Origin of the sequence: Acinetobacter sp. S40, from assembly GCF_016624705.1 — a bacterium.
Taxonomy (GTDB): Bacteria; Pseudomonadota; Gammaproteobacteria; order Pseudomonadales; family Moraxellaceae; genus Acinetobacter.
In genome coordinates this window covers 230,687-288,357 of sequence record NZ_JACVTU010000003.1, presented here as the reverse complement: position 1 = coordinate 288,357, position 57,671 = coordinate 230,687, and the positions used below count along the sequence as shown (strand labels likewise).

General features: G+C 38.2%; 55 protein-coding genes and 3 tRNA genes (2 of these 58 running past the window's edge). 35 read left to right on the top strand and 23 right to left on the bottom strand.

The window, feature by feature from the left end; all coding sequences use genetic code 11:
• Together IAE19_RS06420 and IAE19_RS06415 are read right to left on the bottom strand one after the other, a co-directional pair.
• Positions 1-374, bottom strand: the start of a protein-coding gene (locus IAE19_RS06420; protein WP_200460105.1) for an acyl-CoA dehydrogenase family protein. 763 nt of this gene lie to the left of the window's left edge; 374 of the gene's 1,137 nt are visible here — the first part of the coding sequence; its start codon is at positions 372-374; its stop codon lies beyond the left edge, outside the window.
• A gap of 41 nt (positions 375-415) precedes the next feature.
• The gene (locus IAE19_RS06415) at positions 416-1,186 is read right to left on the bottom strand and encodes a 3-hydroxyacyl-CoA dehydrogenase (RefSeq protein WP_200460104.1); all 771 of its coding nucleotides are present in this window, start codon (positions 1,184-1,186) and stop codon (positions 416-418) included.
• Between the two features lie 152 nt (positions 1,187-1,338).
• Here IAE19_RS06415 and IAE19_RS06410 point away from each other — a divergent pair, with 152 nt between their 5' ends.
• From IAE19_RS06410 to IAE19_RS06400, 3 genes are all read left to right on the top strand, one after another.
• Entirely contained in the window at positions 1,339-2,376 is a 1,038-nt protein-coding gene (locus IAE19_RS06410; RefSeq protein WP_200460103.1) for an AraC family transcriptional regulator, read from the top strand.
• A 232-nt stretch (positions 2,377-2,608) separates the two neighbouring features.
• On the top strand, positions 2,609-3,580 hold the full coding sequence (locus tag IAE19_RS06405; protein ID WP_200460102.1) for an aliphatic sulfonate ABC transporter substrate-binding protein: 972 nt from the start codon (positions 2,609-2,611) through the stop codon (positions 3,578-3,580).
• Between the two features lie 3 nt (positions 3,581-3,583).
• Complete coding sequence (locus tag IAE19_RS06400) at positions 3,584-4,423, top strand: ABC transporter permease (protein WP_200460101.1); 840 nt, start codon at positions 3,584-3,586, stop codon at positions 4,421-4,423.
• Between the two features lies 1 nt (position 4,424).
• Here IAE19_RS06400 and prmC read toward each other — a convergent pair whose 3' ends face one another.
• Both prmC and prfA read right to left on the bottom strand, forming a co-directional pair.
• Positions 4,425-5,246 carry a peptide chain release factor N(5)-glutamine methyltransferase gene (prmC, locus tag IAE19_RS06395; RefSeq protein WP_200460100.1) on the bottom strand — a complete coding sequence of 274 codons (822 nt, stop codon included), beginning with the start codon at positions 5,244-5,246 and terminating at the stop codon, positions 4,425-4,427.
• Positions 5,246-6,334 carry a peptide chain release factor 1 gene (gene prfA, locus IAE19_RS06390; RefSeq protein ID WP_200460099.1) on the bottom strand — a complete coding sequence of 363 codons (1,089 nt, stop codon included), beginning with the start codon at positions 6,332-6,334 and terminating at the stop codon, positions 5,246-5,248. The genes prmC and prfA overlap by 1 nt, the downstream gene beginning before the upstream one ends.
• 365 nt (positions 6,335-6,699) lie before the next feature.
• Here prfA and IAE19_RS06385 point away from each other — a divergent pair, with 365 nt between their 5' ends.
• Both IAE19_RS06385 and IAE19_RS06380 read left to right on the top strand, forming a co-directional pair.
• Positions 6,700-7,143 (top strand): glycine zipper domain-containing protein, encoded by a 444-nt coding sequence (locus IAE19_RS06385; RefSeq protein WP_200460098.1) that lies wholly within the window; start codon positions 6,700-6,702, stop codon positions 7,141-7,143.
• A gap of 150 nt (positions 7,144-7,293) precedes the next feature.
• The gene (locus IAE19_RS06380) at positions 7,294-8,304 is read left to right on the top strand and encodes an LLM class flavin-dependent oxidoreductase (RefSeq protein WP_200460097.1); all 1,011 of its coding nucleotides are present in this window, start codon (positions 7,294-7,296) and stop codon (positions 8,302-8,304) included.
• Positions 8,305-8,424: 120 nt separating this feature from the next.
• Here IAE19_RS06380 and IAE19_RS06375 read toward each other — a convergent pair whose 3' ends face one another.
• Positions 8,425-9,261, bottom strand: coding sequence for a pyruvate, water dikinase regulatory protein (locus IAE19_RS06375; protein ID WP_200460096.1), 837 nt, complete (start codon positions 9,259-9,261; stop codon positions 8,425-8,427).
• A 149-nt stretch (positions 9,262-9,410) separates the two neighbouring features.
• Here IAE19_RS06375 and ppsA point away from each other — a divergent pair, with 149 nt between their 5' ends.
• From ppsA to alr, 12 genes are all read left to right on the top strand, one after another.
• Positions 9,411-11,798 carry a phosphoenolpyruvate synthase gene (gene ppsA / locus IAE19_RS06370; protein ID WP_200460095.1) on the top strand — a complete coding sequence of 796 codons (2,388 nt, stop codon included), beginning with the start codon at positions 9,411-9,413 and terminating at the stop codon, positions 11,796-11,798.
• A gap of 67 nt (positions 11,799-11,865) precedes the next feature.
• Entirely contained in the window at positions 11,866-12,633 is a 768-nt protein-coding gene (locus IAE19_RS06365) for an RDD family protein (protein ID WP_200460094.1), read from the top strand.
• A gap of 294 nt (positions 12,634-12,927) precedes the next feature.
• A complete protein-coding gene (gene cyoA / locus IAE19_RS06360) occupies positions 12,928-13,989 on the top strand; it encodes a ubiquinol oxidase subunit II (RefSeq protein WP_200460093.1) in 1,062 nt (353 codons plus the stop codon).
• A gap of 3 nt (positions 13,990-13,992) precedes the next feature.
• Positions 13,993-15,981, top strand: coding sequence for a cytochrome o ubiquinol oxidase subunit I (gene cyoB / locus IAE19_RS06355; RefSeq protein ID WP_200460092.1), 1,989 nt, complete (start codon positions 13,993-13,995; stop codon positions 15,979-15,981).
• A gap of 4 nt (positions 15,982-15,985) precedes the next feature.
• Positions 15,986-16,606 carry a cytochrome o ubiquinol oxidase subunit III gene (gene cyoC / locus IAE19_RS06350; protein WP_200460091.1) on the top strand — a complete coding sequence of 207 codons (621 nt, stop codon included), beginning with the start codon at positions 15,986-15,988 and terminating at the stop codon, positions 16,604-16,606.
• On the top strand, positions 16,606-16,935 hold the full coding sequence (gene cyoD, locus IAE19_RS06345; protein ID WP_200460090.1) for a cytochrome o ubiquinol oxidase subunit IV: 330 nt from the start codon (positions 16,606-16,608) through the stop codon (positions 16,933-16,935). Before cyoC ends, cyoD begins: the two co-directional genes overlap by 1 nt.
• Positions 16,936-16,945: 10 nt before the next feature.
• On the top strand, positions 16,946-17,824 hold the full coding sequence (gene cyoE, locus IAE19_RS06340) for a heme o synthase (protein ID WP_200460089.1): 879 nt from the start codon (positions 16,946-16,948) through the stop codon (positions 17,822-17,824).
• 176 nt (positions 17,825-18,000) lie between these two features.
• Entirely contained in the window at positions 18,001-18,390 is a 390-nt protein-coding gene (gene rpsF / locus IAE19_RS06335) for a 30S ribosomal protein S6 (protein WP_004988194.1), read from the top strand.
• Between the two features lie 11 nt (positions 18,391-18,401).
• The gene (rpsR, locus tag IAE19_RS06330; RefSeq protein ID WP_004988197.1) at positions 18,402-18,629 is read left to right on the top strand and encodes a 30S ribosomal protein S18; all 228 of its coding nucleotides are present in this window, start codon (positions 18,402-18,404) and stop codon (positions 18,627-18,629) included.
• 8 nt (positions 18,630-18,637) lie between these two features.
• Positions 18,638-19,084, top strand: a complete 447-nt coding sequence (gene rplI, locus IAE19_RS06325) for a 50S ribosomal protein L9 (RefSeq protein ID WP_200460088.1) — start codon at positions 18,638-18,640, stop codon at positions 19,082-19,084.
• A gap of 207 nt (positions 19,085-19,291) precedes the next feature.
• Positions 19,292-20,737, top strand: a complete 1,446-nt coding sequence (gene dnaB / locus IAE19_RS06320) for a replicative DNA helicase (protein ID WP_200460087.1) — start codon at positions 19,292-19,294, stop codon at positions 20,735-20,737.
• A gap of 87 nt (positions 20,738-20,824) precedes the next feature.
• Entirely contained in the window at positions 20,825-21,904 is a 1,080-nt protein-coding gene (gene alr, locus IAE19_RS06315; RefSeq protein ID WP_200460086.1) for an alanine racemase, read from the top strand.
• Positions 21,905-22,129: 225 nt separating this feature from the next.
• Here the strand turns inward: alr and IAE19_RS06310 are convergent, their stop codons facing one another.
• The 4 genes from IAE19_RS06310 to IAE19_RS06295 are packed head-to-tail and all read right to left on the bottom strand — an operon-like array spanning position 22,130 to position 25,795.
• Positions 22,130-22,864, bottom strand: coding sequence for a proteasome-type protease (locus IAE19_RS06310; RefSeq protein WP_200460085.1), 735 nt, complete (start codon positions 22,862-22,864; stop codon positions 22,130-22,132).
• Positions 22,865-22,878: 14 nt separating this feature from the next.
• Positions 22,879-23,658, bottom strand: a complete 780-nt coding sequence (locus IAE19_RS06305) for a transglutaminase family protein (RefSeq protein ID WP_200460084.1) — start codon at positions 23,656-23,658, stop codon at positions 22,879-22,881.
• Positions 23,655-24,260: an alpha-E domain-containing protein gene (locus IAE19_RS06300; RefSeq protein ID WP_200460083.1), complete on the bottom strand. Its 606-nt coding sequence runs from the start codon at positions 24,258-24,260 to the stop codon at positions 23,655-23,657. The genes IAE19_RS06305 and IAE19_RS06300 overlap by 4 nt, the downstream gene beginning before the upstream one ends.
• A 29-nt stretch (positions 24,261-24,289) precedes the next feature.
• A complete protein-coding gene (locus IAE19_RS06295) occupies positions 24,290-25,795 on the bottom strand; it encodes a circularly permuted type 2 ATP-grasp protein (RefSeq protein WP_413784487.1) in 1,506 nt (501 codons plus the stop codon).
• A 274-nt stretch (positions 25,796-26,069) separates the two neighbouring features.
• On the opposite strand from IAE19_RS06295, the gene IAE19_RS06290 reads away from it, so the two are divergent.
• Positions 26,070-27,071, top strand: coding sequence for a helix-turn-helix transcriptional regulator (locus IAE19_RS06290; protein ID WP_200460081.1), 1,002 nt, complete (start codon positions 26,070-26,072; stop codon positions 27,069-27,071).
• Positions 27,072-27,465: 394 nt separating this feature from the next.
• Here the strand turns inward: IAE19_RS06290 and mnmG are convergent, their stop codons facing one another.
• A complete protein-coding gene (gene mnmG / locus IAE19_RS06285; RefSeq protein ID WP_200460080.1) occupies positions 27,466-29,346 on the bottom strand; it encodes a tRNA uridine-5-carboxymethylaminomethyl(34) synthesis enzyme MnmG in 1,881 nt (626 codons plus the stop codon).
• A 234-nt stretch (positions 29,347-29,580) separates the two neighbouring features.
• Between mnmG and IAE19_RS06280 the strand changes: the two genes are divergently transcribed.
• The 10 genes from IAE19_RS06280 to IAE19_RS06235 all read left to right on the top strand — a co-directional run bounded on the left by IAE19_RS06280 (position 29,581) and on the right by IAE19_RS06235 (position 39,442).
• Positions 29,581-29,817, top strand: coding sequence for a hypothetical protein (locus tag IAE19_RS06280; protein ID WP_200460079.1), 237 nt, complete (start codon positions 29,581-29,583; stop codon positions 29,815-29,817).
• Between the two features lie 167 nt (positions 29,818-29,984).
• Positions 29,985-30,875, top strand: a complete 891-nt coding sequence (locus IAE19_RS06275; RefSeq protein ID WP_200460078.1) for a bile acid:sodium symporter family protein — start codon at positions 29,985-29,987, stop codon at positions 30,873-30,875.
• A gap of 102 nt (positions 30,876-30,977) precedes the next feature.
• The gene (gene prmA, locus IAE19_RS06270; protein WP_200460077.1) at positions 30,978-31,874 is read left to right on the top strand and encodes a 50S ribosomal protein L11 methyltransferase; all 897 of its coding nucleotides are present in this window, start codon (positions 30,978-30,980) and stop codon (positions 31,872-31,874) included.
• Between the two features lie 24 nt (positions 31,875-31,898).
• Positions 31,899-32,759 (top strand): DUF3426 domain-containing protein, encoded by an 861-nt coding sequence (locus IAE19_RS06265; protein WP_200460076.1) that lies wholly within the window; start codon positions 31,899-31,901, stop codon positions 32,757-32,759.
• A 372-nt stretch (positions 32,760-33,131) separates the two neighbouring features.
• The gene (gene fis, locus IAE19_RS06260) at positions 33,132-33,401 is read left to right on the top strand and encodes a DNA-binding transcriptional regulator Fis (protein ID WP_001086304.1); all 270 of its coding nucleotides are present in this window, start codon (positions 33,132-33,134) and stop codon (positions 33,399-33,401) included.
• A gap of 79 nt (positions 33,402-33,480) precedes the next feature.
• Positions 33,481-35,055, top strand: a complete 1,575-nt coding sequence (gene purH / locus IAE19_RS06255; protein WP_200460075.1) for a bifunctional phosphoribosylaminoimidazolecarboxamide formyltransferase/IMP cyclohydrolase — start codon at positions 33,481-33,483, stop codon at positions 35,053-35,055.
• Between the two features lie 136 nt (positions 35,056-35,191).
• Entirely contained in the window at positions 35,192-36,481 is a 1,290-nt protein-coding gene (gene purD, locus IAE19_RS06250) for a phosphoribosylamine--glycine ligase (RefSeq protein WP_200460074.1), read from the top strand.
• A gap of 305 nt (positions 36,482-36,786) precedes the next feature.
• Positions 36,787-37,656, top strand: a complete 870-nt coding sequence (locus tag IAE19_RS06245; protein ID WP_200460073.1) for a MetQ/NlpA family ABC transporter substrate-binding protein — start codon at positions 36,787-36,789, stop codon at positions 37,654-37,656.
• A gap of 68 nt (positions 37,657-37,724) precedes the next feature.
• Complete coding sequence (locus IAE19_RS06240) at positions 37,725-38,750, top strand: methionine ABC transporter ATP-binding protein (protein WP_200460072.1); 1,026 nt, start codon at positions 37,725-37,727, stop codon at positions 38,748-38,750.
• Complete coding sequence (locus tag IAE19_RS06235; protein WP_200460071.1) at positions 38,747-39,442, top strand: methionine ABC transporter permease; 696 nt, start codon at positions 38,747-38,749, stop codon at positions 39,440-39,442. The genes IAE19_RS06240 and IAE19_RS06235 overlap by 4 nt, the downstream gene beginning before the upstream one ends.
• 64 nt (positions 39,443-39,506) lie before the next feature.
• Here the strand turns inward: IAE19_RS06235 and IAE19_RS06230 are convergent, their stop codons facing one another.
• Positions 39,507-40,379, bottom strand: a complete 873-nt coding sequence (locus IAE19_RS06230) for a histone deacetylase (protein ID WP_200460070.1) — start codon at positions 40,377-40,379, stop codon at positions 39,507-39,509.
• A 15-nt stretch (positions 40,380-40,394) separates the two neighbouring features.
• Complete coding sequence (locus tag IAE19_RS06225) at positions 40,395-41,363, bottom strand: hypothetical protein (protein ID WP_200460069.1); 969 nt, start codon at positions 41,361-41,363, stop codon at positions 40,395-40,397.
• A 321-nt stretch (positions 41,364-41,684) separates the two neighbouring features.
• On the opposite strand from IAE19_RS06225, the gene gloB reads away from it, so the two are divergent.
• On the top strand, positions 41,685-42,416 hold the full coding sequence (gene gloB / locus IAE19_RS06220; RefSeq protein WP_200460068.1) for a hydroxyacylglutathione hydrolase: 732 nt from the start codon (positions 41,685-41,687) through the stop codon (positions 42,414-42,416).
• Between the two features lie 392 nt (positions 42,417-42,808).
• Positions 42,809-43,012: a hypothetical protein gene (locus tag IAE19_RS06215; protein ID WP_120369011.1), complete on the top strand. Its 204-nt coding sequence runs from the start codon at positions 42,809-42,811 to the stop codon at positions 43,010-43,012.
• A 435-nt stretch (positions 43,013-43,447) separates the two neighbouring features.
• Here IAE19_RS06215 and IAE19_RS06210 read toward each other — a convergent pair whose 3' ends face one another.
• The 3 genes from IAE19_RS06210 to IAE19_RS06200 all read right to left on the bottom strand — a co-directional run bounded on the left by IAE19_RS06210 (position 43,448) and on the right by IAE19_RS06200 (position 45,838).
• The gene (locus IAE19_RS06210; RefSeq protein ID WP_200460067.1) at positions 43,448-44,746 is read right to left on the bottom strand and encodes a dicarboxylate/amino acid:cation symporter; all 1,299 of its coding nucleotides are present in this window, start codon (positions 44,744-44,746) and stop codon (positions 43,448-43,450) included.
• A 542-nt stretch (positions 44,747-45,288) separates the two neighbouring features.
• Positions 45,289-45,373: transfer RNA gene (locus IAE19_RS06205), tRNA-Leu, on the bottom strand.
• Between the two features lie 255 nt (positions 45,374-45,628).
• A complete protein-coding gene (locus IAE19_RS06200) occupies positions 45,629-45,838 on the bottom strand; it encodes a cold-shock protein (RefSeq protein ID WP_200460066.1) in 210 nt (69 codons plus the stop codon).
• A 500-nt stretch (positions 45,839-46,338) separates the two neighbouring features.
• Between IAE19_RS06200 and IAE19_RS06195 the strand changes: the two genes are divergently transcribed.
• A complete protein-coding gene (locus IAE19_RS06195) occupies positions 46,339-46,614 on the top strand; it encodes a hypothetical protein (protein ID WP_200460065.1) in 276 nt (91 codons plus the stop codon).
• 384 nt (positions 46,615-46,998) lie between these two features.
• Here IAE19_RS06195 and IAE19_RS06190 read toward each other — a convergent pair whose 3' ends face one another.
• The 5 genes from IAE19_RS06190 to IAE19_RS06170 form a co-directional block, all read right to left on the bottom strand.
• Positions 46,999-47,214: a transposase gene (locus IAE19_RS06190; RefSeq protein WP_200460064.1), complete on the bottom strand. Its 216-nt coding sequence runs from the start codon at positions 47,212-47,214 to the stop codon at positions 46,999-47,001.
• Positions 47,215-48,229: 1,015 nt separating this feature from the next.
• Positions 48,230-48,303 (bottom strand) — tRNA-Trp (locus tag IAE19_RS06185).
• Positions 48,304-48,366: 63 nt separating this feature from the next.
• Positions 48,367-48,451: transfer RNA gene (locus tag IAE19_RS06180), tRNA-Leu, on the bottom strand.
• Between the two features lie 103 nt (positions 48,452-48,554).
• Positions 48,555-49,349, bottom strand: coding sequence for a protein kinase domain-containing protein (locus IAE19_RS06175; protein ID WP_200460063.1), 795 nt, complete (start codon positions 49,347-49,349; stop codon positions 48,555-48,557).
• A 6-nt stretch (positions 49,350-49,355) separates the two neighbouring features.
• Positions 49,356-50,855, bottom strand: coding sequence for a DUF3336 domain-containing protein (locus IAE19_RS06170; protein WP_200460062.1), 1,500 nt, complete (start codon positions 50,853-50,855; stop codon positions 49,356-49,358).
• A gap of 160 nt (positions 50,856-51,015) precedes the next feature.
• Here IAE19_RS06170 and IAE19_RS06165 point away from each other — a divergent pair, with 160 nt between their 5' ends.
• Positions 51,016-51,894 carry an ATP-binding protein gene (locus IAE19_RS06165; RefSeq protein ID WP_200460061.1) on the top strand — a complete coding sequence of 293 codons (879 nt, stop codon included), beginning with the start codon at positions 51,016-51,018 and terminating at the stop codon, positions 51,892-51,894.
• 285 nt (positions 51,895-52,179) lie between these two features.
• Entirely contained in the window at positions 52,180-53,907 is a 1,728-nt protein-coding gene (locus IAE19_RS06160) for an amidohydrolase (RefSeq protein WP_200460060.1), read from the top strand.
• An 84-nt stretch (positions 53,908-53,991) separates the two neighbouring features.
• Here the strand turns inward: IAE19_RS06160 and IAE19_RS06155 are convergent, their stop codons facing one another.
• Both IAE19_RS06155 and IAE19_RS06150 read right to left on the bottom strand, forming a co-directional pair.
• On the bottom strand, positions 53,992-54,618 hold the full coding sequence (locus tag IAE19_RS06155) for a YidB family protein (RefSeq protein ID WP_200460059.1): 627 nt from the start codon (positions 54,616-54,618) through the stop codon (positions 53,992-53,994).
• A gap of 109 nt (positions 54,619-54,727) precedes the next feature.
• Entirely contained in the window at positions 54,728-55,189 is a 462-nt protein-coding gene (locus IAE19_RS06150) for a DUF6231 family protein (protein ID WP_200460058.1), read from the bottom strand.
• 32 nt (positions 55,190-55,221) lie between these two features.
• Here IAE19_RS06150 and IAE19_RS06145 point away from each other — a divergent pair, with 32 nt between their 5' ends.
• Positions 55,222-56,091 carry a DUF2797 domain-containing protein gene (locus IAE19_RS06145; protein ID WP_200460282.1) on the top strand — a complete coding sequence of 290 codons (870 nt, stop codon included), beginning with the start codon at positions 55,222-55,224 and terminating at the stop codon, positions 56,089-56,091.
• Between the two features lie 32 nt (positions 56,092-56,123).
• Here IAE19_RS06145 and lpxB read toward each other — a convergent pair whose 3' ends face one another.
• Positions 56,124-57,323: a lipid-A-disaccharide synthase gene (gene lpxB, locus IAE19_RS06140; RefSeq protein WP_200460057.1), complete on the bottom strand. Its 1,200-nt coding sequence runs from the start codon at positions 57,321-57,323 to the stop codon at positions 56,124-56,126.
• Between the two features lie 226 nt (positions 57,324-57,549).
• Here lpxB and IAE19_RS06135 point away from each other — a divergent pair, with 226 nt between their 5' ends.
• A protein-coding gene (locus tag IAE19_RS06135; RefSeq protein ID WP_200460056.1) for a TonB-dependent siderophore receptor crosses the window boundary here: on the top strand, positions 57,550-57,671 show its start. The gene runs 2,011 nt beyond the window's last position; only the first 122 of its 2,133 coding nucleotides appear in the window; the start codon lies at positions 57,550-57,552; its stop codon lies off the right edge, out of view.

The following is a 57,671-nucleotide window of genomic DNA, read 5'->3' as shown; positions in this document are numbered from 1 at the left end:
TCCGTCAGACAAAAGCAGCCCAACCATTCACCAGATGCAAATTTAGGCAAAAACTGTTGCTTTTGTTGCTCATTCCCATAAAGCTGTGTAATGCCACAAATTAATGAATTTTGTACACTGACAATCGTTGAAATTGCCCCATCACCTGCGGCTATTTCTTCTAAAGCCAGTACCAATGCTACATAATCTAGTCCTGCACCACCCCATTGTTCGGGGACAGTCATGCCCATTGCACCCAATTTTCCTAGCTCTTTCAATTCCTGTGCTGGAAACTGATGCGTTTTATCACGCATTGCGGCTGTAGATTTAAGCTGGGCTTGCGAATAATCCCGCATCATGTCACGAATCATGATGTGTTCTGGACGGTATATCATTTTTTAAATTCCTCTATTTTCAAGTCTGGAAAAATTTTTCATTATTTTGGTGCCATACGAATTGCACCATCCAGACGAATCACCTCTCCATTCAGATAAGAATTTTCAATAATATGTGCAGCTAAACGTGCAAACTCATCAGGTTTACCCAAACGTGATGGATAAGGTACCATTTGACCCAGTGCATCCTGAACATTTTGCGGTAATGCCTTGAGCATCGGAGTTTCCATAATACCTGGTGCAATCGTGACCACACGGATGGCGTGTCGGCCTAATTCACGGGCAATAGGTAACGTCATCGCAACGACAGCACCTTTGGATGCAGAATAAGCAGCCTGTCCAATTTGCCCATCAAAGGCAGCCACAGAAGCAGTATTGATGATGACACCACGATCTTCATCTTCTGCTGAAGGCACATTATGGGTCATCGCTTCTGCTGCAAAGCGCAGCATATTAAATGTACCTGTGACATTTATATTCAAAACTTTATTAAACAATGCCAGATCATGAATGTTCTCTTTACCAACAACCTTCGCTGACGGCCCTACTCCTGCACAATTAATCAAACCATGCATTGCTCCATGTTTTTGTAGAGTTTGCTGAAAAAATTGTTCAACCTGCGTTTCCTGAGTCACATCCAGTTGGATAAAGTCCGCTGCTGTACCTAATTTTTCTACCTGTGTTTTGCCCGCGTCTTCATTCATATCGACTAAAGTTACACTCGCGCCCTGAGCAACTAAACATTCAGCTGTAGCAGCGCCCAAACCCGATGCACCACCAGTAACAATGAAATGCTTTCCCTGAATTTTCATTTTAAATTTCCACGTTAATTAATTTATTAGAATATGACTCTCAGAGTAAAAGTTCAGCTTTTACAGTACAATTTCAAAAAGCCTCAAATGTTCTGAGGTTTTTGGACATTTAGATCATTTAAAATTTTTACTTCTTTATTTTAAGGTCATACATGCAACGCATTGCCCAGTCAACTATTCCACCATCAAATAAGGGAACCATTTCCATTGCACTGGTCAATGAAGCTTTAAGTGTGGCGCATACACGTGGTTTAAATATTGAAAAAATTGCCCAACAAGCGGGTATTTCTTCTGAACTTCTACATTTTCCCAAAGCCAGAATCCCTGTGTCGGCGTATGCCCAACTCTGGATTGAGCTGGCCAACCACATGAATGATGAGTTTTTTGGAATGGATTCGCATCCCATGCGTCGAGGAAGTTATCAACTTCTGGCAAAACTTGCCATGCAATCAGAAACACTTAAAAAAGCGTTGATTGATATTTTGAAGTATTTTTCGGTACTTTTGGACGATATACATGCAGAACTACATATTGAACAATCTATAGCGCATCTCATCATTTCTGACAAAGATCATCCCAAGCGCATGTTTAGCTATGCCACATTTTTAATGCTCATTCATGGTTTATTATGTTGGCTGGCAGATCAACGTATTGCTATTAACAAGATCACTTTAAAATGTAGTAAGCCTACTTATCCTCAAGATTATTATGTCCGTTTTTGTGAAAATATTGAATTTGATGCTGAATTTAATCGTATAGAATTTAATGCTGACTATTTACAGATCAAAATCAAAAAAGACAAAAAAGCATTAACCGAGTTTCTTAAACAAACCCCGCAGAATCTTCTCGTTCGTTATAAAAATGAGAACTCGTTAAGCCTTATCATTCGTAGGCATCTGATTCAACATCCTCCTATAGTATGGCCTGAACTCAAAGAGCTTTCTCAGCAATTGTATATGTCTGAAGCCACGATTCAACGGCGTTTAAAAGCTGAAAATATTAGCTATCAACAACTTAAAAATGACATCCGGTGTGATATTGCTATTGAGCGTTTAAGTAAAACTGAAGATAGTATTCAAGAGATTAGTCATGCTTTGAACTTTCATGATGCTAGTGCTTTTTATCGTGCCTTTAAAAAATGGACGGGCGTCAATCCTAGTGCTTATCGACAAAATACCCCAGTAGAATAAAACGTATAAACGGGCTTCATCCAACGCTATATGCACATTTATTATCAGTTAAGCAGAATTTATAATAATTCACTAATTTCCATAAAAAGTTTTTTATAATCAAATCATTAAAACCAAAAAATGGTGTTTATTCCAGAACATGCATTACTAAGCAAAATATCTGTGTTTGAAGTACGCTATTCTCATGCAAACATCTGAGAAATTTCATTTATTTGTCAGATTGGACTTGGGCATGTCATCATTTAAAAAACCTTCCTTAAAATTGTTCATCACTGGGGTTCTTGCAACAACATTTACCGCAACTGCATTTGCGGCTATTCCCAAAACACTGAAGCTGGATTATGCCTACTATGCGCCTACTAGTTTAATTGTAAAAGATCAAAAGCTATTGGAAAAAGCGCTGCCAAACACTGAAATTAAATGGGTGTTTAGTCAAGGGAGTAATCGTTCTTTGGAATATCTCAATAGCAATAGCAGCGACTTTGCCTCTACTGCCGGTTTAGCTGCGGTTCTCAGTCGTGCCAATGGTAGCTCAATTAAAACGGTTTATATCCAGAGTCAGCCTGAATGGACTGCACTGGTAGTCGCTAAAGATTCACCATTGAAATCATTAAAAGATTTAAAAGGGAAAAAAATCGCAGCAACCAAAGGTACAGATCCATTTTTATTTACTTTGCAGGCACTAGATACTGTTGGTTTAACCAAACGAGATGTACAACTTGTGCATTTACAGCATCCAGATGGCAAAACAGCACTTGAAAGAGGTCAAGTGGATGCTTGGGCTGGACTTGATCCACTTATGGCTGCTGCACAAATTCAATCAGGTGCAAGATTACTTTATCGAAATGTTAATTTTAATAGCTACGGGGTATTAAGCGTTAAAGAAGATTTTGCCAAACAAAGTCCTGAGGCAATTGAAGTCGTGATCAAAGCTTACGAACAGGCACGAAAATGGGCGATCGCAAATCCAGACAAAACTGCCGAACTTTTAGCTCGCGAATCAAAGTTACCGCTTGCCGTTGCAAAACTGCAATTAAGTCGAACCAATTTTGAACAAAATATTCCGTCTGTAAAACAGACACAGGCCCTGAAACGCGCAGGAAATATTTTGGTCGAAGAAGATCTAGTACGCAAAGGTACCAATGTTAATCAAGTGATTGATCAGCTATTTGATCCTCGTTTTGCTCAAAAGGTCGTTAAGTAATCTATGCAAAATTCACTTTCTAAGTCTGAGCTAAACAGAAGTTTGGCTCAGGCTGCCATTCAAGATCAGCAACGCCACAAACCCAGCAAATTTAAAAGTTGGTTTAAAGCACTTTTATTGCCTGTTATATTTTTACTTATTTGTGAATTTCTGGTGCGAAGTGGTGCTATTGATGCCTATTTATTACCTGCACCGAGTAGCCTATGGCAGTCTTTCATCGATTTGGCTCATGCAGATTTATTGACACATATTTACATTAGCACGTGGCGTGTTTTTGCTGGATTTGCTATCGGCAGTGGCCTTGGCTTATTGTTTGCGGTAGGTGTAGGCCTTAATAAGCAGATTGAAGAATATCTTGACCCTACTTTTTCAGCGATTAAATCTATTCCGAGTTTGGCATGGATCCCATTGTTATTATTATGGCTAGGTATTGATGAGGGATCAAAACTCACACTGATCGCCATTGGTGCATTTTTCCCAACTTATACTAATACAGTTGCAGCAATTCAAAATGTGGATCCCAAATTGGTCGAGTTGGGAAAAGTATATGGTTTGAATCGCTTTAAACGAATTATCCAGATTATTTTGCCTGCCGCCTCGCCAGGAATTCTAACAGGGTTGCGTAATAGTTTGAGTTTATCATGGATGTTTATGATTGCTGCTGAATTGATTGCAGCAACACAAGGCATTGGTTATCTACTGAGTGATGGACGAGAAACTTCACGGCCCGATATTGTTATTTTGGCCATTATTTTACTAGCATTATTGGGGAAAATAACGGATGCCATCATGAAAGCTGTAGAGCAATGGTTATTAAGATGGCGAGAAAGTATCCCCAGATAGGCTATCTGAGCAGATGTTGCCCTAAACTAATACGATCATTTCCACCGTAATCTTTTCGGGTTTGAATCTGGACAAAACCACGCTTTTGCAATAATTGACGAACTGCTTCACTCTGATCGTAACCGTGTTCAAGCACCAGCCAACCGTTAGAATTCAACCAGCTCGGTGCTTGATCTATAATAATTTGCAGATCAGCAAGACCCTGTTGTTCGGCCACCAAAGCACGACGTGGCTCTGTCCCCAAGTTGTCCATGTGCGCATCATCTGCATCAATATAGGGTGGATTAGAAACAATCAAATCAAATTTCTGTGCTGGAATCGCTTCAAACCATGCACTACAAATAAATTCAACCTGATTTAAACTATGTTTATGAGCATTACCTTGGGCCACTTCAAGCGTTGGGAAATAAATATCCGTAGCCAAAACCTTCCAATCAGGGCGTTCTTTTGCTAAAGACAAAGCAATTGCACCGGTACCTGTACCCAGATCCACCATTGAGGTTTGAAAAGGTAAATCCAGAGAAAGCACGGTTTCAACTAAAATTTCAGTATCTGGACGCGGTACCAAAGTATCAGAAGTGACAGTAAGATCCAAACTCCAGAAAGGCTGAGAACCTGTAATATAAGCCAATGGCTCACCTTTAGATAAACGCATCAGGCCATCCAGAAAGACCTGCTCCTGTTCATGCGTCAGTACTTGCATTTGACGCATTTTCAATTCAATTGCATTTAAATTTAAAACATGTTCAAGCAACCACACAGCTTCCTGACGTTCATAACTATCAGTTTCACCACGCAGATTTAACGCTTGCCCAATCTTCATTAGCCGCCGTTCTCTTGGGCCAACATCGCTAACTGATCTGCCTGATATTCACGATGTAAACTATCTAAAAGCTCAGTCAAATCCCCTTCCATAATCGCATCTAACTTATATAACGTTAAGTTAATACGATGATCAGTCATGCGTCCTTGCGGGTAGTTATATGTTCTAATTCGTTCTGAGCGGTCGCCAGATCCGACTAAATCACGACGCATTTCAGAAGTTGCCGTTTCTTGTGCTGCACGCTTGGCGTTTTCTAGCCGAGAAACCAATAGCGCCATCGCTTTGGCTTTGTTTTTATGCTGGGAACGCTCTTCCTGACATTCCACCACAACACCTGTAGGGATGTGAGTAATACGTACAGCCGAGTCAGTTTTGTTAATGTGCTGCCCCCCTGCACCTGATGCACGATAGGTATCGATACGCAAATCGGCAGGATTAATTTCAACGGTTGTATCCACATCCACTTCAGGTAAAATTGCAACTGTACAGGCCGAAGTATGTACTCGTCCCTGCGATTCAGTTGCAGGAACACGTTGTACACGGTGCGCCCCACTTTCAAACTTTAAGCGACCATAAACGCCATCACCATCGACGCGGCAAATGACTTCCTTATAACCCCCGTGTTCACCTTCATTTTCAGAAAGTATTTCTATTCGCCAGCCTTGAGACTCTGCATATTTACTATACATACGAAATAAATCGCCTGAAAATATCGCAGCTTCATCACCCCCTGTACCTGCCCGTACTTCCAAATAAGCGGAATTGGCATCATTGGGGTCTTTAGGAATCATCAAAATATTGAGATCAGCTTCGAGTTGCTCAATCAGACTTCGATTTTCCTTAATCTCTTCTTGGGCCATATCCTTAAAATCAGGATCATTTAACATCTCTTCGGCGGTAATAATGTCCTGTTCAGCCTGACGATATTTACCCCAAACCTCAACCATTTCAGAAAGATCACTATGCTCACGTGACAATTTACGGAATCGTTTATTATCTGAAATGACTTCTGCATCTGCCAATAATGCAGTCAACTCTTCATAACGATCACAGAGTTGATCAAGTCGTAAACGTAGTGATTCTTTCATAAGTGGAAGTATCTCAAAATAAAAATAATCGATAAGCACATCTTTTGAATCTAAAAGTGCCTTCAATCATATCAAAGCTAAAATTGCGCATAGTTTACCGATTATGACCATCAAATAACATAGACAACGACATATTTGAGTGATCCTGTACAAATTCTTATTTGAGGCTTTTCACTATTTCTACACATTAGGCTTTAAATCAATCGCTTTTGCCGTTTTATTAGACACTTTTAATAGAAAGTATACAAAACACGGGTACACTGTAAAAATTAGAAGGTTAATCTCCACAATTATAGTGAATCGTTTTGTTACATTTGCTGCAACGAAATAGATAAAGTCCTGCTACTAGGACACGGAGATTTAAAATGAAAGCAAGCAACTTATTACTGAGTAGTGTATTCGCAATTTCTTCCATGTTTGCAATTAACGCTCATGCTGACAATACCACACGTGTTGCGGCGACCTCAGCATTAGGCAGCGTTGTAGGTACAGCTTTGGGCAATCAAATGGGCGGTAATACTGGCGCAATGATTGGTTCTGCTCTCGGTGGTGCTGGTGGTGCAGCAGTTGCAAGCAATAAACGTAACCGTACCGAATCTGCTATTGGTGGCGGCTTAGGTGGTGTTGGTGGCTATACCGTAGGTAAAAGCATGGGTGGAACTACGGGCGGTTATATTGGTTCTGCTCTAGGTGCAGCAGGCGGTTCAGCTTTAGGCAATAAAATTGCCAAAGACAAGGCCGAAGACAAACGCTATAACAACTCTCGAAACTGGAACAACAAACATCGTCGTCATTATCGTCATCGTTAATTTAAATCTATTCATAACTGTATTAAGCATCCTTCTGGGTGCTTTTTTTATGCTTCAAATTTACAAATAACTGCATAAATCGAAAAAAACCGATATACAAGATTTACGACTAATCGTAAAATATCGATATATAGTTCCTGAGAATCCTTTATGCCTTCCCTAAAAGAAACACGATTTTCTATTCTTGAACTTGCTCCAATCCGTAACGATAAAAATGTCTATTTCTCTTTACAGCATGCATTAGAACTTGCCCAGCATGCGGAGAAACTAGGCTATGAACGTTTCTGGTTGGCAGAGCATCATAATATGGATGGCATTGCCAGTTCTGCTACCGCAGTTTTGATGGGTTATATCGCTGCAAATACACAATCTATACGGTTAGGGTCAGGCGGTATCATGTTGCCTAATCATGCACCTTTAGTGGTTGCTGAACAGTTTGGAACACTTGCGACGCTTTATCCTGACCGGATTGAATTAGGTTTAGGGCGCGCACCTGGAACCGATCAGCTCACTATGCGGGCTTTACGTCGAGGGCGTCAGGAAACTGAAGATCAATTTCCTCAGGATGTCCTTGAAATTTTAAAATATTTTAAAGATCCAGAACCCCATCAAAAAATTGTGGCAACGCCTGGACACAGTACCTATGTTCCTGTCTGGCTGCTCGGTTCAAGCTTGTTTAGCGCCCAATTAGCTGCACGTTTAGGACTTCCCTATTCTTTCGCATCGCACTTTGCACCACGTATGTTGTCTCAGGCAGTACAATTATATCGGGAAAATTTTCAACCTTCTGAATATCTTGAACGGCCTTATGTGTCTATTGGGGTTCCAACCGTGGTGGCAGAAACCACTACCGAAGCACAACATTTAGCCACAAGCGCCTATCAACGGGTTTTAGGTCTAATGCGTGGACAAAGTTTAAAACTTAAACCACCTGTTGAGTCAATGGAACATATTTGGACGCCAGCCGAGCGAATGTCTGTCAATAATTTCTATGCAATGGCTCAAATTGGCTCGCCTAAAACTGTAAAAGCAGGCCTCGAAGATTTATTAGAGCATGTTGAAGTAGATGAGTTTATTTTTACTTGTGATATTTATGACACTCAAAAGCGTTTAAAAAACTTTAGCCTATTGATGGACATTAAAAACAATTTATCCAGCTAATTTTTTTGCAATGACAAATTAAAAAGGGAAATACATTTATTTCCCTTTTCATCTGATCATCTGAAAAACTATTTTTGCACAGCTAATCAATTCGTATTGTTTATAATATTTTCAGTTGATTTAACCGATACGACGTTTTAGTCCTGTCGTTTGTAAAATACGCGTCGAAATTTCTTCAATTGACATTTCAGTTACGTTTAAATATGGAATTCCTTCTGAAATAAAAATTCCTTCAATCGCACGTAATTCCATCTGACATTGACTAAAGCTAGCATATCGACTGTTGGCTTTTCGTTCATTGCGAATTGCAACTAAACGTTCCGCGTCAATCATTAAACCGAATAATTTATTTTTGTGCTCTTTCAGTACTTTAGGCAACCGGTTGTCATCTAGATCTTCTTCAGTAAGAGGATAATTTGCAACACGAATACCAAACTGTAATGACAAATAAATAGAGGTCGGTGTTTTACCCGAACGTGATACACCAATCAGAATAATATCGGCTTTATCATAATGACGTGTTCGCGCTCCGTCATCATTATCCAAAGCGAAATGAACTGCATCAATACGAGCTTTATAATATTCAGAATCCGTCACTGCATGAGTCTGTCCGACTAAAGTTGTAGGCGGTGTTCCAAGCTCCTGTTCCAGCTTACTAATTAACCCTTCAAAAACATCCAAATTCACCGCTTTGGCTGTATTAATAATTTCACGAACATTTGGATCAACTAGCGTATCAAAGACCAAAGGCAAGGTCTGGTCTTTAGACTGACAGCTATTGATTTCAGCGACCACATTCATCGCAGCCTCTTCTGAGGAGATATATGGAATAATATGAATATCAAAATCAACATTTGGAAACTGTGCTAATAATGAATGTCCAAGGGTTTCTGCCGTAATCGCGGTTCCATCGGAAATAAAAAACACACTCCGCTTAATTTGTTTACCTTCTGACATGAAAAATCTCCTCAAACATTTGTCTTAGTGCTATATAATCTTTATAGTAAGCTGATCTTACATGACTGTCGCTTAGAGTAAATCAAAATCCTAAGCACATTAATATCTTTTCTTCATGCCAAGATAGTAATTAATACTGGAAAAGTGGAGTGAAAACTTTGGAAGCGCGCGTAATCGGTCTGGAAAAATTAGGGAAACACGATGTGGAACTCGTGGGTGGGAAAAACTCATCTCTAGGTGAAATGATCAGCCATTTATCCAATGCTGGTGTGTCTGTACCGGGTGGCTTTGCCACAACTGCTGCTGCTTATCGTGAGTTCCTTGAACAAAGCGGTTTAAACGCAAAAATTCAGGCAGAACTTGATCAATTAAATGTTGAGGATGTAAATGCCCTTGCCGAAACTGGCGCAAAAATCCGTCAATGGATTGTAGATACTCCTCTCATTCCAGCATTAGAAAAAGAAGTCCGTGACGCTTTTACTGCACTTTCAAACGGCAACCCTGATATCGCGGTTGCCGTTCGTTCATCTGCGACCGCTGAAGATTTACCAGACGCATCTTTTGCAGGTCAACAAGAAACTTTTCTAAATATTCGTGGCATTGATAATATTTTGATTGCCATCAAAGAAGTGTTTGCATCTTTATATAATGACCGTGCGATTGCATATCGTGTACATCAAGGTTTTGCGCATGACATCGTTGCTTTATCAGCAGGTATACAACGTATGGTACGTTCAGAAACTGGTGCAGCGGGCGTCATGTTTACGCTAGACACCGAATCTGGTTTCCGTGATGTGGTCTTTATTACGGCATCTTATGGTTTGGGCGAAATGGTCGTTCAGGGCGCAGTCAACCCTGATGAATTTTATCTTTCAAAACCATTGCTTAAAAATGGCAAGCACTCTGTACTACGCCGTAACCTCGGTTCTAAACACCAAAAAATGATTTATGGTGAAGAAGGTTCTGCTGGTAAGTCAGTTGTTGTCGTAGACGTTGAAAAACAAGATCGTCAGCAATTTGCGCTAAATGATCATGAGCTTCAGGAACTGGCAAAACAAGCCATGATTATTGAAGAACATTATGCTGCGCCAATGGACATCGAATGGGCTAAAGACGGTGACGATGGTCAGATTTATATTGTTCAGGCACGTCCTGAAACCGTAAAAAGCCGCCAAAATGTTGGCACAATGGAACGTTACCTCCTTAAACAACGTGGAACAGTGTTGTGTGAAGGTCGTTCAATTGGTCAACGTATCGGTTCTGGTAAAGTACGTATTGTGACTTCCATTAAAGAAATGGATAAGGTTCAAGAAGGCGACGTTCTAGTTTCTGACATGACAGACCCTGACTGGGAACCTGTAATGAAACGCGCTGCTGCCATTGTGACTAATCGTGGCGGTCGTACTTGCCATGCTGCAATTATTGCACGTGAATTAGGTGTTCCTGCCATTGTTGGTACAGGAAACGCGACAGAAGTTTTAACTGATGGTCAGGAAGTAACTGTTTCTTGTGCCGAAGGCGATACTGGCTTTATTTATGAAGGTGCGCTGGATTTTGAAATTCAACGTAATTCAATTGAATCGATGCCAAAACTTCCGTTCAAAATTATGATGAACGTGGGTAATCCAGACCGTGCATTTGACTTTGCTCAAATTCCAAATGGTGGTATTGGTCTGGCTCGCCTTGAGTTCATTATTAACCGTATGATTGGCGTACATCCAAAAGCATTGCTTAATATTGAAAGTTTGCCACGTGAAACACGTGCGGCTGTAATGGCGCGTACTGCTGGCTATTCCTCTCCAGTTGAGTTCTATGTAGAAAAATTGGTTGAAGGTATTGCAACACTTGCAGCTGCCTTTGCTGAAAAGCCAGTCATTGTTCGTATGTCAGACTTTAAATCCAATGAATATGCAAACCTCATTGGCGGTAAGTTATATGAACCTGAAGAAGAAAACCCAATGTTGGGCTTCCGTGGTGCAAGCCGTTATGTGTCTGATAACTTCCGTGATTGCTTCGAGCTAGAGTGCCGTGCACTTAAAAAAGCACGTGACGAGATGGGATTGACTAATATTCAAATCATGATCCCATTCGTTCGTACCGTGTCTGAAGCAAAACGCGTCATTGAACTTCTAGCTCAAAATGGCTTGAAGCGTGGCGAAAATGGTCTTAAAGTCATCATGATGTGTGAATTGCCAACCAATGCGTTACTGGCTGAACAATTCCTTGAACATTTTGATGGTTTCTCGATTGGATCAAATGACTTAACCCAATTAACGCTTGGACTAGATCGTGACTCTGGTATTGTTTCTCATTTATTTGATGAACGCGATCCAGCAGTAAAAGCCCTCCTCTCCATGGCCATCCATGCTTGTCGTAAGGCTGGTAAATACATTGGTATTTGTGGCCAAGGCCCATCTGACCATCCGGATCTTGCTAAATGGCTAATGGAACAAGGTATTGAGACAGTTTCACTGAATCCAGACTCTGTGTTAGAAACATGGTTCTTCCTTGCAGAAGACAAAGACAAGCAAGCGTAACTTAATTTTAAAAAAAGACCCTCGCGTGGGGTCTTTTTCATCTTTAAGCTGTTGAGATTTAAAACTTATGCAAATTTACTTGGCAAGAAATAACCAACAGGCCGGTCCCTATACATTAGAACAAGTCAACCAGATGCTTGCTAGTCAGCAAGTGCTTTTAACTGATCTGGCATGGCATGAAGGCATGACGGAATGGAGAGCCCTAGGTGAATTAACTCAAGGTAAACTTGCCTATCAGCCTGAAAATTACCCAATAACTGGTTCAGCCTTTGACGCGCCAAATAATAGCCAGAATGATGTCATTCGTGATATTAAAGTAAATCAGGCATCTAAAACGACTGCGGCTCCAGTAAGTAAGCGAATTTCAGCCAAACTCATTGATTTAGCTCTACTTGTTTTGCCGCAAATCATTGTAACAATGCTTTTTTTACCCCATGATCTCCTACAGCAAACGACTAGTTTTGATGTCGATCAGCAAATTAAAATTGCCGAAGCTATGCGCGATAATATGCCGACATGGATACCTATTGCTTTACTAGCCTATACACTTGGCTTGTTATTTCTGCAAAACTTTTTTATTGCCCGTTCAGGTCAATCTATTGGAAAAAAAATATTCCACTTGCAAATTGTTGATGCAACCACATACAAACTCCCGGGTCAGTTCCGCGGTTTTTTTGTACGTTCTTTTTTATTCATTATCATTTCTCAATTAATCAGTTTATTGCCACTTTTAGTGATCATTTTTATTGCAGACATTGTTTTATTTTTCTCCAAAGGAAACAACAGCTTGCATGATAGGCTAGCAAAAACCAAAGTGGTTAGTTTAAAAAAATAAAATAAGGAGTGAATTATCACTCCTTATTTTATTATAAATAACTGAAAGTTTTAGTTTTTAACAGACAATTTAAGCGCCAAAACCAACCAAATAAATCGGGTTTCATAACAAATATTTAACGTCACTTTCAAGTAGCTTAGTTTCACGATATCAGGCATAATGCCCTACAACATAGCTGTGTCACATGATAGAGAAATATGTCCAGTAAAAGGATTCATTCTTCTCCATCATGCGACACTTTTATCGCTATCCCCAATTTACTTAGGGAATGGGACTCTTCACCGAGGTTGTAAAATGAGACAAACGATTTTAGCTGTATTGTCTTTATCCGCGATTTCCGCACTTTTAACAGGGTGTGGTGGTGATTTAGTACTTCTAAACTCTAAAGGTCCAGTTGCAGAAGGTCAAAGTAACCTGATGATGACTGCGATCTACTTAATGCTATTGGTTGTAATTCCTTCAATCATTATGGCGTTATGGTTTGGTTGGAAATATCGCGCGTCAAATAAAGATGCAGACTATAAACCTACATGGGCACACTCAACTGCAATTGAAATTGTAGTTTGGGGTATTCCTGTCATTATTATTGGTATTTTAGCTTGGTTAACTTGGTGGGGTTCCCACAAGTACGACCCTTACCGTCCACTTGATTCAGATAAAGCACCTTTAACGATTCAGGTTATTGCTGAACAGTTTAAATGGATCTTTATTTATCCTGAACAAAATATTGCGACAGTAAATGAAGTACGTTTCCCAGAGAAAACACCATTAAGCTTTAAAATTACATCTAACTTTACAATGAACTCTTTCTTCATTCCTGCGTTAGGTGGCCAAATTTATGCAATGGCGGGTATGCAAACCCATCTCCATTTATTAGCGAATGAAACTGGCGAATATCGTGGTTTCTCGTCTAACTACTCAGGCTATGGTTTCTCACAAATGCGCTTTAAGGCTCATAGTGTGACTGAAACTGAATTTGCGCAATGGGTAGAAGCTGTTAAAGCGGGTAAAGGCACTAGCATTAATGCACAAGCCATTCAAAAAGGTACGCTTGATCAAGCTGAGCTTGCAACTCTGAAAGATGGGGATCGTTCTAAACATCAGATCGAAGCATTGGTACATCGTGCTGAAGCTGCTGGTGATACAGAAGCCTTAGCAAAAGCTGAAGCAATGAAGCCATTCCCGACTAAGCCACATCCTGTGACTTACTATTCTTCAGTTGAACCAAACTTGTTTGAAACTGTCATTAACAGATATATGAGCAACTACCACGGTGCAGACCACTCAGCAAATGCTGAACATGGTTCTGAAGCTCATAATGCTAATGCACATGCAACTGCTTCTGTAGAGGAATAAGCCATGTTGTTATTAGGTAAACTCGGATGGGACTCTATCCCTAAAGAGCCAATTGTACTAGTGACAATGGTCTTAATGGCTATTGGTGCAATTGCTGTTGTAGGCGGTATCACCTATTTCAAAAAATGGGGATATCTCTGGAAAGAATGGTTTACATCTGTAGACCATAAAAAAATTGGTATCATGTATATCCTTGTATCTGTGGTCATGCTATTGCGTGGTTTTGCTGATGCAATCATGATGCGTCTTCAACTGTTCCTTGCTAAAGGTGGCGGTGAAGGTTATCTACACCCTGACCACTATGACCAGATCTTTACCGCCCATGGCGTAATCATGATCTTCTTCGTGGCAATGGGTCTTGTTGTGGGTATGATGAATATTTCAGTACCTCTACAAATTGGTGCGCGTGACGTAGCATTCCCATTACTTAACTCTTTAAGCTTCTGGTTATTTGCTGGTGCAGCTGGCCTGATGATGGCTTCGCTTGTACTGGGTGAATTTGCTGCGACTGGCTGGATGGCATATCCTCCACTTTCAGGCATTCAATATTCTCCGGGTGTTGGTGTTGACTACTATATCTGGGCACTTCAGGTTTCTGGTCTTGGTACTCTTTTGTCTGGTGTTAACTTCTTTGTTACCATTATCAAAATGCGTGCGCCTGGCATGAAACTTATGGACATGCCTATTTTTACGTGGACTTCACTGTGTACAGCCGTTTTGATTATTGCATCATTCCCTGTACTTACAGCAACACTGGCAATGTTAACCCTTGACCGTTATTTCGGTTTCCATTTCTTCACTAACGAGCTTGGCGGTAGTCCAATGCTGTATGTGAACTTGATTTGGACTTGGGGTCACCCAGAAGTATATATTTTGGTATTACCAGCATTTGGTTTGTATTCAGAGATCGTTGCGACATTCTCACGCAAAGCATTGTTCGGTTACAAATCCATGGTATATGCAACCATTGCAATTACTGTGTTAGCGTTTGTGGTATGGCTTCACCATTTCTTTACAATGGGTGCTGGTGCAAACGTCAATGCGTTCTTTGGTATTATGACCATGATTATTGCAATCCCGACAGGGGTTAAAATCTTCTCTTGGTTGTTTACCATGTACAAAGGACGTATTTCTTTCACAACACCTATGTTGTGGACGCTCGGTTTCCTTGTCACTTTCGGTATCGGTGGTTTAACTGGTGTATTAATGGCTGTTCCACCTGCGGACTTCCTTGTACACAATTCGTTATTCCTTATTGCTCACTTCCATAACGTAATTATTGGTGGTGTAGTATTCGGTATGTTCGCTGGTATCATTTTCTACTGGCCAAAAATGTTTGGCTGGAAATTAAATGAAGCTTGGGGCAAAGCTGCATTCTGGTTCTGGTTCTTTGGTTTTTATTTTGCATTCATGCCGCTTTATATCCTTGGTTTCATGGGTATGACTCGTCGTTTGAATACATATGACAACCCAGAATGGGATCCGTACCTAGCAATTGCATTATTTGGTGCTGTATTAGTTGCTATTGGTATCGCATGTTTCTTGATGCAAATCATTGTAGGTTTCTTACAACGTCATCAAAACATGGACCATACAGGCGATCCATGGGATAGTCGTACATTAGAATGGTCGACGTCATCTCCTGCTCCATTTTATAACTTTGCACATGTTCCTGAAGCAAATGGTGTAGACCGTTTCTGGACTGACAAAGAAAATGGTGTTGCGTATGCACGCCCTGCCAAATATGAAGACATTCATATGCCAACTGATCGTGCAGCTGGTTTCATCATTGCAATGTTTATTACATTGATGGGCTTTGCATTAATCTGGCATATTTGGTGGCTAGTTGCAGCATCTTTCATTGCAGCTATTATCAGCTTTATTCGTAGCTCTTTCACTAAAGAAGTGGATTACTATGTACCAGCTGCTGAAGTTGAGCGCATTGAAAATGAGCGCTATGCATTACTTGAAAAACACTTGAAGAAGGACTAAGGATATGGCTGAAGTACTTCATCACGACAACCATGGCCATGACGGGCATCATGAACATGATGATACCGACTTAACGGTCTTTGGTTTCTGGACATACTTGATGAGTGACTTGATTTTATTCGGTACACTCTTCATCGCGTTCGCTGTTTTGAGCAGCCATGTTCCACCAGGTACACCAAGTGCACATGAGCTTTTTGGTGAGTCTTTAGGTTTTGTTCTAACTGAAACCTTTGCTCTCTTGATCTCATCTGTAACTTTCGGTTTTGCAGTTTTGGCTTCATACAAAAAGAACGTCAACCAAGTGATTATGTGGTTATTTATCACGTTTATCTTTGGTGCTTCATTCATTGGTATGGAACTTTATGAATTTCATCATTTAGTTCACGAAGGACATGGTCCTAGCACAAGTGCATTTTTATCTGCGTTCTTTACACTGGTGGGTACACACGGTATTCACGTGACTTCTGGTTTGGTGTGGATGATTGTATTGATGTATCAGATCAAAACCAAAGGTCTTACATTACCAAATACACGTCGTCTAGCTTGCCTAAGTTTGTTTTGGCACTTCCTTGACATCGTATGGATCTGTGTATTCAGCGTCGTTTACTTAATGGGAGTTCTCTAATGAGTAGTCACGATCATAATGCAGCTGGTGCAGCTCACGGTAACTTCAAACAGTACACCATCGGATTTATCTTATCCGTTCTTCTCACCATCATCCCTTTCGGGATGGTGATGGCAGGCGGTTTTTCCCGTGGTCTATTAATGACAGTTATTGGAATTACGGCTGTTGCTCAGGTATTAGTACAACTTGTGTTTTTCTTACACATGAATACGTCGTCTGAACAACGCTGGAATTTGATCGCATTCGTTTATACCATTCTATGTATTGCCGTTCTTTTGATCGGTTCTGTATGGATCATGAACTATCTACACTTCAATATGATGATCTAAACTGTTTGTCATGTTGAAAAAATATTTATTCCTGACCAAACCAGGAATTCTCTTTGGTAATTTCATTACCACCTTGGGCGGCTTTTTCTTAGCCGCCCAAGGCCATGTAGATTTCCTCTTACTCATCCTCACCCTCTTAGGTACAACGCTTGTTGTAGCCTCAGGTTGTGTCGTCAATAATATTATTGACCAAGACATTGACCAAAAAATGCAACGAACTCAAAATCGTGCTTTAGTAAAAAAAACGATTTCTCCATCCGTTGCACTTGTTTATGCCGGTGTGCTTGGAGTAATGGGTTTTAGCATTTTATGGTTTGGGGTGAATGCCTATTCATTCTTATTTGCTGTTATTGGTTTTGTTGTCTATGTGGGCTTTTATAGCCTCTGGTCTAAACGCACCACTATTCATCAAACTGTGATTGGTAGTATTTCTGGAGCAAGTCCTCCAGTCATTGGTTATGTTGCAGTTACCAATCAATTTGATGTTGCTGCATTGCTGGTCTTCTTGGCATACGGTCTTTGGCAAATGCCCCACTCTTGGGCCATTGCGATTTACCGCTTTGATGATTATAAAAATGCAGGTATTCCAATTTTACCAGTAGCGCGCTCTATTTTTAGAACTAAAGTCGAATGTGTCATTTACATTGTACTTTTTGCAGCAGTCCTAAACGGCCTTTACTGTTTTGGTTATACTAATGTCTTTTTTCTCATTACTTTCAATGCATTGACAGCTTATTGGTTGTATTTATCCATTATTGGGTTTAAAGCAGAAAATGATCAGGTTTGGGCAAAACGCTTTTTCCTGTATTCAGTAATTTTAATTACTCTACTGAGTTTAAGTTTTAGCTTCACTTACCATTCACCTGCTCCACATCTTCCTCTCTTCTAAATAGAGAGGAATATTTATCTGTTTCTCGCAATGAAAACTATTTGTTTTTATTTGCACTTTTCTCTATAATTCACCCTTCGCAATTTATGCGGCGTAACTTGAATTATTTATTCTAGTTATGACTCCTTGCTTCTAATTTTAGAATTAGGGGCTGTCCAAACCGTAAGGAGCTGACAATGCGTCATTACGAAATCGTACTTTTGGTACATCCAGACCAAAGTGATCAAGTAGTAGGTATGGTTGAACGCTATATCTCTCAGATCAAAGAAGCTGATGGTCAAATTCACCGTTTAGAAGATTGGGGCCGTCGTCAATTGGCTTACCCAATTAACAAAATTCACAAAGCACACTACATTCTTATGAATGTTGAATGTGGTCAAACGACTCTTGATGAATTAGAAGAATTGTTCCGTTATAACGATGCAATTATTCGTAACATCATTATCCGTCGTGAACACGCAATCACTGAAGAATCGTTACTTGCTAAAAGTGCTGAAGAAAAACGTGCGCGTAAAGCTCAACGTGAAGAAGCACAGCAATCACACGAATCTGCTGAAGAAGCTTAAGGAGAACCTCAATGGCACGTTTTTACCGTCGTCGCAAGTTCTGCCGCTTTACAGCTGAGAATGTTGTGTACATCGACTACAAAGATATCGACACTTTAAAACAGTACATCACTGAAAACGGCAAGATTGTTCCTAGCCGTATCACTGGTACTAAAGCTCGTTATCAACGTCAATTAGCGCTTGCTATTAAACAAGCTCGTTACTTGGCTTTGATTCCGTACACTGACAACCATAAGTGAGGTGAGCTGTGGACGTTATCTTATTACAACGCATTAAAAACCTAGGTAAACTTGGTGACAAAGTATCAGTTAAAGCTGGTTTTGGTCGTAACTACTTGATCCCTCAGGGTAAAGCTGTTGCTGCTACTGAAGCTAACACTGCTGCTTTCGAAGCTCGTCGCGCTGAACTTGAAAAGCAAGAATCTGAAGTATTATCTGCTGCTCAATCACGTGCTGATCAATTGAATGAAGTTAATATCGTTATCACTGCAAAAGCTGGTGATGAAGGTAAACTTTTCGGTTCTATTGGTACTCGTGACATCGCTGACGCATTGACTAATGCTGGTCTAACTGTAGACCGTGCAGAAGTTCGTTTACCGAATGGTGCGCTTCGTCACACTGGTGAATTCAACATCGCAATCCAATTGCATCATGATGTTGTTGCAGAAGTTCTCGTTACAATCGTATCTGAGTAATTTTTGTAAAAGAAAAGAGCATGCTTTTGCATGCTCTTTTTTTATCTTTGAAATTGTACTTTTCGTGTTGCTATCATTTCTTTACGACTTATCTGTGAATTCTGTTAGATAGTTGCCAACATTTGGACTAAGATAGTTGGTTAGCTAAGTACGCACGTACTCAAGTTTTTATATTTACCCATTATTTATTTAAAATCAAGGTCATATATGTCTCAGGCTAATGCCACCATTCCTGCAAACACGTTTAATGCTGATAAAAAAACCAATGAAAGCAACCAACTGAAGGAATTTCGCACGCCCCCACATAACTTGGCAATTGAACAAGCTGTGCTTGCCGCTTTGATGACGGTTGCAGAATCTTATGAACAAGTCGGTGATTTGCTCAAAGAAAGTGATTTTTACGCCACACGTCATAAATATATTTTCCGTGCCATTGAAAAACTGGCACAAGAAAACTCACCATACGATGCCGTTCTTGTCAATGACTGGCTAGTTAAGCAAAATTTGCTGGATGCGATTGGTGGTGAAGAATATTTGATGCAGCTTATGGCTGATTCACCTTCTAGCTTTTATAATCTGGAAACATATGCAGGCAAAATTAAAGAGTTTTCTACGCTTCGCAGTATGATTAAAGTCAGTACTGATATTTTACAAAATGCTTACGACACCAAAGGCCGTCCAGTCAGTGAAATTTTAGATTTGGCTGAAACCAATATTTTTTCACTCGCAGAACAGCACAATAACAATAAAAAAGATGCAGGACCTAAATCCATTAGTTCTGTAACTGCTGATGTCATTACCAAACTTGATGAACTTTCAAAACTGGACGGCAATATCACAGGGCTGACTACAGGATTTTTAGAGCTTGATAATAAAACTTATGGTATGCAATCAGGCGATATGATTATTGTGGCGGCACGTCCATCTATGGGGAAAACGACATTCGCCATGAATTTGGTCGAGAGCGTTTTATTTAATTGCAATTTACCTGCTTTGGTTTTTTCAATGGAAATGCCAGCAGATTCAATTGCCATGCGTTTAATTTCTTCTTATGGAAAAGTCCATCAAGGGCATTTACGCTCGGGAAAGCTAGATGGTGATGAATGGTCGAAAGTCACAGGTACGATTTTACAGCTTCAAGAAAAGCACCTTTATATTGATGATTCATCAGCCTTACCACCAACAGAATTACGCGCTAGAGCAAGACGGATTGCCAAACAACATGGCGGCAAACTAGGTTGTATCATGGTCGATTATCTACAGCTAATGAAAGTACCAGGCATGGGTGATAATCGTGTTGGCGAAATTGGTGAAATTTCTCGTAGTTTAAAGGCACTTGCTAAAGAAATGCAGTGTCCTGTAATTGCTCTATCACAGTTGAACCGTAGTCTAGAAAATCGTCCTAACAAACGGCCAGTTATGTCTGATTTGCGTGAATCTGGTGCTATCGAGCAAGATGCCGACTTGATCATGTTTATCTACCGTGATGAAGTCTACAATAAAGAATCTAAAGAAGCTGGAACGGCTGAAATTATTATTGGTAAACAACGTAATGGCCCGATTGGTACGGTCCGATTGGCCTTTGAAGGTCAATATACCCGTTTTAGTAACCTCTCACCTGAATATTATAGTCAATATGATGATGAGGAATAAACCTGAACGTGTAAAATTATAGTTGGGGGGTTACCAGTGTAGCCCCTTAAATTTTTAATTATTATGTAACCCAAAGGAGAAATCAGGGTGCGCCAAGCAACAGTTTATATTGACAGCACTGCGCTGCAATATAATTTAAGCCGTGTCAAACAACTTGCACCAAACTCAAAGATCGTGAGTATGGTCAAAGCCAATGCCTATGGACATGGAGTCAAAGACTGTTTAGCAGCCTTAAATGCTACCGATGCTTTCGGTGTTGCCACTCTAGAAGAAGCGCTAGAACTTCGTACACAGGGTTCAAATCATCCTATTACTCTGATTGAAGGCATTTTTAATCCTGATGAAATGCTGGCTGTTTTGCGTCATCAACTTGAATGTGTCGTACATCATCAGCAACAAGTCGAATGGTTATTAAAATATAAAGATGAGTATATTCAACAAGGCTTAAAAGTCTGGATCAAACTTAATAGTGGAATGAATCGTTTAGGTTTTAAAATTGATGAAATTATCGATGTCATCACATCTTTAAAAAATGAAGGTTTCCATTGTGTTTTAGCCATGCATTTTGCTAATGCTGATGTTCCAGAACATCCAATGAATCAGCAACAGATTCAACAGCTTTTACACATAAAACAAACCTGTGCCCCAATTGAAGTTTCATGTTGTAATTCAGCTGCAATTTTTAACTGGCCAGAATTGCATTTTGATTATGTACGTCCGGGTATTATGCTCTATGGCGCAAGTCCATTTGCAGACAAAAATGTGTATGCACTGGATTTGAAACCTGTAATGACATTTACGGCCCGCATTATTGCGCTTAATCATATTCAAGCGGGTGATTCTGTCGGTTATGGCTCACTATTTACAGCGGATAAAGCAATGAAGATTGCTATTGTTTCTATTGGCTATGGCGATGGTTATCCACGTGCTTATATTAAGCAAAATTATGTTGCAATCGATGGCAAGCTTACGAACGTCATCGGACGGGTCAGTATGGATATGATTGCCATTGATGTGACTGATTTCGATGTGTCATTGGATAGCGAAATAGAGCTCTGGGGACAACATCGTTTAGTTGATGACGTGGCTGATGCAAACGGTACAATCGGATATGAGCTACTTTGTCGCTTAAGTAATCGACCAATTCGCCGAAAAATTGAAGTTTAAATCAAATAACCCATGCTTAGGCATGGGTTATTCGCATCTGCATCTTTTAAAGTTTTTAAAAACTTTCCAAACAAATTCTTATCCAGTAAAAGCGTAAATTTTTTTATTCTGGAGTAAAGTTAAAATCAGGTAAAAACTTCGTTTGACTGGCATACCAGATTTAATAGTTCATGATATTCATTTTTCTTTTGTATCGTAAAAACTCATGATGCCTCGTCTCTTCCATTATTCCAAATAATCCTCGGATGGTTTTGGAATTTCATGTAGACCTGCACGAAGGATTTCTGACCATTGTCGGCTGATTTTCTGAAAATACTCGTCATCCTGTGTCACACGCTTACCTCTTGGCATTTCCAAACTGTCGACATGATAAACCAGCACATCGAGCGGTAAACCAACCGATACATTGGAACGTAAGGTTGAATCGAATGAGAGTAAACTACAACGTAAGGCCTCATCCAAAGGCATATCATAAGTTAAAGCGCGATCTAGAATTGGTTTACCGTATTTACTTTCACCAATTTGGAAAAAGGGTGTATCTTTGGTCGCACAAATAAAATTGCCTTGTGGATAAATATTATAAAGCTGGTGTTCACTTTCCCCAATTTGACCGCCCACAGTTAAGCTACAATAATAATTACTTTGTTCAAGTGTGTCTTCGGTGACATCTTCTATCACTTTACGCAAAGTTCGCCCTACCAATTGAGCCACTTCAAACATTGTGTTTACGGTATATAAGTTGGGTTGTTCCTGCAATTCAAGCTGATTTCGCAGATACCCAATAACTGCCTGCGTCGTCGCAAGATTTCCAGCTGTTTGAATCGCAATAAAGCGATCCTTTAATTTTCCAAAAGTATAAAGTTTTCTAAATACAGAGATCTGGTCCACACCCGCATTGGTACGGGTATCACTAATAAATACCAAACCATCTTTTAACCGTAAAGCACAACAATAAGTCATCGTTTTCATTCCATTCAACAAGCCAGCACCTGCACTGTTGATCGCATTTTTTCTACACCACCCTTTTCACGCATACCACGTATAGGCGCAACATCAAAATAATCACGTCCAATGGCAACATAAATATGTGAAGAAGGCTCAAACAGTTGATTACTCACATCGAAACAATACCATTGTTTATCCAGAAATACTTCAGCCCAAGCATGACTGGATAGATGAGGTGCATTTTTATCATATAAATAGCCGGAAACGTAACGTGCAGGTAAGTTTAACGCCCGACACATGGCAATCATTAAATGGGCATGATCCTGACAAACACCCAGACCAGCATAAAATGCCTCTTTTGCGGTCGATTGCACCGTTGTTGCATCTGGACAGTAAGCAACTTTTAATAAGATTTGTTCTGCTAAAACAATCAATTCTTTCAGAGAACACATCGATACATGCTGCTTTGCAAATTCAAGCATATTAGCATCCCACAAAGTCGCGTGTGTGGGCTGTAAAAAAAGTGATATAGGCAAATTTTCTTGATAACTGCCATTTCCACCTTGATGTAATTCAACAATCCCCTGTGCCATGATGGTTAGGTGCTGATATTCAAAACGCTGTGAAGATGTAATCCATAGATTATTAAACGCATCTTTCTTAAGCATTCGTTCACCTGGGACACTGATATCCCAGTAATGAACATATTGATGCTGTGAACTTTGTGGAATCATCTTAATGTATTGAATACTATTACAGGCAGTTTCACTATAAGTATAATGTGTTTGATGATTCACCATGAGTTTCATACTGGAGCCTCAAACATAAACTGAAGTTGATCATGAAAATGATAAAAAGACATCAAATCAGGCTGCTGTTTCAGATCTAGCCAAGCGGTTTCGAGGGCTAACCAACCGTAGTTTTTTAGAGCTGCCACTGTTTTATCGAGTTCCTGCAGCACGTTTTCAGGATTTTGTTTAAAACGTAAAATAGCATCTAATTGTTCAATTTTTTGCCCAAGACCGAAAAATAATAAAATATCGGTATTTGTTTCAGCTTCCAAAATCTCATTACATTCTTGAACGACATTACAGATATAACCAGATTGTTCACCCGCATTACGTATCAGTGCATTAAGCTCTGCATAAGCTTTTGCAGGCAAAACTGCGCGTAATTCATGAATATTGTCACTTGCACTACTAAATTGTTTCACCAATGAATAAGGTTGTTCCGGATCTAGGGCCAACTCATTGAGTGATGCTGCATCGTAAGCAGGTAAACAAAAAGCGTGACTAAATTCAATTGCAGCCTGATCTTGTGTAAATGGGATACGACTGCAAAAAAAGTTAATGCGCATCAAATAACGCCCTAACCAATAAATATGTTGTGCATTTGAACTCAGTAAAATCATAATTTCTTCCTTGTTTAAATGGACATTGATCAAGAATGTAGTGCTTCAACAACCCATGTATCTTTAATACCGCCACCTTGTGAGGAGTTCACCACCAGTGAACCAGCTTTCATAGCAACACGCGTCAAACCACCCGGTACAATTTCAGTTCGATACGGTGATGACAACACAAAAGGACGTAAATCAATGTGACGTTCTGCAATACCATCCTGTGTCAGAGTGGGTGCAACCGATAATTCGAGCGTTGGCTGGGCAATATATAAATGCGGATGTTCAAGAATTTTCTTCCTGAATTCCGCAATTTCACTTGTAGTTGCTTGTGGTCCGATCAGCATTCCATATCCACCAGAACCCTGCGCCTCTTTAACCACCAATTTCTCTAGATTTGTCATCACATAATCCAGTTCATCTTCACGGCGACATTGATAGGTAGGTACATTTTTAAGAATGGGTGTTTCATTCAGATAAAAATTAATCATATTATCCACATAAGGATAAATTGATTTATCATCCGCAACACCTGTACCTGGTGCATTTGCAATCACAACATTGTGCTGTAAATAGGCAGACATCAAACCTGCTACACCCAAAGTACTATCAGGTCTAAAGGTAAGTGGATCAAGAAAAGCATCGTCAACACGGCGATAAATTACATCAACACGTTGACGGCCTCGAATGGTTTTGACATAGACATGATCATTTTCTACAAAAAGATCACGACTACTGACCAGCGGCACACCCATTTCACGTGCTAAAAAAGCATGTTCATAATAGGCACTATTGAAACGTCCTGGGGTTAATACCACAATAAAAGGATGATCAACGTAAGCATTTTCCTCCAAAATCGCACGAAGTAATGTTGGATATTGTTCGATTTCTTGTAACGGGTTTGCGGCACATAATTCTGGCATTAGTTTTTTACTTATTTTTCGACTTTCAATCATGTAAGAAACACCTGAAGGAGTTCTCAAATTATCTTCCAGAACAAAAAAATCACCGTTCCCATCACGAATAATATCAATACCACTAATTTGTGAATAAATTTTCCCTTTCAAATCATGATTCAACATATGGGGTTGAAAAGCTTCATGCGTCATAACTTGCATATGTGGCACAATTTGCTCTTTCAAAATATGCTGATCATGATAAATATCATCTAAAAATAAGTTGAGTGCTTTCACACGCTGAGCGCAACCTTGAGAAATTTTCTCCCATTGCTTTTTTTCGATGACTCGCGGAATAAGATCATATGGAATCGTTCTTTGCTCGCCTTCTGCATCACCATATACCGTAAAGGTAATTCCTTCGTATAGAAAATGCTGTTTAGCTTCAGTGTTAAGCTGTTTTAGTTGTTCAAGACTATGAACCGATAGCCATTGTTCTATCTTTTGAGAAACTTCACCACTTGATGTTACATCATCTAACATTTCATTAAAAAATTTTGATTTTAGCTGCTCAAATAAATTGCTACTCACGCTTAACTGGTCAATGTACAAAGACTGGCTATTGAATACTCCGCTCGCTTTATCTTTCATATAGTGCTCACCTACGGCATGCATCTCTTTATCTTCTTCTAACATATTGACCTGCCTTTTTCTTGTTGACTCATTATCCTAACAAGCAAATACGATGCCATTTATGCAAATGCTTTCTTTATTTATGAAAATAATGTGAGATGTATTCAATGCGGTTCTTGTAGTAAGTTGTATCGGGATATAAGCAATATTTCTGTTACATTCTTGCCAAAACAGCCAAGTTTTTTTATTGTGTTGCTATTCAAAACATTATTGACGAATTCAACGATCCCTTATGTCCTTACAAGAAAAAGAAACCTCCAATAGTTTGCATCGACAATGGCAAATTTTATCGCGCTTATCGACAGGCAAATGGATGGGTACACGTGAATTACAGGAAATGTTGGAACGTGAGGGTGTCGATATTAGCCTACGCACTATTCAACGCGACTTAAACCAAATTGCACAGCGTTTTCCTATTGAGAGCAATAAAACCGTGCCTCAAGGTTGGCGCTGGCGCTCCGATGCTCCCATTCAAAGTTTGCCACATATGACCAGCTCCCAAGCAGTAACATTTATGATGGTTGAAGAGCATTTAAAACACTTATTACCGCATAGTTTGATTGAGGAAATGAATCCATGGTTCGATTTAGCACGGCGCAGTCTGTCAACTCAAAACAATGTGCGACAATGGATTAATCGGGTTCGGATTGTGCCTGCCAGTCAACCTTTGATTCCACCTCTAGTCGATAAACATGCTCAACAAGCCATTTATGAAGGATTACTTCAAGACAAACAAATTGAATGTATTTATCGACCGCGTAGCATCAATGCAGAAGAAAAAAGCTATATTTTAAATCCACTGGCTCTGGTACAAAAAGGTGCGATTATTTACTTGATTTGTACTCGACATGATAAATCTGATGTCCAAACCTTTGCTCTGCACCGTTTTAAATCAGCAAATGTGCTAAATTCACGCGCTTTGCATCCAGTAAATTTCGATATTGATCAATATATCGACTCAGGTGCTTTGGGTTTTCGCGTTGATTATAATAAACCCACTGAAATTGTTGAGTTAAAGCTCACCATGACTGAAAATACTGCTCAGAGTTTTTATGAAAGTCAGCTCAGTAAAGACCAGAAAATTCTTCCGATTGAAGAAAATATTGTAGAAATTAGTGCGACCATTCCATTTACTTCCCAATTGGTTTGGTGGCTTCGTAGTTTTGGTAAAAAAATTCTACATATTGAACCTGTGGCTGTTCACAATGCAGTAAAAGAAATTGATGGTGAATAAAAAAAGAGAGCATATTGCTCTCTGAGAATTCTTATCTTTATATTTAAAACAATATACTGTTATTGTTATAGATTAAAAAACACTGGTATCCATCCTCCCAAGCCCCGACACTAAAGAAAATGGATACCAATTCGTACTGAGAACGTTGATTTAACATAAGCATGCTAAATCATAACCATTATAACGAATCGATTTCATGGTCATTATGATCACCTCTTTGTTTTGAATGTAAAATAACTATAGAAAAAATTTTAATCCATGAGAAATAATAAAATCGGCAAGTCAAATATGTTTAAATTCTTAAGATTTTTTTATATATAATTTTATGCGACATAAAAAAGCCCAGTTTCAACTGGGCGTATGATCTTTCAATTAATTTTATTCAAGAAATTAATCAAGCAATCTTTTTAGTCTGATTGTTCTTACGAATCGTGATCATGACCAATTGCACCGCCGCAGGTGTTACTCCTGGAATACGATTCGCTTGTGCCAAGGTTTCAGGGCGAACAGTTTTTAACTTTTGAGTAATTTCACGAGATAACCCCGAAACCACATCATAATCAAAATCTGCGGGGATTTTAGTTTCTTCCAAGCGCTTCATCTGTGCAACATCTTCATGCTGACGATGAATATAACCTTCATACTTTACCGCAATCTCAATCTGCTCGCCAACGTGTTGTGACACTTGAGAATTCGTTAATTCAGCAATCTGAGTAAAATTCACATTTGGACGTTTAAGTAAATCAATCGCACTAGATTCTTTACTCAAATCTGCTCCTGTCATTTCTACAAACTTTTTACCCATTGGGTTATTTGGTGCAGCCCAAAGATGCGCTAAACGAGCAGTTTCAGTTTCAACGGCTTCCATTTTTTCACAATAGGCAGCCCAACGTGTATCATCGACCAAGCCCATTTCACGGCCAACAGGGGTTAAGCGCTGATCTGCATTGTCTTCACGCAACATCAAGCGATATTCTGCACGTGAGGTAAACATACGGTAGGGTTCTTTGGTTCCCAACGTGATTAAGTCGTCAACTAGAACTCCCATATACGCTTGGTCACGTTTTGGTGTCCACTGCTCTTGATCCCATGCTCGACGCGCTGCATTCAGACCTGCAAGCAAACCTTGTGCACCGGCTTCTTCATAGCCTGTAGTACCATTGATTTGACCAGCAAAATACAGGTTATTAATTGCTTTGGTTTCAAGAGTAAATTTCAATGCCTGTGGATTGAAATAATCATACTCAATAGCATAACCTGGACGTAAAATATGGGCATTTTCCATACCACGAATCGAACGAACCAATTCAAACTGCACATCAAACGGCAAAGAAGTGGAGATCCCATTTGGATAAAGCTCATGGGTATCTAGGCCTTCAGGTTCTAAAAATACCTGATGTGATTCTTTATCTGCAAAACGATGAATTTTATCTTCAATAGATGGACAATAGCGCGGCCCAACACCTTCAATCACACCTGTGTACATTGGAGAACGATCGAGTCCCCCACGGATAATGTCATGGGTTTTTTGATTGGTATGAGTAATGTAACAATTGACTTGATCTGGATGCATTGAAACATTCCCCATAAAAGACATCACTGGCGACGGAAAATCACCTGGCTGTGGCGTCATTACAGAGAAATCAACTGAACGCGCATCAATACGTGGTGGTGTGCCTGTCTTTAAACGGCCCACTGGAAGATTTAACTCACGCAAACGATGTGCCAATGCAATTGAAGGTGGATCACCCGCACGACCACCACTGGATTTTTCTAATCCAATATGAATTACACCGCCCAAGAAAGTTCCTGTGGTTAAAACAACGGTTTTAGTTTGAAAGTGTACGCCCATTTGGGTAATTACACCCTTAACTGTATCGCCTTCAACCACAAGATCATCTGCTGCTTGCTGGAAAATATCCAGATTTGACTGATTCTCAAGCGTGTAACGTATCGCAGCTTTATAACGAACTCGATCAGCCTGCGCACGTGTCGCACGAACCGCTGCACCTTTACGTGAATTTAAAATACGGAACTGAATACCGCCTTTATCGGCAGCTAATGCCATTGCGCCACCTAAAGCGTCAATTTCACGTACCAAATGCGATTTACCAATCCCCCCGATCGCAGGATTACAGCTCATTTGCCCGAGCGTTTCAATGTTATGCGTCAAAAGTAAGGTCTGTCGGCCTATACGCGCAGCAGCAAGTGCCGCTTCCGTACCCGCGTGACCGCCACCAATAACAATAACATCATAAACTTTAGGGTAATGCATGAGCAAAGAACATCAGAAAAAAATGACGAAAAATTATAGCAAAAAACCCTCTTGCAATATGGTTTTTTTACAAAAATAAAGACACAAAATTTACACCAATATACAAGATGTGACATTTTATATAAGTATTTCAGCATAAAAGGAATTAACTTTTTAAAAACCGACTCTTAGAATAAGACTGTGTCAGTGCTTTATAGTTAAAAACGTAAAATCAACTTTAAAAAAGGTATTGAAATGAAAAACATCATGTTAAAAACAATCGCGGTATCTGCTTTATTTCTTGGTGGTATGACGCTAGCAAATGCTGAAGAGGCAACGATGAGCAAAGCTGAAACCAATGCCCAAATCAAGGCATGTGCCAAGAAAAAACAAGGTGACTGGGCAACTTATGGCTACAAAGGCGTTACGTTTAATGGCGTTTGTCAGCCAAATGCAGATGGTAAGCTTCAGTTTAAAGCGCCTGCGCCATAATTTTATAAACTGTTTTTGTTTTATTAAAAAACACAGGTTCATATGACCTGTGTTTTTTATTTGCTGTTAAGAATTAAGAAAAGTTTTCTATTTGAAGTTTTACCTATATTGTATTGATTGAACTTAAACCAATACATTTCCATAAAATAATTAGAAGGATAGATGCTATGGATTCAGGCATTATTACAATATTTTTACCTTTGGCTCTGGCCATTATTATGGCTGGACTAGGTTTGGAACTCCGCCTTCAGGACTTTGGTCGAGTTGCCAAACATCCTAAAGCAGTGTTTCTGGCTTTATTTTGCCAACTGGTGATATTGGTCAGTATTGCATTTGCGATTTGTAAATTATTTGTGCTTCCACCCCTCTTGGCTGTTGGACTCATGCTCTTAGCAGCATCACCAGGTGGACCAACTGCAAATTTGTTCAGTTATCTGTATAAAGGTGACATCGCCCTAAACATTACTTTAACCGCAATTAATTCCGTAATTGCAGCATTTACTTTACCTTTTATTGTCAATCTGGCAATCCAACATTTCATTGAGGATGGTCAACAAATCGGGCTTCAGTTCTCAAAAGTAATTCAAGTTTTTCTTATTATCATTGTGCCTGTTTGTTTGGGGATGTTGGTTCGGTACTTCTCACCACATATAGCGGACAAACTACATAAACCCGTTCGTACATTTGCAGTCGTTTTTCTGATCCTGATTATTATTGGTGCTGTAATAAAAGAACGAACGAATATACTGCAATATATTATGCAAATTGGGCTGGCAACCTCTTTATTTTGTATTGCTAGTCTGCTGCTTGGATATTTTGTACCTCGTTTATTTGGTATTAATCGCCCTCAAGCTCGAGCCTGTGCTTTTGAAATTGGGATACATAATAGTACGTTGGCAATGACAATTGCTCTCACAATTCTCGCAAGTACAACAATTGCAATGCCTGCGGCCGTTTATTCGATATTTATGTATATATTTGCTGCTATTTTTGGCACTTTATTAAATCGTTATGATACTCAGCGCATAGATACACCTTTGCTGGCAGAAAATGATTAATTTCCAACTCTAGCCAGGCAATCACTTGTTGAAATTATTACTCGAGTGATCCATTTATCCGTTACAATAGTTTTTTTCAAATAAAATTTAGGTCTTATTCTCGTGAAGTGGTTACAAATACACATTACTGTTGATCAAGCGCAAGTGGATTTTACAGAAACATTGCTTATGTCCTTAGGTGCAGTAAGTGTAACTCTGGATGATGCTGAAGATCAGGCATTGCTTGAACCACTTCCAGGAGAAACTCCGTTGTGGAATAAAGTCATTGTTACTGGGATTTATCAGGAAGATGAACAGGAACCGATCGATGTTGAGAAACTGGAAGCTTTTTTAAAGGAACAGCTTCCAAATACGCCTATACATCATGAACAACTTGAAGATCAAGTCTGGGAACGCGCATGGATGGATTATTATGAACCGATTCAAATTGCTGAGAAGTTCTGGATCGTTCCTGAGTGGCTTGAAGCGCCAGATGCAGATGCGATTAACATTAAATTAGACCCAGGTCTTGCATTTGGTACAGGTAACCATGCCAGTACGTTTCTATGCTTACAATGGTTAGGTAAAACAGATGTAAAAGATAAGATTGTGATCGACTATGGCTGTGGTTCAGGCATTTTAGGTGTTGCTGCACTATTACTCGGTGCAAAAAAAGTTTATGCAACTGATATTGATCCACAAGCAGTTTTAGCAACCAAACAGAATGCCGAACTCAATAACGTACTTGATCGTTTATTTGTGGGTTTACCAGAAGAGTTCAATGCTGAATTTAAATTACAAAAAGCCGATATTTTAGTTGCCAATATTTTAGCAGCGCCCCTTATGGCACTTGCGCCAGAGTTTGCAACTTTACTCAAATCTGAGGGAGAGTTCGCACTTGCAGGTGTGATTGAAGAGCAAGTTGCTGATGTTACTGGTGTTTATTCTGAATTTTTTGATATAGTAGAGATCGAGAAGCGTGAAGAGAACTGGTGTCGTATATCAGGGACGCGCCAATAACAAATAATAGTAGATGAAAGCTCCATGAGTGAAAAACAAACCCGCTGCCCGAAATGTCTGACGATATATAAAGTCTCACTGACACAATTGACAGTTGCTCAGGGTATGGTTTGTTGCCCTAAATGTAATTTGAGTTTTAATGCACTGACTAATCTTGTCAGCACGGAAGAACATTCACCCAGTTCGATTCAACATTCCTCTTTACAGCAGAGTGCTGTTTCGGCCTCTTCTTTCCAATATAGTAGCTATAATATTCTGGATATTTTTAATCGTAGAATTGAAAATTCAAATATTGATTTATTAACCTATTTGAACAATCTAAATTATTTTCAAAATGAAGAAATTGGTAGCTTTCCACAACTCAATCTTGCTGAAGGCGATCTGGCACTAGATACTCACCCCAATCAATCTAAAAAACGTAGTTTGCAATACTATGTGATGTGGAGTTTTATTAATCTCATTTTGTTAGGTATTTTACTTTTTCAAATCGTATGGTTTAACCCAAGAATCATGCATAACAGCCCTGTTCTGGGCGCTATGTTTAACCAGTTATGTAGTGTATTTAGTTGTAAAAAACTGGAAGAAAAATACACTTTACTTACAATTAATAAAGTTAAAGTCGTAGCCGTTGAACATCACAAAACTCGCTTTTCAGGTGTTTTAGTCAATTATCATGATAAAAGTCTCCCACTTCCTTTGCTCAAACTTACTTTAAAAGACAAACATGAGAATAGTAGTATCATTTTAAAACCTCAGGATTACTTATCGAAAAGTCTAAGCGGTATTCAACGTATTCCTAAAAACCTGCCTTATAAGTTCGAGTTTACGATTAATCAGTCCAGAAAAAGCTTCAATGATTATACTTTGGAAATAGTCCACCCCTAATCACTAAAAAAAACATAAAAAAAAGTGAAAAAAATGCAGTTAATTTGCTCACTTTTTCCTAGACAATGGTATTATACGCGCCACGAAAGCTTGACCCTACAACATCTTCGGATTTATCCACAACAATTACTGTCGTCATGTGTGCTTTATCGAGTGATAGCGCATTGCGTGGCTTTTTTGTTTTTGAATCTGGGCTGTAACAAATATTAAACTATTGTTACGCTTATTTTTCGCACAATATACAGAGTTGTGGCAAGCTGTTGTTTCAATGTTTTAGAACACCTGTTTTAGGATCTAAAACAGGGTTCATTATTTTAGACCACATTTACATACTGCTTTACCCAAGCGGTATATGATTTCGGATTAATTCGCATGAATAGCAAATCTCCTATTTTTACTGCACAATCTGATGTTGCTCTACGCATCCACGTGGATCGCGCAGTTCGTCATTATTTTGCACAACTGCAAGGTGAGCAGCCATCACAAGTTTATGACATGGTGCTAGCAGAAATGGAGAAACCTCTTTTATCTGTCGTTTTAGAATATACCCGTGGCAACCAAACTCGTGCTGCGGAGATTCTAGGGCTAAACCGTGGAACTTTACGCAAAAAGTTAAAAGCTCACGGCTTAATGAGTGAATAAATGATAAAATGCTCACGTCCTGTGGGCATTTTTTATGCCTATTTGTTTTAATCTGTAAACTTAAACCGTTGACTTAATCATGACTATTAAACGTGCTTTAATTTCTGTTTCTGATAAAACAGGAATTGTAGAATTTGCTCAAAATCTTGCAGCTTTAGGGGTAGAAATTTTATCTACTGGCGGTACATATAAGTTGCTTAAAGACAACAATATCGCTGTTGTAGAAGTTTCTGAACACACGGGCTTCCCTGAAATGATGGATGGTCGTGTAAAAACGTTACACCCTAAAATTCATGGCGGTATTTTGGCTCGTCGTGGTCTGGACGAAGCAGTCATGCAGGAACACAGCATCGATCCAATCGATTTAGTGGTGGTAAATCTTTACCCATTTGCAGCAACTGTTGCTAAACCAGATTGTTCTTTGGCAGATGCCATTGAAAATATTGATATCGGTGGTCCAACTATGGTTCGCGCTGCGGCGAAAAACCATGCTTCAGTTGGTATCGTAGTTAATGCGAATGATTATGCTACTGTAATTGCAGAGCTTAAAAACACGGGTGCATTATCTTATAACACTCGTTTTGATCTTGCTGTAAAAGCCTTTGAACACACTGCACAGTATGATGGCATGATTGCCTCTTATTTAGGTGCACGTGTGGGCAAAATAGAAGGTGAAGCAGATTTATTCCCACGTACGTTTAATACTCAACTGGTTAAAGCCCAAGATTTACGTTACGGTGAAAATCCACATCAATCTGCTGCGTTTTATGTTGATCCTGCTGCTAAAGAAGCATCTGTGTCAACTGCAAAACAATTACAAGGCAAAGAGTTGTCTTATAACAATATCGCCGATACAGATGCAGCACTTGAATGTGTTAAATCATTTGCCAAGCCTGCTTGTGTAATTGTTAAACATGCTAACCCTTGTGGCGTTGCTGTTTCATTAGACGGTATTAAAGCAGCATATGATTTAGCATATGCAACAGATACAGAATCTGCTTTTGGCGGCATCATTGCCTTTAACCGAGAGTTGGATGTAGAAACTGCTCAGGCAATCGTAGATCGTCAATTTGTCGAAGTCATTATTGCACCAAGTATTGCAGATGGTGTACTCGAAGTGACTGGTGCGAAAAAGAATGTTCGCGTTATGGTTTGTGGTGAGCTTCCTGCTATTGATGAACGCACTCCGCAGTTAGACTATAAACGTGTCCATGGCGGTTTATTGGTGCAAGATCAAGATTTAGGCATGATCAAAGCCACTGACCTGAAAGTTGTAACGGAACGTGCACCCACTGAACAAGAGATTGATGATCTAATTTTTGCTTGGAAAGTTGCAAAATACGTGAAATCAAATGCCATTGTTTATGCAAAAAATCGTCAAACCATTGGTGTAGGTGCAGGACAAATGAGTCGTGTAAACTCTGCACGTATTGCAGCGATTAAAGCCGAACACGCTGGACTGGTAGTTGAAGGTGCGGTCATGGCATCGGACGCATTCTTCCCATTCCGTGACGGTATCGATAATGCAGCCAAAGCAGGTATCAAATGTATTATTCAACCTGGCGGCTCAATGCGTGATGAAGAAGTGATCGCAGCAGCGAATGAACATGGTATTGCCATGGTATTTACGGGTATGCGTCATTTCCGTCATTAATTTGCTTTATTATTCTTAAAGTATAAGAAATTTCTTTGACTTTAAGCTGATCGCCCTCTTCTATTGAAGAGGGTCTTCTACATAAGAATCGTGTAAAAGTCCGGATCAGTTTGTGGATTCATGGAGTATGAACCCAATGAATATTCTTGTTTTAGGTAGTGGTGGTCGTGAACATGCTCTTGCTTGGAAAATTGCGCAAGATGCTAAAGTCTCCAAAGTTTTCGTTGCCCCTGGTAATGCAGGTACAGCAACCGAAGACAAATGTGAAAATGTTCAAATCGATATTTTAAATAATCCAGAAATTATAAATTTTGCAAAACACAACCATATTGATTTAATTATTGTTGGCCCTGAAGCACCTTTGGTCAACGGTATCGTCGATGCGGCGCGCTTGGCAGATTTAAAAATCTGGGGGCCGACTCAGTACGCAGCGCAACTTGAAGGTTCAAAAGCATTTGCTAAAGACTTTCTTAAAAAACACAACATTCCAACTGCCTTTTATGACGTATTTACCGAAGTCGAAGCTGCTAAAGATTACATTAAAAAACATGGTGCGCCTATCGTAATCAAAGCAGATGGCCTCGCTGCGGGCAAAGGTGTAATTGTCGCAATGACTGAAGACGAAGCATTTGCTGCGATTGATGACATGCTAGCTGACAATAAATTTGGCGATGCAGGCTCACGTGTAGTCATTGAGCAATTTCTTGCAGGTGAAGAGGCTTCCTTTATCTGCATGATCGATGGCCAAAATATTTTACCAATGGCTACCTCACAAGATCACAAGCGTATTTTTGAAGGTGATCAAGGTCCAAATACGGGTGGCATGGGCGCTTACTCCCCTGCTCCTGTAGTCACTTCGGAAGTCTTTGATCGTGTTATGACTGAGATCATGCGCCCGACGGTTGAAGGTATGGCTCGTGACGGTCACACTTATACGGGTTTCCTATATGCAGGTTTAATGATCGATGATCAGGGTCAACCGCGTGTTATTGAATTTAACTGTCGTTTTGGTGATCCAGAAACACAACCAATCATGATGCGTTTAAAATCTTCTCTGGTGGAGCTGGTTGAAGCGGGTATCGAAGGTAAACTCCCAACGCAGGCTGAATGGGATGAGCGTAAATCGATTGGAGTGGTACTTGCTGCCGAAGGTTATCCTGAAACTGTACGTAAAGGCGATGTCATCTCTGGTCTGGGTCAATCTCCTGAAGGCACCAAAATTTTCCATGCTGGCACCACTGTAAAAGATGATGGTCATGTTATTACTGCGGGTGGTCGTGTACTCTGCGTTACAGCATTAGGCGATACAGTATTAGAAGCACAGGTAAATGCACTGGAAGTTTGCGGTCAAGTAACTTTTGCTGGCATGCAATATCGTAGTGATATTGGATATCGTGCCATTGCACGTGAAAAAGCAGATCACTAAGTATTTTTAGACTTCCTTTTGATTCACGGATCGAAAGGAAGTTTTATTTTATAAATGTACAGCTACTTAATGAAAAATATTAAATATTTTAACCAAACACTTCAATCTTATACTCTAACTTAATAACCATATCAGAAATTATTAACCAATTACCCTTTTTCTTTTTGACATATAACAAGATATCTTTATACTCACTTTTTTTGATTTAAAAGCATTTTTTGTGCTTAAATTTCAAGCATAGCAATTCTCTATTTGGCTTTCACTCTTAGATTGATTTAGCCTGACTAAATCCAGGAACTCAAGCAATGAAAAAACTATTTAGTGTTTTTTTAAGTATTGCAGTCGTTGTTCTCGCAGCTTGCTCAAAACAGCCTGAAGACAACAAAGCTGCTGCACCTGCAAATGCTTTGCATAAAATTACGCTTGCTTCTAGCGGTTCAGATACAGATATCTGGCGTTTTATTGCAAAACTTCCAGAAACCAAGCAAGCTGGCATCGAACTTGATGTGAAAAATTTTACCGACTATGTTTCGATGAACACAGCCGTTGCAAATAAAGAAATCGATGTTAATGCGTTTCAATCTTATGCATATCTAGTAGCATTCAATGCGGGTAATAAATCTAAAATTGCACCGTTGGCGACTACTTATTTAGAACCGATGGGTATTTATTCCGATAAAATTAAAAAGCTTGAAGATTTTACTAATGGTGCAACCATTGCCGTTCCAAACGACCCTGCCAATGAAGCCCGTGCATTATTATTACTTCAAACTGCTGGTTTGATTAAGTTAAAACCTGATTTTGATGTGGCTAAAGGCTCTCCCGCTGATATTATCGAGAATCCTAAAAAATTAGTGATTAAAGAAATTCCAATGGCGACTTCTGTACGCGTAAAAAGCGAAGTGGATGCTATTGTGTTAGGAAATGTTCTCGCAATGGAAGGTGGTCTAAATGTACTAAAAGACTCAATTTTCCATGAGCCTGTAGATCAATCGACCAAAATGAATGTGAATGTACTTGCTGTAGCTGAAGATCGCCAAAATGATCCTGAGCTATTAAAACTTAAAGACCTTTATCATTCTGAACCTGTGAAGCAATTCATTCAGGAAAAATTTCAGGGTACAAAAGTTGATGTGAACGAACCAATCAGCTACCTGACTGGCGAAAAACAGTAATATAATACCTCCTTCACAAACAGGCACACTGTGTTGCCTGTTTTTCTTTTTTTAGCACTCTAGATCTTATGATTGAATTTAAGAATATTTCCAAGTTCTACACACAAAATGGGCAAACCATTCCAGCGTTAGATCAGATTAACCTGACCATTCCCGCTGGCAGTATTTTCGGCATCATCGGTTATAGTGGTGCTGGTAAAAGTACTCTTGTACGATTAATCAATTTACTGGAACGTCCAAGTGAAGGTCAGGTCATCGTCAATCAAAAAGAGATGACAGCACTGAGTGCTAAAGATTTGCGTAATGAACGTACTCATATTGGTATGATTTTTCAGCATTTCAATTTATTACAAACCAAAACAGTCGCAGAAAATATTGAAATGCCCCTGCTACTTTTGGGTGTAGATAAAACCAAACGTCAAGCACGTCTGGAAGAACTACTGGATTTTATTGACTTAAAACATAAACGAAATGCTTTTCCTGATGAACTTTCGGGCGGTCAGAAGCAACGAGTTGGTATTGCACGTGCTTTAGCGAATCATCCAAAAATCCTATTATGTGATGAAGCAACTTCTGCACTTGATCCACAGACCACAAAGTCAGTATTAGATTTGCTTAAAAAAATTAATGAAGAACAGGGAATTACGATTGTTGTTGTAACCCATGAAATGGATGTCATCGAACGCATTTGTGATCAAGTAGCAGTCATGGAAGCAGGTAAAGTTATTGAACATGGTCAGACGGTACAGATTTTTAGTCATCCTCAACATCCGACCACAAAAACTTTTATACAAACCGTTTTTCAGCAACAATTACCACGTAAAATTCTAGATAATTTGCCTAATCAAGGCATTGATACCATTTATCGATTACAATTTTTGGGAAAATCAGCACATCAGCCAGTCATCCAAACTGTAATCCGTGAATTCGATATCGATTTTAATATTCTGTTTTCAAATATGACTGAAATTAATGGCACCGTGATTGGACAAATGTTTGTACAAATATTAGGGAATGTGGAAACGGTGGCTAAAGCGGTCGACTACATGAAAAAGCATGATGTCCTGATCCACCAGGCGGAGAATGAACTATGAAAGATTTAATTGTTCATTGGCTAACCGTGATCACACAACCCTTCTGGACAAGCCCACTTGGTATGGATCAATTTGTTGATGCCATGCAGGAAACCATTCAAATGGTTTTGCTGTCATTTATCTTTGGTGGTATCTGGGGGTTAATCCAAGGCGTCACTCTGGTGGTAACACGTGACAAAGGTATTTTGCCCAATAAAACTCTTTATCATGGCTTAAATCCTATTATTAATGCTTTACGCTCTTTACCCTTTTTTATTTTAGCCATTGCTGTGATCCCATTAACCAAATGGATCGTCGGATCATCAATTGGAACATGGGCAGCAATCGTGCCATTAACAATTTTTATCGGCCCATATATGGGGCGTTTGATTGAAACCTCATTGCTTGAAGTTAATGATGGCATTATCGAATCTGCACAAGCCATGGGCGCTACACCTTGGCAAATTGTATTTAAGTTTATCCTACCCGAAGCGCGTAGTTCGCTCATTTTAAATATGACCACAGCGACCATCAGCTTGATCGGAGCAACTGCCATGGCAGGCGCTGTGGGCGCAGGCGGGATTGGGGACTTGGCATATTCATATGGTTATCAACGTTTTGATAGCAGTGTCATGCTACTCACAGTCATTGTATTACTGGTATTGGTACAAATTGTGCAATCGCTCGGCAATTGGCTCTCAAAAATTCGCTAAATAAGCTTAAAATTTAGTACAAAGGAGCTTTATAAGCTCCTTTTTATTTATAAACAATACGTGTTTAGAAACCTGAAAAATAGACCTTATTTGCAGCAATAAATGTATTAACATGTAAGGGCACTAAATCTTCTAGAGGTTGGTAGCCGCCCGCCAATACAAATAAAAGCGGAATTCCCTTCTTTTTTGCCATCTCGAATACATGTTGATCTCGCTGATAGAGCAATTCTGTCGTTAACCATTTTGAGCCATATTTGTCTTTTTGATGACAATCCATGCCCGCCTGATACACGATTAAATCTGTCTGATAACGCTCAATTAACTCAAAACTTTCATTTAAAGCTTCTAAGTATTGCTCAAAATCTCCATGCCTTGGATGAATGTAACGGGTAAAATTTCGACTATTGGCACGACAACCAAAGCGAATACCAAAAATTCCAAAATTAATGAGATTTGCTAACTTTGTGGTAAATTGTGCTGTTCCATCTCCCCCATGTTGATCGCAGTCCAACACAAAAATATTCTTCTTCGGGTAATGTCTAGCAATAAGTGCCAATCCATTAAAAGTACAATATGCTGCACCAGATTCATAACTTGCATGATGAAACCCCTGCGCAATATTGGCTGCAATACCTTCTTTAAAAGCAATTTCTGCAGCCACTAATTGACCAGCCTGAATCGACAATATTGCATCACGTAATTGTGAATTCCATTCACGAAAACCCTGTATTGACGCTTCGGGCTGTTTGCCACTGATGAATGCATCTACATATTCAGGACAATGTAATAATTTAAGTAATTCCACATCAATCATTCCGGGATCAACACAACTCACTAATTGTTTTTGTTCTAGAGCTTCGGCAACTGCACTCAGTTTTTCCATACTATTCGTATGTGTACGTGCATAATAACGGGGTGAATAGCAAGCTTTAAGCATAAACGGCAACCCTTTTTAGATTTGTTCCTGAGCAACCGCCTTTAATTGGCTTAATTCAGTACTTTCTGGTCGAAACAAACCATTTTGAACCTGCTGTTTAAAATGATGGCTAAATGCTCTTGCCCGATTTTCAGGAGAAATAACCAAGGTAGTTAGCCGCAAAAACCAAAACCCCTCAACGTCTGTAATTGACATGATATTGCCCTTATAGTTTTTATTGGCTCGTTTAGGAATGCATTGTGCATCATAACTAACTGAAAAAAGACAACCCGCAGGTAAACGAACGCCATTCATAATCAGGGGTTGCAAACTAATGCATGAATGATTATCACCCATGTTTAATTTTTCAATCATGATAGGCTGTTCATGAGAATCTATAAAAATATTAATCTCGCCCTGTCGCAGTAAACGCCGATGGGCCACTTTTAGAAAGAACTTTTCAGCTAAAGGACATGAACCAACTTTAGGTTTCTCATTTAGTGTTTTAAGTTCAATCCAACCATTTTGTTCAGCCGATTTAGGTAAAATAATATCTTCAATCAACTTACAAATCAGGACACTTTCTTCAAGTTGCATGTGTTGATGCAACTCTCTAAGTTTCGCCTGAAAACCACTTTCCTGTAATACTGCTTGATGAAACTGCTCCCCTACACCTTGAATATTTAGACAGTTTTGCAATCCATCATGCTGGTCCAAGTTACGCCAAGAGTGAAGCGCTATTTGATAGGAAGAACTTTGATTGAGAAGTATTCTTAACAGCTTAGTCTCATATTCCGAAAAAATTCGCAAATCCTGAAAGTTTTGATGATCGCGAGCTTGATTGACAATTTCTGCAATCACACGTGTTGCCTGAGTATAACCACAACCTCGCCGTTCGGTCTGATGGCTATAATGCTCATTGAGCATTTCTGTCAGTTTCTCAGAAAGAGGATATAGATAAGTCTTGAATATTTCGACAATTTCATGATCTTGCACCCCTGACATGCAGCTCTCCATTCCTTACTGTATTGGGTAGATTATTATTAGAATGACGTATTTTATGATGAAATAGATCTTTCGATACATTAATTACTCATTTCCATATAGCACATCATAGAGTTATAAAATTTTTAAATCTATAATAAAATCATAAAATTAAAACCAAAATTCTAACCAGATTATTATTTTAGATGAGAATGATAAATTCATCACTATTAAAAATTTAAACATCAAAAGCTAAGCAAAGTTTGTTCTAAATATCTGCTATGATAATTCTGAAAAATAGATCTTCGACACATAAACTGTTATTTAATTTAGGATAAAAAAATGCGTTATCAGGTTCACTTTATTGATGTCCAGAATGATTTAAAAAATTATATATGGATGCTTGAAGATACAGAAACGCAAGAAGTTATCGCAATTGATCCAACCGAATCAAAACTGGTGCTGGATTTTTGTGATCGACATCAATTAAAACTGACTCAAATTTGGTTGACTCATTGGCATAAAGATCATATTGGAGGCGTTCCCGCTCTGATTGCCAAGCAGCCTATCCCAGTTTATGGCCCTCGTGAAGAATTAAGTAAAATTCCTTTTATTACACACGCTCTCCAACATGAAGATCAATTTAAATTTAATCAATTAAATATCGAAATTATTGCCACACCAGGCCATACCTTAGGCCATATTGTTTATTTTATAGATGAAATCGACTGTCTTTTTTGTGGAGATACTTTATTTTCAATGGGTTGTGGTCGAGTTTTTGAAGGCACATTTGAACAAATGTATCATTCTTTGAATCGTTTAGCGGCGCTACCGCCTCGCACAAAGGTTTACTGCACCCATGAATATACCCTTGCAAATGCCCAATTTGCATTAACAGTTGAACCACATAATCTTGCCTTACAGGATCGCGCAGAAAAAGTTCAGAAGCTCAGTGAAAATCATCAAATTACATTGCCTAGCACTATTCAGTTAGAGCTCGAAACCAATCCCTTTTTACGTACAGATAGTGCAGAAGAATTTGCCAGAATACGTACATTAAAAGACCATTTCTAAGTTATTAATTTAAAAAAGTCTTCATAACTTGCATTGCTTGGTGAAATTTTTTTTAGTCCAAGCAATGTATGGTTTTAATTTTATTACATAGGAAATATATTTTTACATCTATTCTAAAAGAAATATTTGGAAACATTTAAAAAAGAAATTTGAATCAATTTTTTATAATCTAAATATTATATTAATAATCAATAAATTAAAAAATGATGAAATTTGACATCTTGTAAATGGGATTTAGAAAATTCTATAGAACACAAAAAATGATCATTCATTTGAATAATTTGATTAGGATTAAATAAATTGAAAAATTATTACACAGTTTGCCCCTTTAAAAAATTTGAACTTACCCTTATTAATAAACTATTGATGTAGATGATATGGAGAACATCCTAATGAAAAAAGTGGTCAAAGCTAAAAATTTAATTGCATTTCGTATTTGGTTGGAAAAGCTTGGATATTCTGTTAAAAACTTGGCGGATGGCAAAGGCTTTACCTTTAGTTTTAAAAAAGAATACGGTTTGGTGACCTGTGATCTTGCGGGTAATAATTTAGCGATACAACTAGGTGAAGAGTTTGAAGATCATTTGAAAGCTTAGGTTGGATACGATTTATTTTTCGCGATAAAAAATTTAAAAATAAACTGAGTGAAAAACTTTAAAATTGAATAAAAGAAAAAGGTGTAAATAGCATCTTTATTGGTGCTATTTTTTATTTTTATCGATTTTTTTCTATTTAAATGGTACTGATATCGCGCTTAAAGCTTAAATTTTGCTATACATATATAATATTGAGAATAATTCTCATTGCATTACTTACATTTTTACTGTATAACAAAAATTCAACAATTATAAAAAGGTGGGGTTATGAAAACTGTAGAAGTTGTTCTGGTTTCCTCAACCATTTTCACACTTATGATCATGGTTTATTTATTTGGACAATTGGCTTATCGATAGATAAGTTGCTCTTTCATCTATAATGATAAAAATCAGACCTAAACGTTAAGTTTAGGTCTTTTCATTTTTGTACACCACTTAATCTTTAGGATTATTAACCAACATAAGAGAATCAACAACAGCATCTGTCTGTTCCTCTTCCTGCAATTCCTCCATTGCCTCTGATTTTGCGATTACAGCAGTTGCGATGCTGTTTCCAATCACATTTGTTGCTGTACGTCCCATATCTAGAAAATGGTCGATGGCCAAAATAAGTAAAATGCCTGCTTCAGGGAGCTTAAACATGGCTAAAGTCGCAGCAATAACTACAATGGAGGCACGTGAAACCCCAGCAATTCCTTTACTCGTAATCATTAAAGTTAGAAGAATAAGTGCCTGCTGCGAAAAACTTAGGTCAATATTGTAAGCTTGCGCGATAAAAAGAACAGCAAAAGCCATGTACATCATGGAACCATCCAGATTGAATGAATAACCTAACGGTAATACGAAGCTAGCAACCCGCTTGGGCACGCCAAACTTTTCCAATGCAGTCATGGTCTTTGGATATGCAGATTCACTGCTTGCCGTTGCAAAAGCCAGAACTGTTGGCTCACGTACGTCTCTAAGTAAACGGAAAACATCTTTTTTAAGGAAAACATAACCCAAACCAATTAAACACGTCCAAAGCAACATTAAACCGATGTAAAATTCACCAATAAAAATACTATAATCAATCAGTAACTTAGGCCCTTGTAAGGTAATTGCTGAAGCGATCGCAGCAAAGACCGCGACAGGCGCAAATGACATAACATAATCTGTGATACGAAACATGATTCGACAAAGTTCATCAATGAGTTTTGCAATGATTGTGCCCTCTTTACTCTGATGATGTACATATGCCAAAGCGGATCCAAAAAATATTGAAAAAACAAGAATTTGAAGAATTTCATTATTTGCCATTGCTTCAGCAAAGCTGCGCGGAAAGATATGCGTAATAAAATTTTGCAGACTCAAATTGGTTGCAGTTACACTCACATCCACGTGTTCAACCGGTATAGTCAGATTCATACCAGCACCGGGTTGGAAAAGATTGGCCAATCCCATCCCAAGTAATAGCGAAATAAATGATGCACTTACAAACCATGTCATGGCTTTTAAGGTAATTGAACCCAATGAAGATGATTTTCCCATTGAAATCAAACCTGAGACAATAGTGGCAAACACCAAAGGAGCAACAATCATTTTAATCAATCTGAGAAAAACATCGGTCAGAATTTTAAAATATGATGCTGCTTGGCCCGCCTGTGCAGAATCCATACTACTATGACAAGCCCATCCTACGAATACACCCGATGCCATAGCAATCAAAATATATTTCAGTAGTTTTTTTTGATTCATAAAATTATTCCCTTATTTCCGTTAGTAAAACTAACGTACAGCCCTATAACTTTTTTAATATTGATTAATTTAAATTTATAAACAAAAAACTTCGCTTTTAAATAAAATTCTCGTTTATCACAAACTATTCAAGATTTAATCAATTTGAAAAAGTTTCTACTGTTTTTAAAAGAAATAACAATGCAAAAAATGAATTCACTATGCAAAAAATGCATAACATGAATATTCAATAATTCTATATATTTTAATGATTTAAATTGGTGCAATGTAATTTTATTGTGCATCAAAATAAGGATGAAGAGATTTAATATGAGGCACCTTTAATGATTTTCTTTATTAAGATTAAATTAAATTGCAATAATTGAAATGTGAAATTATTCTAATGATTTAAAGCATTAGATTTGCCTGATCGATCAATTTAATTTACATTTCTCTATATATAAAAAAACCTGCAATTAAGCAGGTTCTTTTTAATTAGATTCAATCTAATTTTAAAACTCATCAAGCCGAAGTAATTTATTTACAAACTCAATGAATTAATATGGTGGGGGCGAAGAGACTCGAACTCTTACACCTTGCGGCGCTGGAACCTAAATCCAGTGCGTCTACCAATTTCGCCACGCCCCCAAAACTGGGATTTTTCAATCTAAATTTTGCAAAAAAACATTTTTTGCTAATTGCGCTATATCACGCTACGAAACGAATTCTAGTCGTAATCCATATGCTATGCAATCCCAATTTTATAGTATTTGACTAGATTTTAGGCTTATATAGCAAAAAAAATGACAAATGTTCAAAAAATTATCAGTTCTATAAAAATTGTATTTTTAGGACTTTCATAACAATAAAAGCACCCGAAGGTGCTTTTATTTGAATCAAATCTTATTGAGCAATGATATTCACAGCGCTTGGGCCTTTTTGACCATTAACGATACTGAATGAAACACGTTGACCTTCATGCAATGTTTTGAAGCCAGAGCTAGCGATTTCTTTAAAATGAGCAAAAACATCTGGACCAGAATCTTGCTGAATAAAGCCAAAGCCTTTAGTTTCATTAAACCATTTTACTGTGCCAGTTACGGTATTAGACATAATCTTACCTACAAATTTTAATAATTTAGCGTCATAATGACAGATTTAACATGGAAAATGTAACAAATTGAGCTGAAGAATCTAAAAAACGAAGGATTATGAATAACACTGCGATACTTAAAGAAAAATTTAACTAATATGCCATTTTTCTAGTCACTTCATATGATACATCAATTCATCTAAGATGTATACATTTTTTCAATTTAATTTATCGGACTTTCCTAATGAATAATTAGGAGTTGAATACGGCATATAAAATATAATCTAAAATTAATATTTTCACATATTGTAAAATATATTTTATTTTACATAATACTTAATAATTTATAAGAAATAAAGGGATTCATGATATAATTTATTAAATACAACCCGCCTATTAATTCCATACTTTTTCATGACTAGCCTACTGACCGATTAAATTTTTAAAATTAGACATTAAAATTTATTTTCTATTTTTTAAATACTTAATTTATCAATTTATATTTAAAAAGGATAAAATAATGTCTAACTCCATAATAGTAAACTATTTACTTATTATTCAAGACGACAAAGAAAATATAAGAAAAGTTATAAAAATTAAAGAGATAAGCTTTGATAAGTTTACGCTGTCTGAAACTAATGAGTGGTTATGGATTTTTGAAGACACTCAAGAGTTTTGTCCATTTGAATTATGGGAATTTATGAACCAATTAAAAGTTAATGACGGCTTGATCTTCAATCATATTATTTACAAAGTTATAGAGGTCTTTAAAATGAGCACCTTACGATATTCATAAATTAAGCTAACTGGTACAATTAATTTTTATTTAGGAAAATGATTCTGAATATAAATGTACATTTTGGAAATTTTTAATCAACTTAAAACACCCCATTAGATCAGATTAAATGACTATAACGTGAATAAATAAAGTTACTCTTGAGATTGAGAAAAATTTAAAGATAATTTTACAGCCGTGCCAGGCCTGTGATTATTTAGAGCTATCCACAACGCCTTTGCTCTATTCTAAAAGGCCATAAGTCATGACTTTTTCTATGTCTACTTCAAAGGTTTGCAAAACATTGTCAGCATAATAGACAAGCTTAAACCTTGAAGTAGTGTGATTAATATGTTTCATTAACATGAATGGTTGCTCTAATTAATTCTATTGACCCAAAATAACTTACAATTTGTAGAGTTTATTTAATTCAATATAGAACGATTTCCCATCTAGATTTAATTTCATCTTGGCTCCAGATTCAAGTTCGACCTGTTTAGAGACTTCAACTAAGATCTGGCCGTTCAAGTTATTTTGAACCATCTCAAAAGGAATGATATTCACTCGAATAACATCACCATTTACTGCTTTGGCTGTAGTCCAGCCATTCATAATATTCATTATAAAACCCATAAATATGAGCTTTTGTAATCAGAAAAAGAATTAAATTACATTTATCCAGAAGGATAGCGATAAGTTAAAGGCTGCTCGCCTAAGATCTAAAACAGTTACATCAGCTAGTGAGACACATGTGTGTCGATTTTAATCATAAGATTAATGCTAAATAACAATCTGAAATATATGGGATTGTTATTATGACCAATATGTTTAATCATGCGATGTGCATAGGGATTTGAATTTGAATAAAAAATATCGGTTACTTTTATTATGTCTAGGAACACATGCCCATTAACAACTCAAACCTACTGTATCTGAACAATTTCGGTCAGCTATATCTTAACATCAATCATGTATATTTACTAATTTTAAATTTTTTAAAAATTTGATAAAAAACCACGTGAGTATTTATTCCGTGTTTCTTTGAATCAATCACACTGCCTTAATCCCCTACTTATCTTTTTCCATTAAAATCGCAAAATTAAAAAACTAAAATGCCTTATATCATTATCATAAATATAAATTTGCGCTGCTTTCTTTAAGTTATTCAGTAAGTTGAACATTACCGATAAGAATTCGATTTTTAAGGACAATTTACACTCTCCAAAGCCATAGAAAATCATGCAAGCCATTTTATAGAAAAAATAAACCCAGTTATTTATTTGATTTGATACAGATTTATATGATAAGCCCTGTCCCTTATGATATTAATGCTGTTTAAAGGTGACATTAGCATTTGTTCTGAGTTTTTACTGCGCATACATGTTAAACACGCCTTGTAGTTAAGTGGAATCTCAAAAAATCTCTACTATTTTTACATCTGTTTCTTCAAGTAATATGACCACTTTATCTGGTCAGCGATCAAAAATTTTAAACCCCGCCTTTTATGCGTATTTTTTTATTTTCTGAATGTCATTTTTATAATGTTATTACGCGAGTAATTTGAAGAGCGCCGATCATGAAAAATGTGGCAATAAAAAAGGTGCTTCTAATAAGCACCTTTTTTACTACTAAATTCTGGCAGAGGATCAAGGACTCGAACCTTGACGAACGGTTTTGGAGACCGTCATGCTACCATTACACCAATCCTCTACAACTTATAACTTGAAGATCTTCTTCTCATTATAAATAAGCAAGATATTTTCTTACTTAATATGGTGGGGGCGAAGAGACTCGAACTCTTACACCTTGCGGCGCTGGAACCTAAATCCAGTGCGTCTACCAATTTCGCCACGCCCCCGATGGCTGTGTATATTATAGAGAAGGTAGGATCGTGACAAGTATTTTTTATAAAAAAACCAATTGGTTGATTAAATAAAAAACAAATCAAAAACTTATGTTTATTATATCGACAGTTTTGTGGAGTTAAGTACGTTTAATGCCTGATTTACATCATTAAACCGCGCATTTCTGTGCTTGCTTAGTAAACCCTTTAATAAAGGAGAAAAATATTGTAAATCTGTAGGCAGCTCTATTTGGAATTGCTGACAATGTAGAATAGCCCATTGCGTATAATTACTGGCGCTAAGTCGCTGCTGAGTGAGCCATTCAAACAATATAATCCCCAACGCATATAAATCACTTTGAATCGTCTTTTGTTCGCCATGAAATAACTCAGGTGCCATATAATGAGGTGTCGCTGTCATTTCAGTAGAATCCATACTGTTTACTTCCTGACATTGTTCAAAATCAATAAGATAGACATTATTCTGATATTGCACGAAATGTTCAGTTTTTAAATCTCCATGTATCCAGCCTGATGCATGAAGTTTGCCAAGTGTAAGTAACGCGCTTGCTATATATTGCTTAATTTTGTTCAGCGTCAGACCAGAGACCGAATGATTAAAATATAAATCAGCATGAGGTAATAATATTCCCCAGGGATAAAGCTTTTCTGTAAAAGAATTTTTTACCTCAATTAACTGAACAGGTAATACGAAATCAGCAGAACCTTTCATTTTGCGGTAGAAATTTAGCTCTTGTTCAAAACCAACTCTACTGCCCATAGAATGAGAGTCTTGTAATTGTAGTTTTAACCAAAAGTTTTGCTGTCGATATTCAACAGTATATAGTCTACGACCTAGTACTAAACTTTTGGGTTTAGTGTGTAAATTTAAATCTTTAAAATGTTCAAACATTGCTAATTAAACAGTTGTTTTGGTCAAATGTTGTTGTTCCTGATATTGCAACATTTCCAGACAATGCTGAATGGTTTTACCAATACGCGCATGAATCTCAATAGAAGAAATTTTCGGCCACGTGGCGCGTTCTCCTTCTTGCTGTAGGAGCTTAAAGAGCTGAGGACGTGGATTCTGTAGCATATAACCATAATTCCGCAGGTTAAAACCCCCAATAATGTTTACATCGCCATAATAGCGCTGTCCGACAATACCATATCCATGATCCAGCAAACGTCGTACAGGTGGCACACGTCCGAGTCTTTCACGAGTAAAGTCCATAAGTCCCATTGCTACTACTTTGCCCTGACGGCGTAAAATCCGCTGAGGCCAGCTTAACAGGTCTTTACGATATCTAGATTGATCACTTTGCATAAATGGAACCACATGCGGATTGACCTGGCTGGCAATGGTGTAGTTTAAATTGTATAACCGTGCCATTTTTTCCTGTGGAAAATCACTGCGTACGCTGCCATCTACCCATTTTGCATTGGCCATATACGGCGTATATATTCCATCGTAACGTTTGCTGGTCAATCGAACCGGAGGAAATAATACAGGAACCGCACAAGAAGCTAAAACCGCACTCCAGACCATGAGATTAGGTGCAGTATAAGCATTCATAATACGTGGATTTTGTGATGCATCATACGGAGCAACTGCCACATTGGTATGCAATCCAGATTTTTTATAAGCTTCGGCAAAGGTCAAATCCCCTAAATTTTCAATCAAGAAATTTTTTAAATATTTGACATCCGCAAGCCCCCCATCGCCTTTTAAAATGTCAGATAGCCTTCTAAAGTGAAACGCTTCTGAAAAGAACTGCTCACCTTTTAGAATATCTGGAATATCTGCGAGTCGAGAGGTTCCAAGCATACCCGCCATGATAGCGCCAGCACTCGACCCTGAAAGTACTTTGGGCATTAAATCCTGTTCCATTAATGCTTTACATACACCCGTATGAAACAGCCCTAATGTTGCCCCGCCTGAAAACATAAGCGCAGGCTGTCCATAAGCCTTTTGACAGGTTTCAAAAAAATGAATTTTTTGTGGAATTGATAATGTCTGACAGGTGCTTATTGCTATAAAAGTTAAACAATGGCTCACTTCTTCGACATAGTCTTCAATTAACTGTTTGGTTCCCACATAGCTCACAGTGAATAACATGGGATGACCAATATTCGCAATATCATGAGTCAAACCTTCTTGCAAAAGATAAAGTGCGTCTAATACTCTTTTTTGATTGCGATATTTACGTAATAGATTGAGACGATAAGAAATAACTTCAGCGTTAAAATAAGGCGAGCTATTATCATATTTCCACTCTTGCGATCCCGTTTCTTCGTCGAGCTTTAAAGCGATAGATTTCCACTCATCATAAGATTCAGCATTTTTTAATTGATATTTCAGCTTTTTTATACGATGTAGCTGATGTGAGTTCATATCCTGTTTAAGTTTTCCCAACATACCAAGTCAAATCCTGATTCTGGATAATTCTATGCACTATGCAAGCGGATCAACGCAGGGTCAATTGCCAAAATGTTCGGTTCATCTATACGCAGGTTTATTTTGAAACCTTATAAAAGAAATTGTATGATCATGTTGCAATGACTATAAAGGAATCAACATGGCAAATTTTGAACTCCCTGATCATCTGATTCAGACACTTTCTCTGGTGTTAAAGCAGTTGCATCAAACCTTGCCAGACGTTCTTCAGGAGCCAGATTTCGACGCGCCAGCCTTTAAATGGCAAAACAAACAGCTCATCCCCATTTATCAACCAAAACAGGTTTTTTTGGAGGACTTACTCGGTATTGATCTGCAAAAACAAAAGATTATCCAAAATACATTACAGTTTCTTGAAGGTTTGCCAGCCAATGATGTCTTACTGACAGGCTCGAGAGGCACGGGTAAATCCTCCATTGTGAGAGCGCTTCTGACTCAATACGCAGATCGTGGGTTGCGTCTAATCGAGATTGAGCGTGATGATCTTTCTGACTTACCCCTTATTCAAAAAATTATTCAAAATCGATCTGAAAAATATATCGTTTATTGTGATGATTTAGCATTTAATGCAGAAGATGAAAATTATCGTAGTCTCAAAAGTGTGTTAGATGGTTCTCTACAATCTGGTTCCAGTAACTTTATCATTTATGCGACAAGCAACCGTCGTCATCTTTTACCAGAATTTATGCATGAAAATACGCCTGTTCTCAAGGTAGATGTTCCTCAACATACTGAACTACACCCACAAGAAGCAATTGAAGAAAAAATTTCCCTATCAGATCGCTTTGGTTTATGGCTTTCATTTTATCCTATGAATCAGGTTTTATATCTTGAAATTGTTGAACATTACATTAAAAAATCAGGCTTGGATTTTAATGATGACGTGCGTGCAGAAAGCTTGAGATGGTGTCAGTTAAGAGGACAACGCTCAGGTCGCGCTGCTTATCAATTTTCCAAACACTGGATTGGAGCACAGTTGTTACAGCAAAAGTTATTTTAAACTTATTTACACACATACAAAAAACGGATGTTCAGATATAAATTGCCTGTCATTGAAAGTGATATTTGTCAAAAACACAAAATCTTATAACGAATCACTAGACAGGCGTATAATCGGCAATAATATTTAGAGCGTACAACAAAAATAGCTCAACTTATCCTTATCACATCTATCAATTTTAAATAAAATCCACTATAAAAATAAATATATTCCGAGGAATATAAGTATAACTAATCCTTATAAATTCAATATAAATCATCACAAAAATGCCAAGGGTGCTAAAATATGAAAATTGATCAACGCATGCTTTCTATGTGTTTATTTCTACCTTTGCTCATCGGTTGCTCAAGCTCTCCACCCAAAAATCAAGTCTATTTACATCCAAGCCAACTGTATTTTAATGGTGACATTATTACAATGACTGGTGATCAACCCCAGTATGCGGAAGCAGTTCTGGTTCAGGATGGAAAAATTAAATTTGTAGGACCACTCAATCAGGCAAAACAACAAGCAAGCATCATCACGCCTATCGATTTGAAAGGAAAAACATTATTACCTGGTTTTATTGATGCGCATGGTCATGCCTATAATGCGGGGATTCAGGCTATTTCAGCTAATCTTCTGGCTCCGCCAGATGGTTCAGTAACCGATATCGAATCCATTATTTCTCAATTAAATCAATGGAAAGATAAGAATCAAAATTTGGTGGGTAAATATAAATGGATTATTGGCTTTGGTTATGATGACTCTCAATTAAAAGAGCAACGACACCCGACGGCTGATGATCTGGATAAAGTTTCCACCGACTATCCTGTTCTTATTGTTCACCAATCAGGACACTTGGGCGTAATGAATCATAAGGCCTTGGAATTGGTTGGATATAATGCACAAACGCCTGATCCTCAAGGCGGCATCATCCGTAGAGAAAAAAATTCAACTCAACCGAATGGTGTTTTAGAGGAAATGGCATTTTTTGGTCCATTATTTGCCACTATGGCAAAGTTAGATCAAGATGCTAATGACAAAATTGCTTTAGCAGGCATGAATTCCTACCTCAAATTCGGTTTTACTACATTACAAGAAGGTCGTGCCACAGCTGAAGCCTGTAATACTTGGCGAGAATTAGGTCAAAAGAACGAACTGAAAGTAGATGTCGCGTGTTATCCAGATATTCAAGCACAACTTCCATATATGGAAAAAACAGGGGTTCAGAAAATATATGATCATCACTTTCGAGTGGCTGGGGTAAAATTATCTCTGGACGGTTCTCCTCAAGGACGTACTGCGTGGTTGACTAAACCATATACTCATCCACCTGAAGGACAAAACAAAAACTATGTGGGTTATCCAGCTATTCCAACTGAAAGTGAAGTCGATAAACTTGTAGATACAGCATATAAAAATAACTGGCAAATTTTGACGCATGTCAATGGTGACGCAGCACTGGATGAATACATCACTGCTGTAGATAAGGCGGTTAAAAAATATGGTTTAAAAGACCGTAGAAGTGTTGCAATTCATGCTCAGACTGCTAGATTCGACCAACTTGATCAAATGAAAACTTTACATATCATCCCATCTTTTTTTTCTATGCACACCTATTATTGGGGTGACTGGCATCGCGATGTAACTCTTGGTAAAGACCGTGCATATAAGATCTCTCCTGCACAAACAGCTTTAAATAAAGGTATGATTTTTACAGAACATCATGACGCCCCAGTTGCATTGCCTAATAGCATGATGATTGTATTTACCGCGGTAAATCGTACGAGCCGTTCTGGAGATATCATTGGACCAGAAGAAAGAATTAGCCCTTACAATGCTTTACGTTCAATCACAACATGGGCCGCCTATCAATACTTTGAGGAAAATCAAAAAGGAACGCTAGAACAAGGAAAGCTTGCTGATCTAGTGATCCTTGACCAAAACCCACTCAAGATTAAACCTACTGAAATTAAAGACATTCAGGTCTTAGAAACCATTAAAGAAGGGAACGTGGTGTACACGAAATAGTATTTTATATCTATTTTTTCAATGAGATTGAGGTATTTCTGGGATTGATCAGCAATACCTCAAAATGATAACTAAAGACAGTTTTTATTTCTTTAAAAAACTTCCAACCATATTGAGTACATTTTGTATGTCTTGATTGGCTTCTTGGTGACTGGTCTGATCACCCTGTGGTGTCAATGAATTAATAATTTGCGGTAAAACCGATGAAATCGCACCATAAATATCCTGTTTAGGTACTTGAGTCTGTTCTGCCACTTGTTCTACATCCTGATCATCAAATAATTGCTGAACATTTGCAGCAGGAACATTATTATTCGTTTGCTCAGGATCTACCCAGCTTTGTACTTGAGATCCTAGACCTACGTTTCTGAGTTTATCTAGTGCGCCTTGTAAACCTCCCTGTTTTTGAATCCATGCCAAAATCAAGGGGACCACTGCAATTAGTAAAGCCTGTGTAGAACCGCCTGAGGTATTCGTCGAGCTTTGCGTATTGTTCCCCACGCCAAATTGATTCAGCACCGAGCCTAAAATACCCCCCAGTCCACTATCAGTATTTTGATTTTGAGAATTGGTCTGATTTTGGGATGGTTGATTCGTACCTAACTGGCCCAAAACCGAACCCAAAATACCACCCAAACCGCCTTGAGAAGATTGTTGACCACCTAATGCCTGTTTTGCCAGCATCTCAACAATATTGGTTAAATCCGTCATATTATGTTTATCCTGAAGATATGAGTTCCTTCTTCAGCATAGACTAGATCAGAGCAGCTTTCCAAAAGACAAATTGTTTATTTTTGCAAGATAAACTGCCTCTCAAATATTACCAGCGAAACTTATCCCAATTCTCAGGATTTGCCCAAAATTTAGAATTAAACCAGTCAGGTACGTGCTTATAAGTCAAAATATTAAATTGCCACAAGGCAAAGTCTGCTTCATGAGAGGTTTTATCAATGAGTTGAGTAAAACCCAAAGCACGAAGCAATTTTTCATCTTGGCGCTTACTCACCACCACGATTCTTTTTGCCATCAGGTCACGCAGTTTTACCAAAAGTTGGGACTTTTCGATTTCTGATATTGTAATCGTTAATGGCGTATCAAAAACTACAAAACCGAGGTCATAACGCTGACTAAAAGGCAGATTTAAAAACTCATTTACGTTAAAATAGTGCCATTGGATTGCGCTATTTTGGTCAATATTTTGACCTATACAGAGTGCAGTATGTATGGGCTGTTCACTTGATAAATCGTCTAGCATAGAAGTGATGACATTTAATTCAGCCATAACTGCAACCTTTTTTGATGTGAGTTAAATTGATGGAACTACAAGGCATTTGTCATAAAATGCACGCAGCGCTCAAAGACTGTAGTGTAACTGATCAGCACGTAAGCAAGGCAAATGTTGAATACAAATTTATATTAGACCGTTCAGAAATTGATCTACCATTCGTTCCAGGTCAAGACCTTGAAATAGAATGGACAGGCAATATTTACTGTACGTCTTGTGGTGCCAAAACACCAAAATCCTATTCTCAGGGACATTGCTTTAAATGCTTTAAAACCAAAGCGTCTTGTGATTTGTGCATTATGAAACCAGAAACTTGCCATTATCATCTGGGCACTTGCCGTGAAGATGATTTTGCTCACAATGTCTGTTTTCAGCCACATATTGTTTATTTGGCAAATTCCAGTGCGCTTAAAGTCGGGATCACCCGTGTGAACCATATGCCTGGGCGCTGGCTAGATCAAGGTGCGACACAAGCCCTGCCAATTTTAAAAGTGGGTTCACGGCGTTTATCAGGTCAACTCGAAATTTTGTTTGGTACTCAAATCGCAGATAAAACTGATTGGCGAAAACTGTTAAAGGGTGAAGCTGAACCACTAAATTTGCTCGAACAGCGTGATCAAATTATTGAAGAATTTGCACCCAAAATTCAGACCATTCGTGAAGAATTTGGACAGCATATTGAATTTAATGAATCAGTTGAACTACTGGAAAATGAACAACCACGTGAGTTTGTATATCCAGTAGAACAGTATCCAGAAAAAATTAAATCATTAAACTTAGATAAAACGCCCAAGATTCGTGGTGTATTACACGGGATTAAGGGACAATATCTAATTTTTGATATCGGTGTAATTAACGTTCGTAAATACACAGGTTATGAGCTTATTTTAAGAGCTTAAAAGGATCTAGCTGAGGAAAAAGGGAGTGTGAATCACTCCTTTTTCTCACTTTGAACTGGCTGTTCAAGCAAAGTTAAAATTGCTTGAACAGGATCTTGCGTATCACCAGAAATGAGACGTTTATGCATCGAAAGATGCTGCATGGACTGAATCTTAGATTTTTCTATATCCATTAGCGATTCAATTTCCTGCGCTAAACGTTCAGGTGTGGCTTGTTTCTGAATTAACTCTTCAATCACTTTTTTACCCGCAATAATATTCGGTAAAGAATAATAGGGAATTTTGACTAACAACTTGGCAATAAAATAAGTCAAAGCATTGAGCTTATAAAATGTCACCATTGGCCGATGCAAGAGCATGGCTTCTAATGTTGCCGTACCTGAAGCCAAGGCTACAATATCACTGGCGTTCATAACCATTCGACCAATTTTTGATTCTGTATCGGTATGTTCAAGAATATGTAATTTGGGAATAAGCGCTGGATCGCTTTGCTCGACACTTAACTCTATTTGCGTCTTACGTGCATCATTAATTGCAGGAATCAAATATTCAATATCTGGATATTTAGTGGATAAAATTTTGGCGGAACCTAATAACAGAGGCAAAAGGCGTTCGACCTCCCCTCTACGACTTCCTGGCAATAGAGCAACATATGGTTTCTCAGGATCAAGTCCTAAATCTCGCTTTGCATCCTGAATAGGATTATTTAACGGAAGTTGTTTTGCCAAGGGATGTCCGACAAAAACCGCGGGTACACCATATTGTTCATAAAAATTCTTTTCAAAAGGAAAAAGGCACAGCACGAGATCAATTGTTTTCTTAATGCCATAAACCCGCCCTTGACGCCAGGCCCAAACTGAAGGACTTACATATTGTATGGTTTTAATAGGTAAATTTTTTTCTTTTAGGGTTTTTGAAAGTCTTAAATTAAAATCTGGCGCATCGATTCCAATAAACACATCAACAGGCTGCTCAGTCCAGACTTCAACCAAACCATCTCGTACAGCAAATAATTTTTTGAGATCTTTTAAGACTTCAATAATTCCCATCACCGACAATATTTCCATCGGATAATAGCTTTTAAAACCTTCAGCAATCATTTGCGGTCCACCAATGCCCTCAAATTCAGCATCAATGCCTTGCTCACGAAAACTTCGCATAAGTTTTACGCCCAGTGTATCTCCTGAGACTTCCCCAACCACAATGCCGACTTTTAATTTTCGTGTAGACAATTGCAAACGTCCTGCATAAAATTCCTAACTGATATCATCTTAACATACTGGTTTTATAATCAAGAAATTCCATAAGTTATCTGGAGTTTTCTTTTTTTGTTACATAAGCGTATCTAAAATTACATTCAGAAATATCATTACCATCATAATTAACGATGACGATTAGATTGTAGCAAGTTCTGCTAAATAATAAAATAAATGAGAATTATTCACATTACTTTATCTCATGAAACCATCCAACCCATCTTTGTTTAAGTTATCACTGATCACGCTGGCAATTTTTCAGGCGCATCTTGCATATGCTGAAGAAACAACCTTACCCGTGATTGAACTTCAGGCGGATGCTTC

Bases quoted from the DNA above. Each gene is read 5' to 3' on its own strand.
- IAE19_RS06400 (WP_200460101.1), top strand. From the start codon at position 3,584: ATGCAAAATTCACTTTCTAAGTCTGAGCTAAACAGAAGTTTGGCTCAG.
- IAE19_RS06415 (WP_200460104.1), bottom strand. From the start codon at position 1,186: ATGAAAATTCAGGGAAAGCATTTCATTGTTACTGGTGGTGCATCGGGT.
- rpsR (WP_004988197.1), top strand. From the start codon at position 18,402: ATGGCACGTTTTTACCGTCGTCGCAAGTTCTGCCGCTTTACAGCTGAG.
- prmC (WP_200460100.1), bottom strand. From the start codon at position 5,246: ATGAAGATTGGGCAAGCGTTAAATCTGCGTGGTGAAACTGATAGTTAT.
- cyoE (WP_200460089.1), top strand. From the start codon at position 16,946: ATGTTGAAAAAATATTTATTCCTGACCAAACCAGGAATTCTCTTTGGT.
- IAE19_RS06175 (WP_200460063.1), bottom strand. From the start codon at position 49,349: ATGTTTGAACATTTTAAAGATTTAAATTTACACACTAAACCCAAAAGT.
- dnaB (WP_200460087.1), top strand. From the start codon at position 19,292: ATGTCTCAGGCTAATGCCACCATTCCTGCAAACACGTTTAATGCTGAT.
- IAE19_RS06155 (WP_200460059.1), bottom strand. From the start codon at position 54,618: ATGACGGATTTAACCAATATTGTTGAGATGCTGGCAAAACAGGCATTA.
- IAE19_RS06310 (WP_200460085.1), bottom strand. From the start codon at position 22,864: ATGACTTATTGTTGTGCTTTACGGTTAAAAGATGGTTTGGTATTTATT.
- IAE19_RS06190 (WP_200460064.1), bottom strand. From the start codon at position 47,214: ATGAATATTATGAATGGCTGGACTACAGCCAAAGCAGTAAATGGTGAT.
- IAE19_RS06305 (WP_200460084.1), bottom strand. From the start codon at position 23,658: ATGAAACTCATGGTGAATCATCAAACACATTATACTTATAGTGAAACT.
- gloB (WP_200460068.1), top strand. From the start codon at position 41,685: ATGCGTTATCAGGTTCACTTTATTGATGTCCAGAATGATTTAAAAAAT.
- IAE19_RS06215 (WP_120369011.1), top strand. From the start codon at position 42,809: ATGAAAAAAGTGGTCAAAGCTAAAAATTTAATTGCATTTCGTATTTGG.
- IAE19_RS06410 (WP_200460103.1), top strand. From the start codon at position 1,339: ATGCAACGCATTGCCCAGTCAACTATTCCACCATCAAATAAGGGAACC.
- purD (WP_200460074.1), top strand. From the start codon at position 35,192: ATGAATATTCTTGTTTTAGGTAGTGGTGGTCGTGAACATGCTCTTGCT.
- IAE19_RS06225 (WP_200460069.1), bottom strand. From the start codon at position 41,363: ATGTCAGGGGTGCAAGATCATGAAATTGTCGAAATATTCAAGACTTAT.
- IAE19_RS06280 (WP_200460079.1), top strand. From the start codon at position 29,581: ATGAAAAACATCATGTTAAAAACAATCGCGGTATCTGCTTTATTTCTT.
- IAE19_RS06365 (WP_200460094.1), top strand. From the start codon at position 11,866: ATGCAAATTTACTTGGCAAGAAATAACCAACAGGCCGGTCCCTATACA.
- IAE19_RS06265 (WP_200460076.1), top strand. From the start codon at position 31,899: ATGAGTGAAAAACAAACCCGCTGCCCGAAATGTCTGACGATATATAAA.
- IAE19_RS06200 (WP_200460066.1), bottom strand. From the start codon at position 45,838: ATGTCTAATACCGTAACTGGCACAGTAAAATGGTTTAATGAAACTAAA.
- IAE19_RS06195 (WP_200460065.1), top strand. From the start codon at position 46,339: ATGTCTAACTCCATAATAGTAAACTATTTACTTATTATTCAAGACGAC.
- mnmG (WP_200460080.1), bottom strand. From the start codon at position 29,346: ATGCATTACCCTAAAGTTTATGATGTTATTGTTATTGGTGGCGGTCAC.
- IAE19_RS06275 (WP_200460078.1), top strand. From the start codon at position 29,985: ATGGATTCAGGCATTATTACAATATTTTTACCTTTGGCTCTGGCCATT.
- rpsF (WP_004988194.1), top strand. From the start codon at position 18,001: ATGCGTCATTACGAAATCGTACTTTTGGTACATCCAGACCAAAGTGAT.
- IAE19_RS06150 (WP_200460058.1), bottom strand. From the start codon at position 55,189: ATGGCTGAATTAAATGTCATCACTTCTATGCTAGACGATTTATCAAGT.
- fis (WP_001086304.1), top strand. From the start codon at position 33,132: ATGAATAGCAAATCTCCTATTTTTACTGCACAATCTGATGTTGCTCTA.
- prfA (WP_200460099.1), bottom strand. From the start codon at position 6,334: ATGAAAGAATCACTACGTTTACGACTTGATCAACTCTGTGATCGTTAT.
- IAE19_RS06300 (WP_200460083.1), bottom strand. From the start codon at position 24,260: ATGATTTTACTGAGTTCAAATGCACAACATATTTATTGGTTAGGGCGT.
- IAE19_RS06210 (WP_200460067.1), bottom strand. From the start codon at position 44,746: ATGAATCAAAAAAAACTACTGAAATATATTTTGATTGCTATGGCATCG.
- IAE19_RS06160 (WP_200460060.1), top strand. From the start codon at position 52,180: ATGAAAATTGATCAACGCATGCTTTCTATGTGTTTATTTCTACCTTTG.
- cyoD (WP_200460090.1), top strand. From the start codon at position 16,606: ATGAGTAGTCACGATCATAATGCAGCTGGTGCAGCTCACGGTAACTTC.
- IAE19_RS06405 (WP_200460102.1), top strand. From the start codon at position 2,609: ATGTCATCATTTAAAAAACCTTCCTTAAAATTGTTCATCACTGGGGTT.
- IAE19_RS06380 (WP_200460097.1), top strand. From the start codon at position 7,294: ATGCCTTCCCTAAAAGAAACACGATTTTCTATTCTTGAACTTGCTCCA.
- IAE19_RS06165 (WP_200460061.1), top strand. From the start codon at position 51,016: ATGGCAAATTTTGAACTCCCTGATCATCTGATTCAGACACTTTCTCTG.
- IAE19_RS06145 (WP_200460282.1), top strand. From the start codon at position 55,222: ATGGAACTACAAGGCATTTGTCATAAAATGCACGCAGCGCTCAAAGAC.
- IAE19_RS06170 (WP_200460062.1), bottom strand. From the start codon at position 50,855: ATGTTGGGAAAACTTAAACAGGATATGAACTCACATCAGCTACATCGT.
- IAE19_RS06240 (WP_200460072.1), top strand. From the start codon at position 37,725: ATGATTGAATTTAAGAATATTTCCAAGTTCTACACACAAAATGGGCAA.
- cyoC (WP_200460091.1), top strand. From the start codon at position 15,986: ATGGCTGAAGTACTTCATCACGACAACCATGGCCATGACGGGCATCAT.
- IAE19_RS06230 (WP_200460070.1), bottom strand. From the start codon at position 40,379: ATGCTTAAAGCTTGCTATTCACCCCGTTATTATGCACGTACACATACG.
- IAE19_RS06235 (WP_200460071.1), top strand. From the start codon at position 38,747: ATGAAAGATTTAATTGTTCATTGGCTAACCGTGATCACACAACCCTTC.
- IAE19_RS06290 (WP_200460081.1), top strand. From the start codon at position 26,070: ATGTCCTTACAAGAAAAAGAAACCTCCAATAGTTTGCATCGACAATGG.
- IAE19_RS06295 (WP_413784487.1), bottom strand. From the start codon at position 25,795: ATGAAAGATAAAGCGAGCGGAGTATTCAATAGCCAGTCTTTGTACATT.
- IAE19_RS06245 (WP_200460073.1), top strand. From the start codon at position 36,787: ATGAAAAAACTATTTAGTGTTTTTTTAAGTATTGCAGTCGTTGTTCTC.
- IAE19_RS06375 (WP_200460096.1), bottom strand. From the start codon at position 9,261: ATGTCAGAAGGTAAACAAATTAAGCGGAGTGTGTTTTTTATTTCCGAT.
- purH (WP_200460075.1), top strand. From the start codon at position 33,481: ATGACTATTAAACGTGCTTTAATTTCTGTTTCTGATAAAACAGGAATT.
- cyoB (WP_200460092.1), top strand. From the start codon at position 13,993: ATGTTGTTATTAGGTAAACTCGGATGGGACTCTATCCCTAAAGAGCCA.
- IAE19_RS06385 (WP_200460098.1), top strand. From the start codon at position 6,700: ATGAAAGCAAGCAACTTATTACTGAGTAGTGTATTCGCAATTTCTTCC.
- cyoA (WP_200460093.1), top strand. From the start codon at position 12,928: ATGAGACAAACGATTTTAGCTGTATTGTCTTTATCCGCGATTTCCGCA.